The sequence below is a fragment of the Gluconacetobacter asukensis genome (genome assembly GCF_014174375.1).
Lineage (GTDB): Bacteria > Pseudomonadota > Alphaproteobacteria > Acetobacterales > Acetobacteraceae > Gluconacetobacter > Gluconacetobacter asukensis.
Genome location: NZ_JABEQE010000003.1, coordinates 284,368 through 328,089 on the forward strand (window position 1 = coordinate 284,368; position 43,722 = coordinate 328,089).

A 43,722-nucleotide genomic window follows, 5' to 3' on the forward strand; every position below is an offset into this window, starting at 1 on the left:
CTGCGTTCGATGCGGTTGCCGTCGCGGGCGATCAGGTCCTGGCCATCCAGATAATCGGGCAGGGTGACGCGGGCGACCGCGACGGTCGGCGTTGCCGGCGTGACGCTGCCGACGGGCACCGCACCGGTCGCGATGGCCGGCGCCCCCAGCGTATAGAACCGCACCGGCGGCGACGCGCAGGCGGCGAGCAGCGCGGGAAGAACAAGCCCAGCCACCCACGCCGGAACGCGTTGATCCCGGCGTGGGAGAGGCTGTTCTCCCAGCCGGTCTGCCGAGCGAGAGGGTCGCGAAGCACGCCGCCCGGCGTGTGTTTCCGAGCCTCGGCGCGGAGCGGCCTTGATGGAAGTGAGCACCGGAGCGCAGGAAACGTGCGTCGGATCGCCGGCAGACCGGCTGGGAGAATAGCCTCTCATGGGCGGCGTCCCATTAATAGGAGTTGCGGATTGCGTTCGACGTCGCTGGCGAAGCCGCGTAGGGCGGCGGCGGCGGCGGACAGGTCGCGCAGGGTGGAGTCGATGTTCGCGCGGTCGGCCGAGCGGGGCGATGTCATGTCGTGCAGGGCGGACAGGCTGTCGCGGGCCTGGATGACCGTGTCGTTGGCGTTGCGCAGCACTTCATGCAGGTCGGCGCCGCGGGCGTCGAGCTGCTGGGTGCCGGTATTGGCCAGCCGGTCGATGGCGGTCAGCGTCGTGCTCAGCCGCTGTTCCAGATCCTGGATGGCGTGGGTCGCGCTGTCGACGGCGATGCGCGAATGGTCGGAGGTCTCTTTGATGCTGTCGACCAGCGGAGGCAGGTCCTGATCCAGCCGTTCGCTCAACTGCTTGATGCTGGCGAGAGCGGCTTGGGCGTTGTCGGCCAGTTCCTTCAGGGGAAGCTGGGTCAGGGTCTCCTGCACCTTCTGGATCGCGGACTGGCGGGTCGGGATCTCGACCTCCTTGCCGGACACGATGTCGGGGTGCAGGACCGCAGGGGCGGAAGGGTCGAAATCGAGGTCGATCTCGGCCTGGCCGGTGACGAAGCTTTGCAGGTTCAGCGACGCGCGCAGCCCGTGGTCGATCATGCTCTGCAGGGTCAGGCTGCGGTGGCTGCCTGACTTGCCGGCGATCGAGATGCGGTTGGGCTGGAGTTCGACCGTCACCGGGATATAGGCGGCGTGGGTTCGGGCATCATAGGTGATCGAGATGGAATCGACCGCGCCGACCCGTACCCCGCGGAAGGTGACCGACGCGCCGATGCTGAGGCCGGAAGTCGAGCCCTGGAACACCACGGTGGCCTGCCTTGTGGGCGAGAAGAGGTTGAAATTTCCGAAGAATATCAAGGCCCCCATGCCCAGGGCCACGCCCCCGACGACAAAGGCGCCAACGATCGTTTCTCGATTTGCCATGGGTCAGTCGGTCCTCCCGGACTCGGTTTCGCGTTCGCGGTGCATGAAGGCGTGGACTTGCGGTTCGTCGCAGTGATCGTGGAGCCAGGACGGCGCACCGTGGGCGATCGGGGTCTTGGTCTTGGCGTCGAGGAAGATCCCGTCATCGGCGATCTTGAACAGGCTGGGCAGTTCGTGGCTGACGATGACGATGGTGGCCCCCAGACCGTCGCGCAGGTTCAGGATCAGATCGTCGAGCCGGGCCGAGGTGATCGGGTCGAGTCCGGCGGAGGGCTCGTCGAAGAACAATATGTCCGGGTCCAGCGCCATGGCGCGGGCCAGGCCGGCGCGTTTCTTCATGCCGCCGCTGAGTTCGGACGGGTATTGGTCGATGGCGTGCAGCATGTCGACCAGGCCGAGTTTCAGTTCCACCTGGTTGCGGACGGTGGCGGGGTCCATCTTGGTGAGCATCTGCATCGGCAGGGCGACATTTTCGCCGACCGTGAGCGAGCTCCACAGGGCCGCACTCTGGAACAGCACGCCGAAGCGCCGGCTGACCGTCTGGCGGTGGGCCGGGTCGGCCGTCCAGTAATCCTCGCCATCGACCAGGTAATGGCCGGCGGTGGGGCGCAACAGGCCGATCATGCTCTTGAGGACGGTACTCTTGCCGCAGCCTGAGCCGCCCATGACGGCGAAGATGCTGCCGCGTTTGATGTCGAAGGAGATGTCCTTCTGGATCACTTTCGGCCCGAAGGCGAGCGTGATGCCCTGGAGGGACATCAGGGTGTCGCTTGTATCGGTGGCGGGGGTTTGAGGCGCCATGTCAGATTCCGATCGTCGTCGCGATGACGGCGAAGATTGCGTCCAGCGCGATGACGCCCACGATCCCGACCACCACCGCGCGGGTGGCGGCCACGCCGACATCGGCGGCGCTGCGGCCGGCCTGCAGGCCGATGCGGCAGCTGGTCAGGCCGATCAGGATGGCGAAGAAGATGCTCTTGATGAACCCGAACACGAACTGGTTCAGCGCCACGGCATTGAGCGTCTGGTGGAAATAGCCGGCGCCGGTGACGGACAGCATGCCGATCGCCACCGTGAAGCCGCCGAGCATCCCGACCAGGCACCCGTACAGATACAGGAAGGGCATGGTGGCGGTCAGGCTGAGGATGGAGGGCAGGATCAGGTAGCTGGAGACCGGGATGCCGAAGACGGTCAGGGCGTCGATTTCCTCATTGCCCTGCATGGTGGCGATGCGCGCGGCATAGGCGCCGCCGGTGCGGCCGGCCATGATGATGGCCGTCATGACCGCCGACATCTCGCGCACCATCGCGATGCCGACCAGGCTGGCGACATAGATATCGGCCGCGAATTTGCGCAGCTGCACCGCGCCGACGAAGGCCAGGATCGCGCCGACCAGGAAGTTCACGACGCTGACGATCAGCAGCGCCGACGGGCCGGCGTCGCGGATGTTCGACATCAGGTCGGTCATGCGCATCCGGCCGCGGCCGGTCACGGTGGCGACGCCGCCTTTCGCGGTTTCGATGCCCAGTTCGGTCACGGTCCCGATTTCGGTCAGGCTGTCGATGGTGACGGTGCCGATGGCCGCCAGGGGGGCGAAGGGACGGCGGGGCAAGGGCGGAGCGGGCGCGGGGCGGTCGGGCAGCAGGTCGAGCAGCTTACGCGCCGCATCCGGCAGGGTTTCGGCGCGCATGTCGAGATGGGCCTGTGCCGCGCCCTGCTTGAGGGCCCACAGGAAGCCGATCAGCCCGGTATCCCAGCGCCCCAGCCCGTCGGTGCGGAAGGTCAGGGGCTGGTTCGGCCGGGCCTGGTGCAGCCCGTCGGATGGGAAGTCGGGGACATGACCCTGCTGCGCGATCCAGTCGCCGGACAGGACGATCACGTTGGCATTGTCGCCGGCTTGCAGGGACCATTCCGGTTGGCCGCGATCGGTACTGTTCACAGCCTCTCCATATCGCAGGACATCCCCGTGGCGGGTGGTCTGGGAAAAAGGGTGGGCGGGCGACGGCGTGCCGCGTTGACTGGTCCTGTTTCCTTATCAGATAGGGGCAGTCGGGCAAGAGGTGGCGCTCAGGGATGCGGCGGCACGAGGACCCTGGCTTGCGTGGCGGGCACGTCTCGACCCGTGGCGACGGCGGCCAGGTCGTCCATCACCATGTGGGCTACGGCCTGGCGGTAATGGATCGGGTCCCAGAAATTGGCGCGGCTGTCGGCGAGGGGGCCGGGGATTTCGAAGTCGATCGCCAGGGCGTGTGGGGTGGTGCGGGCGAGGGTGGCGATGGCGGTGCGGCAGGCGGCGCGCGTGGCGGCGACCTGGGTGCCCGGGGCACCCTGCTGTTCGCGCGCCGAGGGAGGGAACCACAGGATCTTGATGGTTTCCGCCGGAATGGTGTCGAGCAGGCGGGACAGGAAGGGGATTGACGCCGGCGGCGATGCCGGCCCGTTGGCCGGGGCCGTGTCGAAGGCCCAGGTGCGGAACAATTCGTCCACCCGGCGTGGGTCGTAGAGACTGTCAGGCGGTACGAAGCTGGCATAGCCGTCGGAGCCAAAACGCTGTGTCTTGTGCCCGATCAGCCACATGAACTGGTTGGCGGCTTCCTGCACCGCATACATGTTCATCATTTCCAGATAGCCGCGCCAGGGCGAGCCCTCGTACATCCAGTCGGGCATCGGGCGGTTGGGCCCGGACAGGCCGTGGCGGTCGGCGAAGCACCATTCGGCATCGATATCGATCAGCACCACGCGCGGGGCAGGATGATGGCGGAGGAACAGGCGCAGGATGCGGTCCTGTTCCCACGGCGTCGCGCTGTTCATGGCCATGTTGACGAAATGGGCGCCGAACGGGGCGTCGAGGATGGCCGGTTGCAGCAGGCGGCCGGTCGAGGTGCCGACCATTGCGGAATCGAAGCGGGGGCTGACGGCCAGGGCCGGCATGCTGTAGCGGGCGTTGCTGGAAATCGGAATCCGGTGCCAGGGCGGCGAGAGGGGCAGCATGTCCCATGGATCGACGAGGGCGACGAACAGGTAGACGAACGCCCCGACCCCGGCTGCCGTGAAGGCGAGCGCGCGGGCGAAGCGGCGCCAGGCCGCGCCCTGGCCGGGGTCAGAACTGGAAATAGATGAAGGCATCGGGAATCCGTCCGCCGATCAGCAGCAGCAGGAAGACGAAGGCGATCGCGGCGGGCACCGCGACCAGCGGGCTGGGGCGCAGCAGCCGCAGCATGGCGTCCTGCGAGGATGGGCCGACCAGCGCAACGGCCAGGGCGATCCAGAACACTGCCGCATCGACGATTCTGGTATGGCCCGGCCCGCCCATGCCGGCCATGCCGGCCAGCACCCGGCCGGCGGTCGGGAAATCGGGCGCGCGGAACAGGACCCAGCCGATGATGACGAACAGCATCGTCACCGCCCACCCCACCAATGCCGGCAGGCGCAGGCCCGCGCGGGTCCAGGCATGGTTGATCGCCAGCCCCGCGCCATGCAGCGCGCCCCAGGCGACGAAGGTCCAGCCCGCGCCGTGCCACAATCCGCCCAGCATCATGGTCGCCACCAGATTGACCATCTGGCGCGCCGCGCCGCGCCGGTTGCCGCCGAGCGGGATGTAGACGTAATCGCGCAGGAAGCGCGACAGCGTCATGTGCCAGCGCTGCCAGAAGGTGCGGATGCTGGTGGCGCGGTAGGGCACGTCGAAATTGAAGGGCAGGCGCAGGCCGAACATCAGCGCCATGCCGATCGCCATGTCGGAATAGCCCGAGAAATCGAAGAAGATTTCCAGCGTGTAGGTGAGGGCGGCGACCCAGGCTTCGGCGAGATTCGGCGTGGCGCCGCCTGCCGCGTGGGCGAAGAGCGGGTTGCAGGTCAGGGCCAGCGTGTCGGCCAGGCCGGCCTTCTTCGCCAGCCCCAGCAGCAGCAGCATGGCCCCCCGCGACAGGTTCTCCCACATTGCGGGGCCGCGCGGGTCGGTGCCGAACTGCGGCACGATTTCCGAATGGCGGACGATGGGGCCGGCGATCAGCTGGGGGAAGAAGGTCACGAATTCCAGGAAATCGAGCGCGCCGCGCACGGGACGGGCGCCGCGCAGTAGGTCGGCGTGATAGGCGATTTTCTGGAAGGTGAAGAATGAGATGCCCAGCGGCAGGAGGATGGTCCAGGCCGGCGGGGGGCGGCCTGCCGCCCAGGCCAGGCTATCGGCGAAGAAATGCGCGTATTTGAAGACGAAGAGGATCGTGAGGTTCAGCGCGATCCCCGCGATCGGCCAGATGCGGCGCCCGGTGGCCGCCCAGGCGCGGCCCAGCGCCCAGTTGGCCAGCGTCAGCGCCACCAGTGCCGGGACGAAGTGCCAGTTCCACAGCCCGTAGAACAGCAGCGAGGCCGCGACCAGCACCGCCTGCCGCACCGTGCGGTTGCCGGCGCACAGATAGAACAGCGCGAGCGTCGGCGGCAGGAAGCCGAGCAGGAAGGCCTGGGTGCTGAACAGCATGACGTCGGGGGCGCGGCCTTACTGGTGCCGGAAGGTCACGACCAGCACATCGCGCCAGGCGGGGCGCGCGGGGTCGAGCGGCCGGACGGCGGTGACGCCGTGATAGACGCGGTTATCGTCCACCAGGGCGGCGTCCAGCGGTTCGGTGAGGGTGAAATGGCCGACCGGGCGGCGATGGAGATCGTGGATCGTCGTCTCGCCGCTGGCCACGTTCTCGCGCTGGACCATCAGGACCAGCACCCAGTCCACGCCGTCGCGATGCAGCCCTTCGGGTGTCGGCTCGCCGGGTTGTTCTGCGCGGGCCTCGATGCGGAACTGGTGGATTTCGACATGCCAGGCGTCGGGGCGGCGGTCGGGCGGGGTGAGGTCCGTGACCAGCCGCCGCATCAGGCGCAGCACGGCGATCAGCGCCGGGTGGGTGCCGATGGCGGCCTCCACGGGGCGGAACCAGCGTTCGATGCCGCCATTCAGCTCGTTGTAATCGCGGCTCTGATAGTGCGGCTGGTGTTTCTTGCGTTCGATCCCGTCTGCCGAAACCGTGTAGGTGGCGTGCCGCCGCCGGCGATAGCGGCCGCCATCGGCCATGTAGCGGTCCAGCCCCAGCCGGTTCCAGCTGGCGGCGAATCCGTCCCAGTCGGCCAGGCCGCAGGGTGCGAGCAGGGCGTGGGTGGTGGGGGCGTGCAGGAAGGCGAAGCCGCCCTGCGCCAGGGGGGATTCGACGCCGGCGAGATCGGCCGGCAGGAGCGTGTCAGTCATGCGACGGGTCCGGTTGGAGAGGCGCCGGCGCGGTGTTGGTGTTGGCAGGCGGTGCCGGCTCGGCCTGTCCGATCATAAGAGGAGTGGGACCGAAATTGGCCATCAGCGAGAGGGATGACGGGATCGGGAACTTTACCCCCTCGGCGACCATGCGCAGGCCCAGCCGGCGATAATATTCGCGCGACACTTTCCACTTGCTGCCCGGCGTGGTGCGGAACGAGCCGATGAATTTCGCGCCGTTGCCGTCGGCATTGTCGACGCCGAGGAAGGTGAAGTCGCTCAGGATCAGCGGCGCGAACAGGTCATCGGCGCGCATGCCGGCGACGACGTCGGCCAGGATGGACGCCACGCGGTCCGGGTTTTCGCTGAGATCGAGCATGAAGCTGACGATGACGACGTTGTAGTCGCGCGAGGTGTTGGCAATGGAGGTGACGGACGAGAACGGGATGATGTGCACGTCGCCCGACGTGGTGCGCAGGCGCAGCGTGCGGATGGACAGATGTTCGACCGTGCCGGACACGCCCCCCGCCGTGACCCAGTCGCCGACCTGCATGGCGTTTTCCACCAGCATGAAGAAGCCGGTGATGAAATCCTTCACCAGGCTTTGCGAGCCGAAGGCGATCGCGGCACCCATGATGCCGGCGCCGGTGAGCAGCGGGGCGACGTTCAGCCCGATCTGCGACAGGGTGGTGACGGCGACGATGATGACGATGACCGTCAGCAGCACGGTGCGGATGATCGGCAGGACCGTGCGCAGCCGGATGGCGCGCGAGACCTGCTCGCTGGTCTCGTAGCGGTTGATCTGGTTCTGCAGGGCGGCGTTCGCGGCCTCCCAGACCACGATGGCGACCGTGAAGGCGATCAGGATCGACAGGATGGCGGCGATGATCCGCGTGCCGAGTTCGCCGTGCAGGAAGAAGGAGAGGGCGGGAATGCCCCATGCCTGCAGCAGGATGACCATTGTGGCGAAGATCAGCAATGCGGACAGGCAGCGCCGTGCATAGGGATAGTAATAATCGGCCCGGGCCCGCAGGCCCGGATAGCGGGATTCGACATCGTCATTGATATGGAACAGCCGGTTCTGTGCACCGAAGAGCAGCAGGGACAGCACGCGCGAGACGACGATGACGATGATGGTCAGGACCGTGGTGCGCCAGATCCAGGCATAGCCGCCCCGTGTATGGGTTGCCCAGACCAGCCACAGCGCCAGGTCGAACACCATGGCCGGCAGCCACCAGAGCTGCGCCAGGCGGCCGAGGAAGAGCCAGAACGAACTTTTCTGGAAACGGGCCGGCGGTTGCAGGGACGCGGCCACCTGATGGCGGATGCGCCATATGAACACGGCGATCATGAGATGTTCGGCCAGCACCAGGGCGCGGATCAGGGCCTCGGTCCCGCGCGGGGCGAGGTGGAACAATCCGCCCAGCGTGGAGAGGCACACGACGATCGAGGGCATGGCGACCAGCACGTTCCACCAGCGCGTGACGATCCGCGCCGTGCGGTCCGAGGCGCGGCACAGGCGGATGGTGGGCGATTTCGGCACCAGGACCGTTTCGACCAGCAGGTACATTCCGCGCGCCGCGGCATAGGCGTTGGCCAGCGTCAGCGTGACCAGCTCCGCCTGATCGTTATCGCCGAAGAGGGTCGCCCCGGCATAGCCGACGCCCAGGAACAGCGCCACGGGCAGCAATTTGGTGAGCAGATGCAGCAGCGAGAAGGGAATCCGGCGGATGATGCGCAGGGTTTCGACCTGCTTGCGGTCGTCCTGGCGCCTGGTGTCCTCCACCGTGCGTTCGGCCTGGCTTGCGCCGGGCGGGACGGCAGTGCTGTCTTCGGCCTGGACCTGGGCCGCGCGCTGGTTCAGGCGGCGTTCGGCCTCGACCGCGTGGGCGGTGATGCTGCTCAGGGGGCGGCGCAGCGCGATCGACAGGCCGCGCTCGGCGACCAGTGCGAGGATGATGATCAGGCCCGCTTGGCCGAATGCATCGAACAGGGCATGTCGCGATGCGGGGTCGGACAGTTCGGTGCGGAACCAGTGGCCGACGAAGGCGAGGTCGGCGAACAGGGCGGCGAAGCTGCGCGCCTGGCGGACGATGCCGTTGCGCATGGTCGACAGTTCGTCCAGCACGTCGCTGCCCACGCTGTCGGGTTCCAGCGCCACATCCGACTTGTCGGACGATGCGGGAGGCGTGGCTGCGGCCGCCGGTGCGGCGGGCGCCGCCTGGGGCAGGCCGTTCGCGATTGCGGTCAGGGTGCGGGTGAACTCGGCGCGTTTCTGCGGGTCGTTCAGCACGCCCAGGACCTGCTGCGCCTGCTGGGCGGTCATGGAAGATGGCGGTGAGGAGGGCGCGGCATCGGCGGCGCGGCCGGGCGTTGCAGGCAGGAGGAGCGAGCCGAGAAGCAGCGCCAGGATCGGCATTGCCCGGCATGGGCGCCATCCGGCGCGGGGGAAGGAAGAACCGCGAACGGGGAAAACCGACATGCCTGGGTATGACCTCCTGGAAGATGGGCCGGGGCGGGACCGGATCGTCGATCGGAGCCTGACTGGACATGCGCGCCGATGGCGATCGGGCGCGCATGTCCAGTCAGGCTCAGGGAGGCAGGATAGCGATCCGTGCCTGTCGCGTCACCGTATCGCGATCCAGATGGTACAACATGTCCAGCAGCCGCATTTGCAGGCTGCCCGGTCCGGCGGCCTCGCGCGCCGCGCATTCCCCCGCCAGGCCGAGCAGGACCATGGCGTGTGCGCAGGCGGCCATGGTGTCGGGTTCCACGGCCAGGCAGGCGCCGGCCAGTGCGGTGGCGGTGCAGCCCAGCGCGGTGACGCGCGTCATCATCTGGTGTCCGTTCGCCACGGTGGCGACCCGTGTGCCGTCGGTGATGTAGTCGGTGGCGCCGCTGACGGTGACGCAGGCGCCGGTTGCCTGCGCCAGCCGGCGCGCCGCCGCCAGGGCCTGTTCGGCTGTTTCCAGCGAATCCACGCCGCGCCCGGCGGGCGGTGGCTCGGCGTGGCCGTCGCGCAGGTGGGCGAGCGCCATGATTTCCGATGCGTTGCCGCGAATCGCCCGCGGGGCGTGGGCCAGGCTGTCCAGCGCGACGCGGGCACGGAAGGGGAGCGCCCCCACCGCCACCGGATCGAGAATCCATGGTGTGCCGGCATGCTGCGCCGCGCGGGTTGCCCGCGCGATGGCGGCGGCCTGGGGAGCGGTGATGGTGCCGATATTGACCACCAGAGCGGCCGCCATGGCGGCGAAGGCCTCGACTTCCTCTTCGGCATCGACCATGGCGGGCGAGGCGCCGAGTGCGAGCAGGGCGTTGGCCGTGCTGTTGGCCGCCACGATATTGGTGATGTTATGGACCAGCGGCGTGGCGGCCCGGACGCGTTCCAGCGTCGTGGCTACGGCGTCGGGCGTGAAGAGTGCGTTCGACATGGGCGGGGGCTCCCGCCCTCTCAGGCCGGAGGGGTGAAGCTGACGAGGGCTTCTTCCTGCCGGCGGATGACGCAGGTGCCGGCCAGGAGATCGTGCAGGGTCTGCTTGCGCCGGGTCCATACCACCATCAGGAAGCCCAGGCCGAGCGTCAGGACGGACAGGAAATGGCCGAAATAGCGCAGGGTGGCGCGGCCGATGCCGATTCGCTGGCCGTGGAGATCGGCCACGCGCATGTGGCAGGCCCGCTTGCCCGGCGTGCCCTGCAGGCGCGAGGATTCGAACAGGATATAATAGAGCGCCGGCAGGAGAAGCTGCAGGGTCTCGTACAGCCCGTTCCCGTGCCATGTGGGATGGAAACCGCTGTAGGAATAGGAATAATCGACCGGCACGTCGCGGATCACGTCGCTGATGCGGACGATGTCCGAGATCTGGTATTTGTCCGACGCCGATCCGCCATTCGTCAGCGTGACGGTGAGGCTGGGGGAGAGCAGCAGCCGCATGATCGCGCCCAGCACGCTGAGGATGAACGCGTCGATGGTCCAGGCCAGCGCCCGGAACCAGAAGCCCGCATAGACCCAGACATGGCGGGGGTGGAGGCTGCCGAACGGATCGGAAAGCGGGGGCACGTCGGGCATGGAGCGGTCTCCGCTGGTCGGTCAGCCGGGATCTGTCAGCTGCGATAGGACCCGTTGATGTCGATATAGCCGTGGGTCAGGTCGCAGCTCCAGGCCGTTCCGGTGCCGTTGCCCAGGCCCAGGTCGATCATGATCTCGATTTCCGGGCCCTTCATGTGGGCGACGACCGGCGTTTCGTCATAGCCCGGGACGACGGTGCCCTCGCGCGCGATCCAGACGCCGCCGATGGCGACCGACAGCGTGTCGCGGTTGGCGGGCTCGCCGCTCTTGCCCACGGCCATGACGACGCGGCCCCAGTTTGCGTCCTCGCCGGCGATCGCGGTCTTGACCAGGGGGGAATTGGCCACGGCCATGGCCACCTTGCTGGCGGATTCGTCGCTGACGGCGCCCTTGACCTGGATCTCGATCAGCTTGGTGGCGCCTTCGCCGTCGCGCACCACCAGCAGGGCCAGTTCCAGCAGCAATGCGTTCAGCGCCGTGGCGAACGGCGCCAGCGCCGGGTCGGTCGGGGCGGTGACGGGCGGGTTGCCGGCCTGGCCGGTGGCGAACAGCAGCACCATGTCCGAGGTCGAGGTATCGGAATCGACCGTCGTGCGGTTGAAGCTGCGGTCGGTGCCGGCGGCCAGCAGCGGTTGCAGGATCGAGGGGGGCAGGGCGGCGTCGGTGGCCACGAAGCACAGCATGGTCGCCATGTCCGGCGCCACCATGCCGCTGCCCTTGGCGATGCCCTGGATGCGGACCGGCACGCCGCCGATTTCCGTCTCGCGCACCGCGGCCTTGGGGAAGGTGTCGGTGGTCATGATGCCGCGTGCGGCGTCTTCCCAGCCAGTCTCCGACAGGGTGGTATAGAGGCCCGGCAAGGCGGTGGAGATCTTCTCGTAGGGCAGGACTTCGCCGATTACGCCGGTGGAGGCCAGGAAGACCTCGCTGGCCGCGCAGCCGACCAGGCGGGCGGCGTCGGCGGCATTGGCCTGGGTGGCTTCATACCCCGCGCGGCCGGTGAAGACGTTGGCATTGCCCGCATTGACCACCAGCGCGCGGGCCGAGCCGTCGGGCAGGGCGGCGCGGCACCAGTCGACGGGTGCGCCGGGGCATTTGTTGCGGGTGAAGACGCCCGCGACCGTGGTGCCGGGGGCGAAATCCGCCATCACCAGATCGGTCCGCCCCACATAGCGGATGCCGGCCGCCGCCGCGCCGAAACGCACCCCGGCCACGGGCGGAAGGTCCGGCAGCGCGCGGGCGAGGGGGGATACGGGGAGGGGAGCCATCGGTCCGGTCTTCTTTTCTGGGGGCGGCATGGTCCGACCCGCCGGGGGCCGGGGAATGGATATGGGTCTTTGTAGACTGGTCGCACCCCCGGTTTCATGTGAAACCGAGGGTGCGACCGGATGGGTCGTTACTTCTTGGCCGGAGCTGCCGGAGCCGCCGCCGGGGCGGGGGTGTCGGCGATCGGCTTGCCGCTGGGATCGAAGCGCACGACCTTGACGGCGGAGACCGCCTTTTCGACCGTGTCGCGGACGCTCTGCTGGATCAGCTTCTGGCGGATTTCGTCACGCACGGCGTCCAGCTTGGGCACGGCGGCGGTACGGGTTTCCAGCACCTCGATCACGTGCCAGCCGTACTGTGTGTGCACCGGAGTCGGGCTGATCGTGTGGGGCTTCAGCGTGAAGGCGGCATCGGAGAAGGCCGGCAGCATGTCGCCCTTCTTGAACCAGCCCAGGTCGCCGCCATTCTGCTTGGCCGACGCCTTGTCGGTCGACAGCTTGGTGGCCAGGGCCGCGAAATCGGCGCCGCCCTTGAGCTGCTTGATCACGTCCTTCGCCTCGGCTTCCGTCGCCACCAGGATATGGCGGGCGTGGATTTCCTGCTCCGGCTTCTTGTTGGCGTAGTTCTGGTCGTAATAGGCCTGGATCGCGGCGTCGGTCAGCGTCGGCGTGACCTTCTGCGACAGATAGGCGTTCTGCAGCGCGTTGGCGGCGGCGGTCTGCATCTGCTGCTTGACCTCGGGCTGGCTCTCCAGCCCTTCCTTATGCGCCGCGAGCTGGATCGCCTTCTGGTCGATCAGCTGGTTCAGCAGCATCGGGAAGATCATGTTCGGCGGCAGCTGGCGCAGCTGCTGCGGCATGCTGGCGGCGGCCTGGCGCACGTCGTCGAGATGGATGTCTTCACCATTCACGCTGGCGACGACGGGGTTCGGGTTGGCCGGGGGCGCCGGCTGGGCCGTGGCGGCGGCGGGCGCGGGCGCTGCGGCCGGGGCGGCATGGGCATGAGGAATGGAAAGCGCAGGAACGAGCAGGGCTGCCGCCAGAATGGAGGCTGCCGGGCTGGAAGGCCGCATGTGTTGAGAACCCTAAGATATAAAGCGTCCGAGGCATCATGGCCGAGGCCGCCCGGTCCTGCAAGGCTGGGCGGGACGGGGCTTTGGAAACAGCCTCTCGGGCCGGCTTCGGTTGACCGGTGGCGGTGTGGGTCCTATCTCAGATGCCGCGCGCGAGAATGCCCTTGCTCCAGTTTCAGCCCGTCCGGGGGTCCGGCCGGGTGTGGGGCCGCGCCATTCCGGAAGGTCTACATGTTCGCCAGTCTTGCCCGTGCCCTGTTTGGAACCGCCAACGATCGCTCTTTGAAGGCATTCCAGCGCCGCGTGCCCGAGATCAATGCGCACGAACCCGCGTTGCGTGCGTTGAATGACGCGGCCCTTGCGGCCAAGACGGTGGAGTTCCGGGAGCGGATCGCGAACGGCACGTCGCTGGACGCGCTGCTGCCCGAGGCGTTCGCGGTGGCGCGCGAGGCGGCGCGGCGCGTGCTGGGGATGCGCCATTTCGACGTGCAGCTGATCGGCGGCATGGTGCTGCATGCCGGGCGCATCGCGGAGATGCGGACCGGCGAGGGCAAGACGCTGGTGGCGACGCTGGCGGTGTATCTGAGTGCGCTGGCCGGCCGCGGCGTGCATGTGGTGACGGTCAACGATTATCTGGCCCGCCGCGATGCCGAGGAAATGGGCCAGATCTATGCCTTCCTGGGGCTGACCACGGGCGTGATCGTGCCCAACATGGCCGACGAGGAACGGCGCGCGGCCTATCGGGCCGACATCACCTACGGCACCAACAACGAATTCGGCTTCGATTATCTGCGCGATAACATGAAGTACCGGATCGAGGACATGGTGCAGCGCCCCTTCCACCATGCCATCGTGGACGAGGTGGATTCGATCCTGATCGACGAGGCGCGGACGCCGCTGATCATCTCGGGCCCGGCCGACGACAGTTCGGACCTCTACCGCTCGGTCGACGAAGTGGTGCGGGAGCTGGTCAAGCTGCCGGACGCCTTCGAGAAGGACGAGAAGTTCCGCACCGTGATCCTGACCGATTCGGGGTCGGAACAGGTCGAGACCATGCTGCGCGAGGCGGGGGTGCTGTCCGAGGGCGGGCTGTACGACATCCACAACATCGCGGTGATCCACCACGTGCAGCAGTCGCTGCGCGCCCAGACGCTGTTCTCGCGCGATGTGGATTACATCGTGCGTGGCGGCAAGGTGATCATCATCGACGAGTTCACCGGCCGCATGATGGATGGCCGCCGCTATTCCGACGGGCTGCACCAGGCGCTGGAAGCCAAGGAGCATGTCGAGATCCAGCAGGAAAACCAGACGCTGGCCTCGATCACCTTCCAGAATTACTTCCGCCTCTATCCCAAGCTGTCGGGCATGACCGGCACGGCGATGACCGAGGCCGACGAGTTCGCCGAGATCTACAAGCTGGACGTGGTCGAGATTCCGACCAACCTGCCAGTGTCGCGCCAGGACGGGGATGACGAGGTCTACCTGACCGCGCGCGAAAAATACGATGCCGTCAGCACGCTGATCGAGGAGATTGCCAAGACGCCGCAGCCGGTGCTGGTGGGCACGACCTCGATCGAGAAGAGCGAGTATCTGTCTGAGCTTCTGAAGAAGCGGGGCATTCGCCACAATGTGCTGAACGCGCGTTTCCACGAGATGGAGGCGACGATCGTGGCCCAGGCCGGCGCGCCGGGGGCGATCACGATCGCCACCAACATGGCCGGGCGCGGCACCGACATCAAGCTGGGCGGCAATGTGGAGATGCGCATTCGCCAGGAGCTGGCGGATGTGACCGACCCCGAGGAAAAGGCGCGGCGCGAAGCCGAGATCCGCGCCCAGGTGGCGGAATATCACGACATCGTCCGCAAGGCGGGCGGGCTGTATGTGATCGGCACCGAGCGGCATGAAAGCCGCCGGATCGACAACCAGTTGCGCGGCCGTGCCGGGCGGCAGGGCGATCCGGGCAATTCGCGCTTCTTCATCTCGCTCGAAGACGATCTGATGCGCATCTTCGGGACCGAGCGCATGGGCGGGATGCTCCAGCGCCTGGGCCTGAAGGATGGCGAGGCGATCGTTCATCCATGGATCAACAAGGCCCTGGAGCGTGCGCAGAAGAAGGTCGAGGCCCGCAACTTCGACATGCGCAAGAACACGCTGAAATATGACGACGTCATGAACGACCAGCGCAAGGAGGTCTACGCCCAGCGCAAGGAATACATGGCGGCCGAGGATCTGTCGGCGACGGTGCAGGAGATGCGCGCCGATGTGACCCACGACATGGTGCGCCGGCGCATCCCCGAGAAGGCCTTCGCCGAACAGTGGCAGAGCGCCGAGCTGGCCGAGGACGTGCGCGAGACCCTGGGGCTGGACCTGCCGATCGTCGACTGGGCGCGTGAGGACGGGGTGGATGGCGATGTCGTGACCGAGCGGTTGGACCAGGCGGCGACGCAGGCCCAGGCCGCCAAGGCCGCCAATTTCGGCCCCTCGGTGATGCGCTATATCGAGAAGCAGGTGCTGCTGACCACGTTCGACTCGGCGTGGAAGGAGCATCTGCTGGCGCTGGACCAGATGCGCCAGGGGATCGGGCTGCGCGCCTATGGCCAGAAGGACCCGCTGAACGAGTTCAAGCACGAGGCATTCCAGCTCTTCAGCGCCATGCTCGATGACATGCGCCTGCGCGTGACCTCGACCATGGCGCGGGTGGAAGTGGCGCCCCCGGTGCTGGACAATCCGTTCTCGCACGCCGCCGAGATCCATGCCGACCCGCACGTGCCGGGCCTGACCTCGGAACCCGGTCCGGGCGCGCTGTTTGCCGAGACGGCGGGTGACGTGACGATTGCAACCCCGATCGGTGCCAGTGCGATCCTGCCTGACGACCCGTCGAGCTGGGGCGAGACGCCGCGCAACGCGGCCTGCCCTTGCGGGTCGGGGAAGAAGTACAAACACTGCCACGGCCGACTAGCCTGAATGTTGGCCCGGAAACGCGCGCTGGTGGCGATCCGTCGCGCGTTTCCTGCGCTCCGGTGCTCACGGCCTATCAGGCCGCTCCGCTCCGGTGCTCGGAAGCACGCGACGGGCGCGGCCCTTCGGGCCGCTCTCGCTCACCAGCCCACGTTTCCGGGCCAACATTGAGTGGGGCGGATCGGCGGTTTTGATGAAGATCTAGAGATTAGAGAAGACGGACGATGGCGGGTCATTCCCAGTTCAAGAACATCATGCATCGCAAGGGCGCGCAGGATGCGCGCCGCGCCCGGCAGTTTGCCAAGGTGATCCGCGAGATTACCGTGGCGGCGCGGTCGGGCCTGCCTGACCCGGCGAGCAATCCGCGCCTGCGGGCCGCGATTTCGGCGGCGCGCGAGGTCAACATGCCGAAAGACACGGTCGAGCGCGCGATCAAGAAGGCGACGGGTGCCGGTGGCGGCGACGATTACGTGGAAGTGCGCTACGAGGGCTATGGCCCGGCGGGCGTGGCCGTGATCGTCGAGGCCCTGACCGACAACCGCAACCGCACGGCATCCGACGTGCGGGCCGCGTTCTCGAAATATGGCGGGTCGCTGGGCGAGACCAATTCGGTGTCGTTCATGTTCACCCGGCTGGGCGTGATCACCTATCCGGCCAGCGTCGCCAGCGAGGACGAGATGCTGGAGGCGGCGATCGAAGCCGGCGCCGAGAATGTGGAAAGCACCGCCGAGGGGCATGAGGTGACCTGCCCGGTGGAATCGTTCTTTGCGGTGCGCGATGCGCTGGAGACGCGATTCGGCGAGCCGGCGAGCGCGAAGTTCGACTGGCGGCCCGGGACGGTGGTGACGCTGGACGAGGACAAGGCGCGCACCGTGCTGAAGCTGATCGACGTGCTGGACGAAAGCGACGACGTGCAGGCCGTCTATGCCAATTTCGACCTGCCCGACGACGTGGCCGAGACATTGTCGGCCTGACCGGGTTGTCCATGGTCCGGCTGCTGGGCATCGATCCGGGCCTGCGCTTCACGGGGTGGGGGATCATCGACGTGGCGGGCAACCGGCTGTGCCATGTCGCCGATGGCGTGATCGCGACCGATGGCGACGTGGCGGTGCCCGAGCGGCTGCGTTGCCTGCATGACGGGTTGATGGAGCTGGTGCATCGGTTCGCGCCGGCCGAGGCGGCGGTCGAGGAAACCTATGTCAACCGCAACGGGTCCTCGACGCTGAAGCTGGGCTATGCGCGCGGGGTTGCGTTGCTGGTGCCGGCGCTGGCTGGAATCGCGGTTTCCGAATACGGTGCCATGGCGGTGAAGCGGGCGGTGGTCGGCACCGGTGCCGCCAGCAAGGAGCAGGTGGAGATGATGGTGCGCCGCCTTCTGCCCGCAGCGACGATCAAGCGGGCCGATGCCTCCGACGCGCTGGCGGTGGCGATCTGCCATGCGCATCATCGCGCCAGCGCCCTGCGCGTGGCGGGCGGGACGCGCATGGCATGATCGCGCAACTGACCGGACTGGTCGGGCAGGTCGAAGCCGATCGCTGCGTGGTCGATGTCCATGGCGTGGGGTATCTGGTCCATGCCTCGACCCGCACCCTTTCCGCCCTGCCCAGCCCGCCGGAAGCGGCGCGGGTGCTGGTTGAGACCGTGGTGCGCGAGGATGCTTTCCTGCTCTATGGTTTTGCCGATGCTGCGGAGCGCGACTGGTTCCGGCTGCTGACGACCGTGCAGGGGGTGGGGGCCAAGCTGGCGCTGGCGATCCTGTCCGCGCTGTCGCCCGGCGATGTGGCGGCCGTCATCGTGGCGGGGGACAAGGCTGGGCTGACGCGGGTTTCGGGCGTGGGGGCGCGGCTGGCCGAGCGGATTCTGACGGAATTACGGGACAAGGCGGGCAAGCTGCCGGTCGGCCCCGGTGTGGTGCTGCCGGCCCGGCCGGCTTCGGCCGGGGTCGAGGGCGATGTGCTGCTGGCGCTGGCGGGGCTGGGCTTTCGCCGGGCCGAGGCGCAGCCGGTGGTGGTGCGGATTCTGGCGCGGCTGAAGGAGGCCGGCGCCGGGCAGGAGGCCGACCTGGACGTGGTGATCCGTGAAAGCCTGCGGGAACTGGCCCGATGAGCGAATTGCCCCCCCGCGCGGTCGATCCTGCGCGCATGGACGAGGATTCGGCCGAGGCCGGCCTGCGCCCGCAGACGCTTGAGGATTTTACCGGGCAGAAGGCCAGCCGCGAGAATCTGGCGATCTTTATCGCCGCCGCGCGTGCGCGGGGCGAGGCGATGGACCATGTGCTGCTGCATGGGCCGCCGGGCCTGGGCAAGACCACGCTGGCGCAGATCGTGGCGCGCGAGCTGGGGGTGGGCTTCCGGGCTACGTCGGGGCCGGTGATCCAGCGTGCGGGTGATCTGGCGGCGATCCTGACCAATCTGCAGCCGCGCGACGTGCTGTTCATCGACGAGATCCATCGCCTGCAACCGGCGATCGAGGAAGTGCTCTATCCGGCGATGGAGGATTTCCAGCTCGACCTGATCATCGGCGAGGGGCCGGCCGCGCGGTCGGTGCGCATCGACCTGTCGCCCTTCACGCTGGTTGCGGCGACCACGCGGGCCGGCCTTCTGGCCACGCCGCTGCGCGACCGGTTCGGCATTCCGCTGCGGCTGGTGTTCTACACGCCTGAGGAATTGCGGCAGATCGTCTCGCGCGGGGCGCGGAAGCTGCAATTCGACCTGACGCCGGAAGGGGCCGAGGAAATCGCCCGCCGGTCACGCGGGACGCCGCGCATCGCCGGCCGGCTGCTGCGGCGGGTGCGCGACTTTGCCTCGGTCTCGCGCGCCGGCGCGGTGGACCGGGCGATGGCCGATGCCGCGCTGTCGCGGCTGGAGGTCGATTCGCTGGGGCTGGATGCGATGGACCGGCGCTATCTGCGGCGGATCGCCGAACATCATCATGGCGGGCCGGTGGGGGTGGAGACGCTGGCGGCGGCGCTGGCCGAGGCCCGCGACACGCTGGAAGATGTGGTGGAACCCTATCTGATCCAGGAAGGGCTGGTGCTGCGGACGAGCCGCGGACGGATGCTGGGCGAGCGGGGATGGCGCCATCTGGGGCTGCAGCCGCCGGCCCGCCAGGCCGACCAGGGCGATCTTTTGCTGGGAGATGACGGATGAAGCACAGCATCCCGTTCCGCGTCTATTACGAGGATACCGACGCGGGGGGTGTTGTCTATCATGCCCGCTATCTGGCCTTTGCCGAACGGGCGCGGACCGAGGCGATTCGCGGGCTGGGCCGATCGGCGTTTTCGCTGCTGGAAGAATACGGGCTGGCCTTCGTCATCCATCGCGCCGCGATCGACTACAAGCGGCCGCTGCGGCTTGACGATATCGTGACCGTGACCACCCGGCTGATCGAACAAGGCCCGGCCAGCTGTCGGCTGGAGCAGGAGTTCCTGCTGGGGGACATATGCTGCGCGCGGCTGGACGTCCGGCTGGCATGTGTGCGTGCCGCCGATGGTCGGGCTGCCCGATTTCCGCCTTTATGGCGTGATCTCCTGACCGGGTTGCTGGACTAGGGCGAGGCGTTTTTCCGCGTTTCTGTCCGGGAGGAATTTTTTCCGTGCGGCGGGTGCGTCCCGCCGTGGGGGGTGCTTCTGCTTTCTCCTGGAAGCCTATAAGGAACAGTTTGGAAAGCAGTGTGGGACTGCCCCGACTCGGCGTCGGGAGCGGGGTGCCGAAGCTGTGTGCGGAAGGTGCAGGAGGCGTTTTTGGACCAAGCGGTTAACGCGGCGAATCTGGGCGCGGCTGCGTCCGACCTGTCGCTGTGGAGTCTGTTTCTGAACGCGGCGATCATCGTCAAGCTGGTGATGATCGGTCTGGCAGTCAGCAGCGTCGTCGTATGGGGCATCATTTTCGACAAGATCGTGACCCTGCGGCGGGTGAATCGCGAGGCGTCGGCGTTCGAGGACAAATTCTGGTCGGGCGGCAGCCTGGACGATCTGTACGAATCCGATGGCGCCAAGCCGCTGCACCCGATGGCGGCCGTGTTCGGCGCCGCGATGGGCGAATGGCGCCGTTCGGCACGCATTGCCGGCATCGACCTGGCGCGCGGCGGGGTGAAGGAGCGCGTCGACCGCGCCATGAACATCACCATCACGCGCGAGATGGAGCGGCTGGGCCGCTGGATGATCTTCCTGGCCACGATCGGGCCGGTGGCGCCGTTCATCGGCCTGTTCGGCACGGTGTGGGGCATCATGCATGCGTTCGGGTCGATCGCGGCGATGCACAACACCAACCTGGCCGTGGTGGCCCCCGGTATTTCCGAGGCGCTGTTCGCCACCGCCATCGGCCTTGTGACCGCCATTCCGGCGGTGATCGCCTATAACGTCATCAGCAACAGTCTGGCACTGTTCGAGGACCGGATGGCGGCGTTCGGCACCGAATTTGCCGCGATCCTGTCCCGCCAGTCCGAAGAAAGGGGCTGAATCATGGGCGTTTCCCTCGGAGGAGGGGGCGGCCGCCGCGGGCGTCGCCGCCCCATGTCGGACATCAACGTCACCCCGCTGGTCGACGTCATGCTGGTGCTGCTGATCATCTTCATGGTGACGGCGCCGATGATGACCAGCGGCGTGAATGTGGACCTGCCGAAGACCGACGCAGCGCCGGTCAATGCCGACACCAAGCCGATCACGGTGTCCATCCGCAGTGATGGCGCGCTGTATCTGGGCGACAATCCGGTGTCGTCGGACCAGCTGGTGGACCAGCTGCGTGCGGCGGCGCAGAACGACCCGTCGCACCGCATCTTCGTGCGTGGGGATTCGCATATCGATTATGGGCGCGTGATGGAGGTGATGGGCCGCATCACCGCCGGCGGCTTTACCCATGTCGCCCTTCTGGCCCAGCAGCCGCCCTCGGGCGGCGGCGCGCCCTGACGCCATCGGGTAGGAGAGCCGCAATCGTGGTTCCGCCGCGTCGTTCCGAACGTAACCTGATGCGGCGGTCGATCGTCGCATCCGGCGTCGCGCATATGGTGCTGCTGGCGGCCGTGCTGCTGGGGCTGCCGGTTTCCGTGCCGCCCGAGCCGCCGCCGCCGCCGACCATCGAGATGGAGTTCGCTCCCTCGGACAGCGGCGGTACGCCGCACAAGGCCGACAAGCCGGCGCCCAAGCCCGCGCCGGCCCCGGCCCCCGTGCCGCAGGAGGCGCCGCCGGCCCCGACGCCGCCGGTCAAGGCGCCGAACGAGGAAGCGGCCCCGCCGCCGCCTCCGCCGCCGCCCATGCCGCCGCCGCCGGAAACCCCGCCGGCGAAGCTGCCCGATACCCCGGTGCCGCCCAAGGTCGAGCAGCCGTCGCCCGATGCCGTGCCGACACCGCCTTCCCTGCCGTCGCCGCCCGTGCCGTCGCATGAAGCGGCGCCGCCGTCGCCGCAGCCCGAGCCCGCGCCCCTGCCCAAGATGCAGCAATTCTCGCACATCACGCAGCCGAACGAGGCGAAGAAGGCGGTGCCGGATACCCATTCGCTGCTGGCGACGCTGGATGCGTTCCGTGCCGACCAGAAGCAGACCCATCCGCCGAAGGCGCGGGCGAACCCGGTGCAGGGCGGGGCGCCCGACGGGGGCGGCGCGCCGGATGGCGACATTACCAATGCGCTGAGCTCGGCCGAGCAGAAGGCGATCGGGAACGCCGTCCGCCGCTGCTACACCGAGGATACGGCAGCGAAGGATTATGCGCAGTTCGTGGCCCATCTGGTGGTGACGGTGGATGGCACGGGCATGGCCCGCATCGTCCAGTTCGCGCCCGAGACCCAGGCGCGGATGGCGGGCGATTCGTCCTATCGCGCGCTGGCTGAACGGGCGCGCGCGGCGGTGCTGAGCCCGACCTGCGCGCAACTGCCCATACCCAAGGCGATGCTGGGGCAAACCCAACAGCTCAAATTCGTTTTCCGTCCGTGAGGCAGCCCAGGCGCTGCCCCGTCGGTGCGTTCGAGGAGAAGACCATGCGTCCGAGTGACCTTCCGCTGATTTCCGATGTCGAGGCCTCGCTGCTGGCGACCCATTTCGGTCGTCGTGCCCTGCTCGGGGCCGGAGCTGTCGCCGCCGGTGTCCTGGCCATGCCGCTGTCCGCGCTGGCCCAGGCCGCGCCCGGCGCGCCGGGCGATGCCGAGATCACGGTGGACCAGGCGCGCACGGCGCCGATTCCCATCGTCATTCCGGTGCTGGGCGGCGATGCGGGGCAACTGGTCAGCAGCGTGATTTCCGGCGACCTGGGCAATTGCGGCCTGTTTGCCCCGATCAACGGCGCGCTGCCTGTCGGCGTGCCGGATTTCGGCACCTACAAATCGCTGGGCGCGCGGGCGCTGGTCAGCGGCACCGCCACCACGGGCGCCGGTGGACTGCGCGTCGAGTTCCGGCTGTGGGACGTGCTGACCGGGCAGCAGATCCAGGGCACCGCCTACACCGCCGGCGCCGGCGACGCGCGCAAGATCGCGCATATCATCGCCGATGTGATCTATGAGCGGCTGCTGGGCGAGAAGGGATATTTCAACTCGCGGATCGCCTATATCGCGCGGTCGGGCCCGCGGGCGCACCAGACCACCCGGCTGGCGATCATGGACCAGGATGGCGCCAACAGCCATTATCTGTCCGGTGGCCAGTGGCTGACCCTGACCCCGCGTTTCAGCCCGGTCAGCGACCAGCTTGCGTTCATGTCCTACGCCAACAACCGTCCGCGCGTGTATGTGCTGAACCTGGCGACGGGGCGGCAGCAATTGCTCGGCGATTTCGACGGGATCTCGTTCGCGCCGCGCTTCGCGCCCGACGGGCATACGGTCATCATGTCCGTCACGCGTGGCGGGGGATCGGACATCTATTCGGTCGACCTGGCCTCGCGCGGCAAGCGGCAGCTCACCAGCTCCGGCGCCATCGATACCAGCCCGTGCTACAGCCCCGACGGATCGCAGATCGTCTTCAATTCCGATCGCGGGGGTACGCCGCAGCTTTACATCATGAGTGCCGGCGGTGGCGGCGCGAAGCGGATTTCCTACGGCAACGGCATATATGGCTCGCCGGTCTGGTCGCCCCGCGGCGACCTGATCGCCTTTACCCGCATTGCCAACGGCAGTTTCTCGCTGGGCGTGATGGCGCCCGACGGTACTGGCGAGCGCATCCTGACCCAGGGCTTTACCGTGGATACGGCGACCTTCTGCCCCAATGGCCGGGTGCTGGCCTTCTGCCGCCAGACAGCGGCGGGAGCCGGGGGGGCGGGGTTCTCGTCCTCGATCGGCACGATCGACATCACCGGCTTCCACGAACGCTCGATCCCGGCGGCCGGCATGGCGTCCGACCCGGCCTGGTCGCCGCTGAACGGCTGAAAACACGTCGGAAAGGCGCGTGACTGTGCTTTTCAGGCCGATGTGCAAAACAAGATGCCCGGCATGTGTTACGGGCATCTTGACGGTCTGTCATGTCTGGCGCTAACGGGCGAGTGGGCTCCACTGTTCGTATAGTTCTGTCGTTGGGTTGTTGACGGAACAAAACGAGTGTCGGAACCAGATAAAGCTTACCGGCAACTTAATCATATGGTTCCGTGCGGGAACCGATCTCAGGATCTAAAACCAATGAGACTGAAGCTTCTTGGTGCGCTTGGCATGGCCGTTTTTCTCGCGGCGTGCTCGGACGATACGAACAAGGGCGCCACGACCGGAACCGGTGCTGCCGCCCAGAGCACCGGCGTGACGCCCGGCAGTGAAGCCGATCTGGTCGCCAATGTCGGCGATCGCGTCTTCTTCGAGCTGAACAAGAACAACCTGTCCAGCGAAGCCCAGGCGACGCTGGACCGCCAGGCTGCCTGGCTGGCGAAATATCCGCAGGTCACCGTGCAGCTCGCCGGCAACTGTGACGATCGTGGCACCGAAGAGTACAACATCGCCCTGGGCGAGCGTCGTGCCAACGCGGCGCGCGACTACCTGGTGGCCAAGGGCGTTGCCGCCTCGCGCATCACGACGATCTCCTACGGCAAGGATCGTCCGACCGCGACGGGTGACAACGAGGAAGCCTGGGCCCAGAACCGCAACAGCATCACGTCGGTTCGCTGAGCGAACCGGCCGACGCGTTCGTTCGGCTGAAGGAAGCCGGCCAGGTGTTTCACCTGGCCGGCTTTTTTATTTTGTCGTTGCCTCTTCTTCATGGCTGGATCGTGCGTGATCTCTTCACGCCTTCGGGGAGGGCGTGCATAAGAGGTGGCGTTTATGACCTCGTATCGTCGCGCCCGGCGATCGGCATTGGTCCGGCCGGCGGCGGTGCGTTCATGGAGACATCCGTATCATGCGGTCTGTTGCCTTCCGCCCTTTTTCGCCGTTTCGACATCGCGGGGGGCTGACCCCGCGCGCAAGGGGGCTGGCGATCCTGACCCTGCTGGCCGGCCTGTCGCCGCTGGCGGTCCGGGCGCAGGATACCGAGCAGATGACGAGTCGTGAGGGGATCGCGCTGCAGAACCAGATCATGGATCTGCGCCAGCAGCTTTCGCAGATGCAGTCGGCGGCGCCCTGGGGCCAGGGACAGGGGAACGGGCAGGGCAATGGCATCCTTCCGCCACCCGCGCCCGAGGCTGGCGGCAATGGCGGCCCGCCGGCCGGTGGCGACCTGACGGCGCAATTGCTGGACCGGGTGATGACCCTGGAGCAGCAGGTGCGCGACATGCGCGGGCAGCTCGACCAGCTGACCAACCAGGTGCAGCAGCAGAATGCGACCCTGGCGAAGCAGATCGACGACATGAATTTCGCCATGCAGAATGGTGGCCACCCGGCGCCCCGACCGGCGGCCGGGCCGGATGCGATCCCTGCCGAGGCTGCCCCGGCTGCCGCCGGTGCCGGGGAGGCGCCAGCGGCCAAATCCACGCCCGAAACCGTGCTGCGGGACGGCAATGCGGCCCTGATGCATGGGGATTATGCGGCGGCGCAGGCGGCCGCCAAGCAGGTGCTGGCCGGCCCGCGTGGCCCGTTGCAGATCGACGCGCAATTCCTGCTGGCGCAGTCGCTGGCCGGGCAGAAGCAGTATCGGCAGTCGGCCGTCGCCTATTACGATACCTATAACCGCTCGCCGCGCTCCGGCCGGGCGCCGGATGCGCTGCTGGGCGTGACGGCGTCGCTGCTGGCGATGGGGGACAAGAATTCGGCATGCCAGGCCCTGGCCAAGCTGAAGAGCGAGTTCCCGTCGCCGGCGCCGCGCGTCAAGACGGCTGAGGCGGCCTACCGCACCCGCGCCGGATGCCACTGAGAGCGTGACCGGAGATGCGCGCTGGCGGCGATCCGACGCGCGTTTCCTGTGCTCCGGTGCTCACGGCCGATAAGGCCGCTCCGCTCCGGTGCTCGGAAACCCACGCCGGGCGCGGCCCTGCGGGCCGCTCTCGCTCGCCAGCCCACATCTCCGGTCACGCTTTTGAGCCCGGCCTGTCGAAGGGGCTCCGTCGGAGGGGTGAAGAGGTGGAGATGCGCGCTGGCGGTGATCCGACGCGCGTTTCCTGTGCTCCGGTGCTCACGGCCATCAAGGCCGCTCCGCGCCGAGGCTCGGAAACGCACACCGGGCGCGGCCCTGTGGGCCGCTCTCGCTCGCCAGCCCGCATCTCCGGTCACGCTCCTGAGCCCGGCCGTCGAGAGGGACGCCGAGGGGGGCTGGATTATGGATGATGGTCGGTTTGCCGCCCTCATGGCGGGGTTGGGGCCCTGGGTGCCGGATGGGGCGGGCATGCCGGAGGTGGGTATTGCGGTGTCGGGCGGGGCGGACAGCCTCTGCCTGGCCTATCTGGCGGGACGGTGGCGCCGGGCGGTGCGGGCGCTGATCGTCGATCATGGGTTGCGTCCGGCGGCTTCCGCCGAGGCGCGCCTGACCCGTGACCGTCTGGCGAGGCTGGGCATTCCCGCCGAGATCCTGGTGCTGGAGGGGTTGCGGCATGGCCCCGGCGTGGCCGACCGGGCGCGGCGTGCGCGCTATGCGGCCCTGTCCGCCGCCTGTCGGCGGGCGGGCATCGTCGACCTGCTGCTGGGCCATCATGCCCGCGATCAGGCGGAGACCGTGCTGATCCGCCGCCGTGCCGCCAGCGGGCCGGACGGTCTGGCTTGCATGGGCGCCGTGACATTTACCGGGGACCTGCGCCTGGTGCGCCCGTTGCTGGATATTGAGCCGGCGACCTTGCGCGGCACGCTGCGGCGCGCGGGGCTGGAGTGGGTGGAAGATCCTTCGAATGCCGACCGGCGGGCCGAGCGCGCCCGTCTGCGGGCCACGCTGTGCGCCGATCCGCCGGCGGTGATGCGGCTGCGGGCGGAGGCGCGGGAGGCGGGAGCCGCGCGCATGGCGCGGGACGCCGAACAGGCGCTGTGGCTGGCGCGCGGCGTGACGGTTGCCGAGGGCGGCTGGGTGGCGCTGGCGGAAGACCCGGCTTGCCCGCGCGCGCTGGCCTTTCTGCTGCGTGCGGTCTCGGGGCGGGATTATCTGCCGCCTGCGCGGGCGGTGGCGGCGCTGTGTGCCGATCCGCGGCCGGCCACGCTGGCCGGTGCCTGCCTGGTGGCGGCGGGCGCACCGCTCCGCCGCGCCGGGCTGCGCTGGCTGCTGCTGCGCGAGGAGGCGGCGATGCAGGCCCCCATGCCGGCGGCGGAGGGATGTGTGTGGGACGGGCGCTTTGTGCTGTCCGCGCCGCATGGGGCCGACCTGCGGGGGGTGACGGTCGGGGCGGCGGGGCCGCCGGGGCGGTGGATGCCGCCCCCGGACTGGAAGACGCCGTGGCCGGCCCGCGCGCTGCGCACCCTGCCGGCCCTGTTTCGCGCCGGGCAGGTGGTCGGGGTGCCGACAATGGGGATCTGTCATGATCCGGCGCTGGCCGGGGTGCGGCTGACGCTGCGGCCCGGCGCGGTGGCGGCCGAGGCGGGGCGTTTCGCGGGGGGCAATTGACCGGTGGGCAGGCGGATTTTCGCGCCCGGGGGCAATAAAGACCCTGTGTGGGGGTGTGAATGTCCCTCGAAGGGCCTATGTATGACTAAATCGAGGTAGAGAAGGCGTCTGGCTGCCGGTCAGAAGGAAGCCTTACCTGCGTGTTTCGGCACCAGGCGGAATCCGGGTGGCGTCAAGCGTATGGAACAATGGGCAAGATGAACAATTTTGGCCGGAACCTGGCCCTCTGGGTAATCATTATCGTGCTGCTGCTGTTGCTGTTCAACGTCTTCCAGCCCGGAAGCACGCAGCACGCCGCGCAGCAACTGGCATATTCCGACTTCATCGGGGACGTGAATAACGGGCGCGTGCGCTCGGTCGTCGTGCAGGACCATAATGTCTCCGGCACGCTGACGGACGGCACGTCGTTCGAGACCTATACCCCCCAGGACCCGACTCTGATCCCGCGCCTGACCGAGAAGGGCGTGGAGGTGATGGCGAAGCCGCAGGACAGCGATTCCAATCCGTTCCTGCGCTATCTGATCAACTATGCGCCTATCCTGCTGATGTTCGGCGCCTGGATCTTCATCATGCGCCAGATGCAGGCGGGTGGCGGCCGGGCGATGGGCTTTGGCAAGTCGCGCGCCAAGATGCTGACGGAAAAGCAGGGGCGCGTGACCTTTGAAGATGTCGCGGGCATCGACGAGGCCAAGGGCGAACTCCAGGAAATCGTGGATTTTCTGCGCGATCCGCAGAAATTCACCCGGCTGGGGGGCAAGATTCCCAAGGGCGTGCTGCTGGTGGGCCCGCCGGGCACCGGCAAGACGCTGCTGGCCCGCGCCATTGCCGGCGAGGCGAACGTGCCCTTCTTCACCATCTCGGGCTCTGATTTCGTCGAGATGTTCGTCGGCGTCGGCGCGTCGCGGGTGCGCGACATGTTCGAGCAGGGCAAGAAGGCCGCGCCGTGCATCATCTTCATCGATGAGATCGATGCGGTCGGCCGTCATCGCGGCGCCGGCCTGGGCGGCGGCAATGATGAGCGCGAGCAGACGCTGAACCAGATGCTGGTCGAGATGGACGGGTTCGAGAGCAATGAGGGCGTGATCCTGATTGCCGCGACCAACCGCCCCGACGTGCTGGACCCGGCCCTGCTTCGCCCCGGCCGTTTCGATCGTCAGGTGGTGGTGCCCAATCCCGACGTGATGGGGCGCGAGAAGATCCTGCGCGTGCATATGCGCAAGGTGCCTCTGGCGTCGGATGTCGATCCCAAGGTGATCGCGCGCGGCACGCCGGGGTTCTCCGGCGCCGACCTGGCCAATCTGGTGAACGAGGCCGCGCTGATGGCTGCCCGCCTGGGCAAGCGCACGGTCGCGATGCTGGAATTCGAGAACGCCAAGGACAAGGTGCTGATGGGCGCCGAGCGTCGCTCGCTGGTCATGAGCGAGGACGAAAAGCGGATGACCGCCTTCCACGAGGGTGGGCATGCGCTGGTCGCGATCCTGACGCCGGGCGCCGACCCGGTGCACAAGGCCACGATCATTCCGCGCGGCCGTGCGTTGGGCTTGGTGATGAGCCTGCCCGAGGGCGACCGCTATTCCAAGAGCCGGGCGAAGTGCCTGGGCGAACTGACGCTGGCCATGGGCGGCCGTGCCGCCGAGGAGATCATCTTCGGGGCCGACAACGTGTCGAACGGCGCCTCGGGCGATATCAAGATGGCGACCGACCTGGCGCGCCGGATGGTGTCGGAATGGGGCATGAGCGACAAGCTGGGCATGATCGCCTATGGCGATAACGGGCAGGAAGTCTTCCTGGGCCACAGCGTGACCCAGAACAAGAACGTGTCCGAAGAGACGGTTCGCGAGATCGATGACGAGATCAAGAGCCTGATCGACAGCGCCTATGCACGGGCGCGGACCCTGCTGATCGAGCATGTCGAGGACCTGCACCGGCTGGCCAACGCGCTGCTGGAATACGAGACCCTGTCGGGCGAAGAGATCCGCCAGGTGCTGCGCGGTGAACCGATCGAGCGGGTGGTGGTGGATGATCCGATGCCGGAGAATCGCCGGTCTTCGGTGCCGCCCACGCCGCCGGCGGCACCGCAGCCCTCGCCGGGTGGTGGGGCGGGCCTCGATCCGGCTCCGCTGCCGGGCTGACGCCGGCGGGCTGCATTTTGCTTGCAGGATGGGTAGGGAAAACAGGCGGGGGTGGCTCCGTCTGTTTTCGTTTCAGGACCATGCCATGATGATGGGGCGGGAGGTCGATGGACGCGTTGCGGCTGCTTGAACCGACGGGACTGGTGTTCGGGCAGGATGCCCATGGGGCGGTGGAGGCGGGGCTGGCCCATTGGCTGGCTGGTGGGCCGGCGGCCTTTACCCTGGCGCGTTTGATCGACGGCGATGCCGCGCGAATGGTCCGTGCGGCGGATGTGCCCGCTGACTGGCTGGATGTGCTGGCGCGCGTGACCGCGCCGCTGCCCTCGGCGGACCTCGCACCCGGGCCGCAGGTGATGGGAATCCTGAACGTCACCCCCGACAGTTTCAGCGATGGCGGCCGCCATTTCGGAGCCGAGGCGGCGGTTCGTGCCGGTATCGCCATGATTACGGCGGGGGCCGGGCTGCTGGATATCGGCGGCGAGAGTACGCGCCCCGGATCGGTTGTCGTGACGCCGGAGGATGAGTGGGCGCGCATTGCCCCTGTGCTGACGGAGTTGCGGCTTCAGTCCGACGTGGCGCTGTCGGTCGATACCCGCAATGCGGGGACCATGTCGGCTTCGCTCGGGGCGGGGGCGGCGCTGATCAACGATATCTCGGCCCTGCTGCATGATCCTTACGCGCTGGCGGTGGTGGCCGATGCCGGTTGCCCTGTCGTGCTGATGCACATGCGCGGCACGCCGCAGACCATGCAGCAATTCGCCACCTATGACGATGTGGCCTTTGACGTGACGCGCGAACTGGCCGCGCGGATCGACGAGGCGGTGGCGAACGGCATTGCCCGCGACCGGATCATCGTCGATCCTGGCATCGGATTTGCCAAGAATGCCGCGCAGAATATCGAGATGATGCGGCGCCTGCCGATCCTGGCCAATCTGGGGTGCCGTGTTCTGCTGGGGACCTCGCGCAAGCGCGTGCTGGGGGAGATGGCGGGCGTGCCGGTGGCGTCGGACCGTGATCCGGCCACGATCGCCAGCAGCCTGCCGGGGCTGGCACTCGGCAACACCATCCTGCGCGTGCACAATGTTCCGGCCATGGTGCAGGCGCTGAGGGTCTGGCAGGGATTGTGGACCTGCGATAAGCCGGGCAGGCAACAGGTGCGGTGAACCAGGGATAGCCGGAAGATGACCAAGACCAGAAAACTGTTCGGCACCGACGGAATCCGCGGCACGGCCAACCAGGACCCGATGACGGTGGAAGTTGCCCAGAAGCTGGGACAGGCCGCCGGCCTGCGCTTTACGCGCGGGACGCATCGGCACCGTGTGCTGGTGGGCAAGGACACGCGCCTGTCCGGCTACATGATCGAATGCGCGCTGGTATCGGGGTTCCTTTCCGCCGGGGTGGACGTGACGCTGGCCGGACCGATGCCGACGCCTGCGATCGCGATGCTGACGCGCTCGCTGCGGGCCGATCTGGGGGTCATGATCTCGGCCTCGCACAATCCTTTCGGCGACAATGGCATCAAGCTGTTCGGGCCGGACGGGTTCAAGCTGACCGATGAGACCGAGGCCGAGATCGAGGCGTTGATGCGCGCCGACCTGACGGACCGCCTGGCGACGCCCGAGCAGATTGGCCGTGCCTCGCGTCTGAACGATGCGGCTGGCCGGTATATCGAGAATGCCAAGGCCTCGTTCCCGCGCGGGCGGCGACTGGACGGGCTGCGCATCGTCATCGACTGCGCCAACGGTGCCGCCTATCGCGTGGCGCCGACCGCCCTGTGGGAACTGGGGGCCGAGGTGATCCGGATCGGGTGCGAGCCGAACGGGGTCAATATCAACGAGAATTGCGGTTCGACCCGGCCCGAGGCGCTGTGTGCGGCGGTGGTGGCGCATGAGGCCGATATCGGCATTGCGCTGGATGGTGACGCCGACCGGCTGCTGATTGCCGACGAACAGGGGCGGCTGATCGATGGCGACCAGATCCTGGCCCTGATCGCCCGATCGTGGAGCCGGCAGGGCCGGCTGAGCGCGAAGCAGGTCGTGGCGACGGTGATGTCGAACATGGGGCTGGCGCGCTGCCTGGACGGGCTGGGGCTGGAACTGGTGCGTACGGCCGTGGGCGACCGCTATGTCGTGGAGCGCATGCGCGAACTGGGTGTCAATCTGGGTGGCGAGCAGTCGGGCCACATGGTGCTGTCCGATTTCGCGACGACCGGCGACGGTCTGGTCGCGGCCTTGCAGGTTCTGGCGGTGCTGGTCGAGGAGGGGCGGCCGGCCAGCGAGGTCTGCCGCGTGTTCGCGCCGTTTCCGCAGTTGCTGCGCAATGTGCGTTTCGTCGGCAAGAGCCCGTTGCACGCGCCCGCGGTGCAGGAGGCGCGCCGGGCGGCCGAGGCCGAACTGGGGACGGCCGGGCGGCTGCTGCTGCGCGAAAGCGGGACCGAGCCGCTGGTCCGCGTGATGGCGGAGGCCGAGGACCTGGCGCTGGTGGAGCGTGTGGTCGCCGGGATGTGCGCGGTGATCGGTTCCGCGCAGGAAGCGGCGTAGGGGCACCGGTCTTGGCCATCATGAAGGGTCGCGTCCTGGTCATCGCCGGCAGCGATTCCGGCGGCGGTGCTGGAATCCAGGCGGATATCAAGGCTGTGACCGCGCTGGGCGGATTTGCCATGACGGCGGTGTCGGCCCTGACGGTGCAGAACACCCTGGGAGTCAGCGGAATCCTGCCGGTGCCGCCCGATTTCGTGGCGGCGCAGATGCGCAGTGTGCTGGACGATATCGGGGTGGATGCCTTCAAGAGCGGCATGCTGGACCGGGGCGAGGTGATCCAGGCGGTGGCGGCGGAAGTGCGGGCCCACCCGGATGTTCCATATGTGCTGGACCCGGTGATGGTGGCCAAGGGCGGGTCGCGCCTGTTGCAGGACGATGCGGTGGAGACGCTGATGCGGCATCTGGTGCCGCTGGCGAGCCTGCTGACGCCCAACCTGCCGGAGGCGGAGGTTCTGGTCGGCCACCCGATCCGCACGGTGGACGATATGAGCCGGGCGGCGGAAACGCTGCGGCGCGCGGGTGCGCGGGCGGTGCTGCTGAAGGGGGGGCATCTGGAGGGCGATATCCTGACGGATGTGCTGTGCGAATCGTCGGGCATCGCGCTGTTCTCGGACACGCGACTCCCGACACGGCATACGCATGGGACCGGCTGCACGCTGGCGAGTGCGATTGCCGCCGGATTGGCCCAGGGGCTGGCCCTGCGCGAAGCGGTGGAACGGGCCCGGCGCTATCTGCGGGCTGCGATCGCGACCGCGCCTGGATATGGAGCCGGTGCGGGGCCGTTGAATCATGCGGTGACCGTCGATTCGGCATGGGGTGCCCCCGGCGCCTGAGACCCTGACCGACGCGCCTGCGATCTTGCCAGGCGTCGGACAATAGGGGGCGGGCGGGACTCATTTCGGATGGTCCTCGTTCATTCCTCCCATCGAACCGCTCGATACGGGCGGGGAATTGATGGGGAATCGTATACATATTTCCCTGGATTCTGGCGGAATGCCGCGTGATGTACGTGACGTGGGGGTCACGCTTCATTCATGCGGAGTGCCAGGTCTGTGTGCGCGATATTCGGCGGTATTGGCGTCTGACGCGCCGATATACCATGGATGACTATCCCGGCACGTGCGAAGCGCCTTTGGCGGCTTGATATAACATATTCGTGATCATGGGATTTTGACGCCCCAACCTCATCCAAAAAAGATTGTTTATGGAGAGTTACACACCTATAGGTAGTAATTGTAGTCATAAACAATCAATGGTTGATGAACATGCGTGTCTTACTCGTCGAGGGGGATGGGAGTGCGGCCCGTGGTACTTCCAACACATTGCGCTCCGTTGGCTACATGATCGACCATGCCGTGACGGGCCATGAAGGGGTCGAGATGCTTCGCCGTTACGATTATGATCTGGCATTACTTGAAATGGTGTTGCCCGATATTGATGGCTATGAGGTCCTGCGGGCGGCCAGGGCCGCGCGGCTGGACACACCCATCGTTGCCATGTCCAGCCTGAACGGGGCTCAGGCCAAGGTCAGGGCTTTTTCGGCCGGTGCGGACGATTACATTACCCGGCCCTACGATACGCCGGAGCTGGCTGCCCGTATCCAGGCCATCGTCCGCCGTTCGAAAGGCTATAGCCAGCCGGTGCTTCAGGCCGGGCTGGTGAAGCTGTCGCTGGACAGCCGGGAAGTGACGGTGAAGGGGCGGCTGGTTCATCTGACCGGCAAGGAATACATGATCCTGGAACTGCTCATGCTCCGCAGGGGCACGGTCCTGAGCAAGTTCGCGTTTCTCGATCATCTCTATGGCGGGATGGACGAGCCGGAAATGAAGATCATCGATGTCTTCATCTGCAAGCTGCGCAAGAAATTGCAGCAGGCGGGGGCGAAGAACGTGGTCACGACCGTATGGGGGCAGGGTTACATGCTCAGGGAGGATGGCGATGAGGACGCGCCGCCTTCCGGCGTGATGATGTCGCCGCCGCGATCGTCGGAGGAGCTGGCCCTGTCGGTTGTCTGACGACGGGTCTTTGGGGGGGAAGCGTACGGATCGGCAAGAGCGCGAGGCATCGTGCTGCCTTGGCGTTCCGCAAAAAAAAGCAGGGTCCGAAGACCCTGCGAGTTAGCGTGATGATTGAATAATGCGATGCCCCCATCGCCCTTTCTTTATGGCACCGTCAGGGGGCATCGGCCTTGATCTGAATCAAGGACGGATGAAAAGAACGAAAGGTCTGAAAGGATTTTTCAGCAGGGGGCAGGCGCGTCCGTCTAGCGTGCGCTGTCCCCCTGCATCAGGGCCAGCCCTTCGGCGACCGACACGAACTCGCCCCCGCGATCGATCCGCTGGTTGCCGAAACGCGCCGCGAACAGGGCGCGCACCGCCGGGACGAACGAGGTGCCGCCGGTCAGGAACACCCTGTCGATATCGGATTCGGTCAGGCCCGCGCGTTCCAGCGCCGTGGTCACCGCGCCGTCGAACTGTGCCAGATCGGGGGCGATCCAGTCCTCGAAGGCCGCCCGGGTGATCGTGCGGTCGATATGGATATCCTTGTGGTGGAAGCGCAGAATCGTGCTGTCGGCGTGCGACAGTTCGGCCTTGGCGGCGCCGACGGCGCGATACAGGGCCTGGCCCTGCTGGTCGGCGACCAGGGTGGCCAGCGCGTGCAGGCGGTCGGGTTCGGAGGCGGTGCGTGCGACATCGTCGATCGCGCGCAGCGTTGCCGGCGTGCGCATCAGCGACAGGCGGTGCCAGCGCGCCAGGCTGGCGTACCATTCGATCGGCACCGGCAGCGGTGCGCCGCCCATGATGCGATAGGTGCCGTCGCGCCCCAGTTCGGGCGAGACGACATTGTCGATGATCCGGTAATCGAACTGGTCGCCCGCGATGCCCACGCCCGCATGGCCCAGCGGGATGGCCCGGCCGATGGCGGGATCGAAGCGCAGGACCGAGAAATCGCTGGTGCCGCCGCCGAAATCGCCGACCAGGATCGTGGCCGGCGCATCCAGCCGCCGGGCGAAGCGCCAGCCGGCGGCTTCGGGCTCCAGCGCCACCGCGATGCTGCGGAAGCCGGCCTCGGCGAAGCCGTCGCGCAGGCGCTGCTCGCCGAATGCATCATCCGGCAGTTCGCCGGCGAAGCGCACCGGGCGGCCGACCGTTGCGTCCACGTCGGCCGGGTCGATCCCGACGGCGCGCATCAGTTCGGCGACGAAGAAGCCGACCAGGTTTTCCAGCGTCAGGCGCCGGCCCAGCAGGCGCGTCTCGCGGAACGATGTCTGCGCCAGATAGGATTTCATCGACATGATCAGGCGGCTCTCGGCCGGATCGTCCAGATAGGCGTCGATGGCGGCGGCGCCGATGGCCTGGTGAACGGCCAGGCGCCCGCGCTCCTCTTCCTGCCACAGGCACAGCAGGGTGCGGCAGGTCTCGGTTTCGGGATGGCCGGGAAAGGCGAATTGCGTGGTGTGGGTGTTGCCATCCGGGGTCGCGATGACGACGACGCTGTTGGTCGTGCCGAAATCGATGCCGACACGGGGGCGTGGCGTGGGGGCAGAGGACATCATCGCGGGTGAATAGGTGCTGCGGATCGGGATGTCCATCCGTGTCGTGCAGGGCTACCCGGCGCGGCGGAAGGTCAGATTCAGGCGGGCGCGGCCGGTCAGCGCGTGGGTGCCCTCGGCCAGCGGATGGATGCCATGATGGGCCAGGCGGGCCGGGCCACCCCAGACCACGATATCGCCATGGTCCAGCGGCACGCGCTGCACCCGGCCCGAACGGGCGGGGCCGCCCCAGAGGAACACCACCGGCAGGCCCAGCGAGACCGAGACGATCGGCTGGCCGAAATCGCGTTCATTGCGGTCCTGGTGCAGGGTCAGTCTGGTGCCGGGTTCGTAGCGGTTGATCAGGCAGGCGTCGGGGGTGAAGCCGGGATATCCGGCCTCGGCGGCGGCTTCCGCCGCCAGGGCGGTGAAAATGTCGGGCAGGGCGGGCCAGGGCTGGCCCGTCAGCGGATCGTGCGTGGTGTAGCGATAGCCCCTGTTGTCCGAGATCCAGCCCAGTGTGCCGCAATTGGTCATGGCGACCGACATGGTCCGGCCGCCCTGGGTGGTCATGCGGCGGAAGGGCGCCGCGTGGGCGATGGCCTGGATCTGGGCGATCAGACTGGGCGCCGTGGCGCGGGCGCGTCCGGCCAGCAGCAGGGCGCCCGGCCCCAGCACGCGATCCCGCGCGCCCGATTCCAGGTCCAGGCCGGGCAGGGTGCCGGTTGCTGGTGGACGGGGCGGGGATGGCGGCATGTCCGGTCCTGCCTTTCAGGGGCGGTTGGGAGGTGTGCGGTCGCCACTGCCCAGTTCGCATTGCAGCAGCACGACATCCAGCCAGCGCCCGAACTTGTAGCCGACCGATTGCAGGGTGCCGACCGTGCGGAAGCCGTGGCGTTCATGCAGGCGGATGGAGGGCAGATTCGCGCTGTCGCCGACCAGGGCCATCATCTGCCGGAAGCCTCGTGCCACGCACTCCGCGATCAGCGCGCCCAGCAGCGTCGTGCCGATCCCGCGTCCGGCGGCGTCGGGGGCCAGGTAGATGGAGTCCTCCACCGTGTCGCGATAGGCGATCCGTGGGTGATAGGGGCCGGCATAGGCGTAGCCGATCACCGAGCCATCCTGTTCGGCCACCAGATAGGGAAAATCCCTGGCGCGCAGTGTCTCCATGCGTTGTGTCATCTCTTCGACGGAAGGGGCCTCGATCTCGAACGACGCACAGCCATGCAGCACATGATGGGCGTAGATCGCCGTGATTGCGGGCAGGTCCGTGGTGTGCGCGGCGCGGATTGTGACGATGGGAGAGGCGGGTGGCATGCTGGTGGTCCGGCTGGTTTGGGAGTGATGAACGGCAGGGGGCAATCTGCGGCGGCGTGGACCCGATGTCGATGATGACGTGATCTGTCGGCCGCGAGGGGAAGCCCTTCCCGGCCGAGGATCGGCCAGGAAGGGATTGCGACCGGATAGCGGTCAGTTGGTCGCGGTGGGGGCGGGGGCCTTCAGCGTCGCGGCCAGGAAGGCCTCGCGCGCGTCGTCGACATGCGCGCGCAGGACCGGGTCGGTCAGCATGTGGGTGCCGGGCAGGAGCAGCAGATTGTAGGGGCGCCCGGCGGTGATGAAGGCCTGCGTCATCTTCATGGTGTTTTCGAAATAGACATTGTCGTCGGTCAGGCCGTGCATGATCAGCAGCGGACGGGAGAGGGACTGCGCGTAGGTGAGGACGTTGCTGACGCGGTAGCCCTCGGGGTCGTCCTGCGGGGTGCCCAGATAGCGTTCGGTATAGGCCGTATCGTAATCGCCGAAATCGGCCGGCGGAGCGCCCGCGACGCCGGCCTTGAAGACGTCCGGTCGGCGGATGGTGGCCATGGCGGTGAAATAGCCGCCGAACGACCAGCCATGGACGCCGACATGATCCAGGTCCAGTTCGGGGTAGCGCTTGCCGAGGGCGGTCAGGCCGTCGATCTGGTCCTGAAGCGGCAGGTCGATCAGGTTGTTCTTGGTCGCGCGTTCCCAGTCATGGTCGCGGCCCGGTGTGCCGCGCCCATCCAGGCTGACGACGATGAAGCCGTGATTGGCCATGCACTGGCTTTCCAGGGACAGGCGCGGCGCGTCCAGGACCTCCTTGTATCCGGGGCCGGCATAGACGGACAGCACCACCGGGTAGCGCTGTCCCGGCTTGAAGTCGGCCGGGCGGATGATCATGGCGTCCATGTCGCGCGTGCCGGCGCGCGTGTATTCGATGTGCGGCACCAGTGTCGGTGTTTCCGCGACTGTAGGCACGGTGGCCAGTACATGGCCCGCGCTATCGCGCAGGGTGGTGACGGCGCTGCCGTCCGCGCCCGACAGGCTGTCGATGAAGCGGGTATGGCCGCTATCGGCGAAGGTTGCGCCATGCAGCCCGGCTTCCGGCGTCAGCAGGACCGGCGTGCCGCCTTGCAGGGGCAGGCGGTAGATCGCGGTGCGGGTCCGGTCGGGGTTGGCGGTGACGGTCACCGTAGCGGCTTCGGGATCGATATCGTCCAGCGAGACGAAGGGCAGGCCAGCGGGTGTGACCGCGTGGTCCAGCGTGCCGTCGGCGTGGCGCAGTTCCAACTGCCAGTGGCCGTTGCGTTCGGCGGCCCACAGGAAACCATTGCCGTCCGGCAGCCAGCGCGGTAGGGAGCGGCCGCGCCCGTCGCCCGAGGGGCTGATATTGATCCAGGCGGGATCGCGTTCGGTGAGCAGGGTCGTGGTCTGGCCGGTGGCCGGGTCGACGCGCAGGACCCGTTCCTCGGTCTGGGCGCGGTTCAGCACCACCAGCGTGAGCGGGCCGCGACCTTTGGGCCAGACGGCTCGTGCCAGATAGGGGAAGGCGGTGCTGTCCCACTGGACCCAGCGGGTCGGGCCGCCATCGCGCGCGACCAGCCCCAGCCGGATGTGCGCGTTTGCCGTGCCGGCGCGGGGGTAGCGGAATTCGACCGGCTGGGTGGCGGGGTGCTGGGGGTCGGTGATGTAATGTTTCTCGACGCCGGAGGAATCGGCCTCTTCATAGAGGATCGTTTGCCCGTCGGGCGACCACCAGAGCCCGTCCGGCCGGGCCAGTTCCTCGGCGGCGGCGAATTCGGCCAGGCCACGGGTCAGGGTTTCGCTGCCGCCATGGGTCAGGCGCACGGTGTGTCCGCTGGCCAGTGTCACGACATGGACGTCATTGTCGCGCACCACTGCGACATGGGTGCCGTCCGGAGACAGGCGGGGGGCGATCCAGCCACGGCCGGGGACGTCGGAGACCTTGCCGGTCGTGACCCCGATCTGCATCAGCCGGTCGCCCTGGCTGACCAGGGCGGTCTGCCCGTCATCCGACAGGGTGAAATCCGTGATGCCGGTCAGCGACATGCGGGCGCGTTCGCGCCGGGCCTTTTCCTCGACCGACAGGGATTCGGTGCCGGTCGGTCGGGCCAGTTCGGTCTCGGTCCCTGTCGCAGGGTCGAAGCGCCACAGATGCAATGTGGTGTCGCGCGGGCCGCTGCGCAGGAACAGCACCGCGCGACCATCGGGCGTCGGCTGCGCGTGGCGCGGCAGGCCCAGCGTGAAATTCCGCGTGGCGGCCAGGTCGGCATAGCACTGGCCGGCGGCGGGCGCGGCATGTGCCGCTGCTGCCAGCAGCAATCCGGGGAGGGACAGCGCCACGCGCCGCATCAGGCGGCGGGGGCGGCGGCCGGGGGAAGGTGAAGGCATGATGAAGTCCGTCTGTCATGTCGAAAGCGCTCGACGATGAATTGACGGGGCGTTGGGCGCAAGTCGGGGGCCTTACCCTCTCGCGTGGTCGGGATCGTTTCGGTATGACACGAGGTGCCCGCTGCGTGTCGGGCATGGAAGTCTGAAGCATGTCTCCTGTCGCGCGGTTCCTGCCGCTGATTGTCATCGTTGCCATTCTGTCCTGGGCCAGCGCCTATCCCGTCGTGCGGATTGCATTGCGCGATCTGCCGCCGGTGCCGCTGGCTGCCGCGCGCTATGTCATTGCGGCGATGCTGGCCGGGGGCTGGCTGGCGTGGGCGCGCCCGCCTGTGCCGGCTCGGGGCGATTGGCTGCGCATTCTGGCGTGCGGCGCGATTGGAATCGCGCTTTACAATATCCTGTTCAATACCGGGGAAGTGACCGTCTCGGCCGGTGCGGCCAGCCTGCTGATCAGCGCCATGCCGCTGATCGCTGCCCTGATCGCAGTGGCGGTGATGGGGGAGCGGCTGTCGCCTTGGGGATGGGGGGGCTCGCTATGCAGTTTCGCGGGTGTGATGCTGATTGCAGAAGGACAGGTGGGCGGTATCTCGCTGGGGTCGGGCGCGATGCTGGTCTTCGGGGCTGCGGTTTGCGGCGCGCTCTATACGACGCTGCAAAAGCGGCTGGTGTTGCGATATGGGGCGCTGCCGACCATCTGCTACATCCTGATCGCGGGGGCGGCCTGTCTGAGCCCCTGGTTGCCGCAGGCGTTAAGGGTGCTGCCGAGTGCGCCCGTGCGCTGTTGGGTGGCGGTGCTGGAACTGGGGGTCTTTCCCGCCGCCATCGGTTATGCGGCCTGGGCGTTCGTGGTCGGCCATATGGGGGCGGCGCGGGGGGCGGGGTTACTGTATCTGCTGCCGCCGGCGACGCTGGTTCTGGCGTTTATCCTGACTGGCGAAATCCCCAGTGTGCGCACCTTGCTGGGTGGTGCGATTGTCATGGCGGGGGTAGTGATCACCAATACGTATGGACATCCGAGCCGTGCGACGCGGCATGGGGCGTGAGGCGGGTGCATGTCGAAAGACAGGGCAGAGCATGAAATTTTGTGTGGTTGGCGCGGGTTTTAGCGGTGCAGTCATCGCCCGTCATCTGGCCGAGCGTGGTCACGAAGTGGTCGTGGTGGACGAACGCTCGCATGTTGGGGGAAATTGCCACACGGAGCGGGATGCCGAGACCGGAGTAATGGTCCATCGTTATGGGCCTCATATCTTTCACACCGGAGAGGAGCGCGTATGGCATTATATACAACGCTTTGGCACCTTCCGTCCCTATACGAACCGTGTGAAGGCTGTCTCGGGCGGTCGTGTCTATTCCCTTCCTGTCAATCTTCTGACCATCAATCAGTTCTTCGGAAGGGATATGGGGCCCAGGGAAGCGCGTGCCTTTATCGAGGAAAAAGCCGATCATTCCATTGTTGATCCGCTTTGTTTCGAGACGCAGGCGCTCAGGATGATCGGACCGGAATTATATGAGGCATTTTTTCGTGGCTATACACGTAAGCAATGGGGGATCGATCCCACTGAGTTGCCGGCATCGATCCTGAAGCGTCTTCCCTTGCGATTTGATTATGATGATAATTATTTCAGCCATCCCTATCAGGGAATGCCTGAGCAAGGATATTCGGCTATTATCCGGCATATCCTGGATGAAAAAGGAATCGAAATAAAATTAAACTGTTCATTTGAATCCCTGTCTGAAAAATTTTATCATGTTTTCTACACAGGACCAATCGATCGATATTTCAAGTTTCGGACCGGACGGCTGGCATACAGGACTTTAGATTTTGAGCGCTTTGTCGATGACGGCGATTATCAAGGGACGGCCGTCATCAATTATTGCGATGAAGACGTGCCTTATACCCGAGTCACGGAGCACAAATATTTCGCGCCTTGGGAAAAAGAAGAATTCTCACGGACGGTATGTTTCCGCGAATATAGCCGACTGGCCGGAAAGTGCGACATTCCGTATTATCCAGTCAGGATGATCGGTGATCAGTCTCTGCTGAACCGCTATATAGAAATGGCGCGTGAAGAGAAAAGCGTTTCCTTCATCGGCCGACTGGGCACCTATCGCTATCTGGACATGGATGTGACTATAAAAGAAGCGCTTGATGCCTGCGACATTATCGATCGGACTCTTCAGTCCTCCGAATTGTCCTTGCCTGCTTTTTTTGTGGACCCTCATTGAATGCTACGGCGATCGTCGATAGTCCGTGGCGATGTGACCGGGTAGATAGTTTTTTCCTGCATTCCGACATCTTCGCATAGGGTGATCTACCATGAACAAGTTTTTTATCAGCCTTGAAAGAACACCTGAGCGTACCGAACGCTTCCTGCAGGCCAACGCCCATATACAGGGTCTTGTCAGGTCGCCTGGTGTCGATGGTGCGTCGATGGATATCGAGGAGATGAAGGAAAGAGGATTCGTAAGGGATTCCTGCGCGTTTACACGGGGCGCCATCGGGTCGGGCCTCGCCCACGTCGCCTTGTGGGGGAATGTCGCCAAATATGGTATTCCCGCGCATATTTTTGAGGATGATGCGTTCCTGTGCCGCAATTTCGAGGAAGAAAGCAACAGGATCATCGCCTCCCTACCCGCCGATTGGGACATCATTCTATGGGGGAATAATTCGGATACTGTCTTGCAGTTCGAACTGTTGCCGGGAATTACGCAGTGCGTTGCCACCTTCTCGCAAGAGACGGTTCGGCGGGGAATTTCCTCGTTTCAACAGATGGACGTAACTGCGTTGCCCTTCAAGCTGGATCATACCTTTGGAATCTGCGGGTATGCGATTTCGCCACTGGGGGCAGAAAAAATGATCAAGCGTATCCTGCCCATGGATACGACGCATATAGCGTATCCCTCGCTTGGAGGCCGGGTTATCACGACGACATCGATCGATCATCTGATGAATACAGTGTATCCGGAAATGAAGGCCTATACATGCTTTCCGCCGCTGTGCCTGACCGACAACGTGGCTGCGAATAGTCTGAATCTATAATAATATCCGATATCCCGGATCGCTGGTCGGGAACGGTCGGAAAGCTTTCCATTCAGATGGAATCCATCTGAATGGAAAGAAGGATGCAGAGAAAAATTACGGAGTCGAAGTGGCTGCAGTCGCGATAATATTTTCAACGGCAGCATTTTCGTTGAAAAAATTCTTTGCATAAATTTCATGTAAAATAACGTTGTTTGAAAGAGTTTTATATAAAATTTGAATTAGCCTAGCATGAACGGAAGGGTCGGTTGCGATTATATCATTCAGGTTGAAAATATTCAATTTTGAAAGGCATTCTCTGAACGATTTTTTCTGTATGTCTACGTACAATAGCTCTTCTTTTGGTCGTGTTTCTGGGAAAAATACCGGGCACGGAGCGTTATTGATAAATCTGACGTCTTTGACCATGCCGTGATCGGAAAAATTCGCAATTTCGAGAAGATGAGTCCTATAATGGACACTTTCATTATCGATGATGCAGTAAAAGTTGCATTTTTTTGAGGTTGTGCCTTGCATATATTTTCTGTCTTTTGGTAATTTGTGTATGTAAAATACATCTACCTTTTCGGAAGATAATTTTTCAGATATTTTTTCAAGAGACCATCCGCTACCACAAAGATCGACGACCATAGTTTCATTTGTTATTAAACTATCGGAATAGTGTTCGTAATATTTACTTGTAGATGTCTTTGCGTAGCGACTTGTGTAGTAATAAATGCACTCAAATTCATCAGGAAACAGGGCTTCGAAGAGATCTTTCCATGCATAGCAATCTCTGCTTGAAAAAAGAATTCGCGTCTTTCCAAGTTTTTTGCATATTTTATAGAGTATGATGCTGGAGAATAATAATATAGGGAAATTCATGTGAATTTGCGAAATCTGCAATTCACGCTCATGCCTTGTGGGGGACCAACTCGTCAATCGCACCTCGCGGCATAATTCACCGAGGGCCGTAAAGCCAATATCAAAAAAGACTTTTTCGACGGCATCTATTTGGAAGCTGGTCGTAATTTCAACGTCGATCCCTGCTTCCCGAGCGCGGAAACCATCAGCATGAAGATTGTCACCGAGATGTTTCCTGACGGAAAAATCTGAGAGTATATGTCTCCATATATAGCCATCATGTTTACCGTAATTTGTGACGATCAAACCAAATTCTTTTTTTAATCCGGATTTCTCAAGAAGAGATCGAATGACATGTTCGGGAAGATACATGTCGGAAATGAGGATATCTCCGTCGGATACTTTATCAATATTCTCTTTTATGGCAATGGCATTCTCTACCTCTAAATCTATCTCGATTTCCTTGATAAGGTTTACTTTCTCTTCACTCACGTTGAGTATTTTTTTTAATTCATGATAAATATCATCAATTTTGTAGATGCGTCCGAATAATCTTTGTTCGGCTTCTCTTCGAGCTTGGGCAAAGCCCATGATGCCGGTTCTCTTTTCTACTAGAGAAAAAACATTAAGGGGGAAAACACAGCGCCTGGCGATTAAAGTATCAAAAACATCAAACGTGTTAATGATGTTCTTTGAATTCATAATAAATCTCTCTCCGGGGGGGCAATGCCGCATATGTCAGAAAAATGCAGCTTTTCTGTATCAAGCGTATCGGTTGGTTCAGAGAAGGACGTCTTCCTTCAATTGTAAAACTGGTCTCACGGGAACAGATAGGCAGGAGGCGGAAACTATATTCCGTCGCGCAGGCGCATCATAGCCTGAAAGGTATTCAGAATATTTTTTATTCTGGTGCGATTAGAGCCTGTTTGGAAATGCGCGCTGGTGAGCGAAAGCGGCCTGGAACGGGCCGCGCCCGGCGTGTGTTTCCGAGCATCGGAACGGAGCGGCCTATATGGAAGTGAGCACCG

The 43,722-nt window shown here is 65.8% G+C and carries 38 protein-coding genes (1 of these 38 only partly in view); 21 read left to right on the plus strand and 17 right to left on the minus strand.

Annotation, left to right across the window (positions count from 1 at the left end; genetic code table 11):
- The 12 genes from HLH35_RS05585 to HLH35_RS05640 all read right to left on the minus strand — a co-directional run.
- A protein-coding gene (locus HLH35_RS05585; RefSeq protein ID WP_338029297.1) for a PqiC family protein crosses the window boundary here: on the minus strand, positions 1–215 show its start. It extends 358 nt beyond the left edge of the window; only the first 215 of its 573 coding nucleotides appear in the window; it begins with the start codon at positions 213–215; its stop codon lies off the left edge, out of view.
- A 194-nt stretch (positions 216–409) separates the two neighbouring features.
- Entirely contained in the window at positions 410–1,384 is a 975-nt protein-coding gene (locus HLH35_RS05590; protein WP_182978189.1) for an MlaD family protein, read from the minus strand.
- Positions 1,385–1,387: 3 nt separating this feature from the next.
- Positions 1,388–2,185, minus strand: coding sequence for an ABC transporter ATP-binding protein (locus HLH35_RS05595; protein WP_182978190.1), 798 nt, complete (start codon positions 2,183–2,185; stop codon positions 1,388–1,390).
- Position 2,186: 1 nt separating this feature from the next.
- Positions 2,187–3,323, minus strand: a complete 1,137-nt coding sequence (locus HLH35_RS05600) for an ABC transporter permease (RefSeq protein WP_182978191.1) — start codon at positions 3,321–3,323, stop codon at positions 2,187–2,189.
- Between the two features lie 128 nt (positions 3,324–3,451).
- Positions 3,452–4,510 (minus strand): hypothetical protein, encoded by a 1,059-nt coding sequence (locus tag HLH35_RS05605; protein ID WP_182978192.1) that lies wholly within the window; start codon positions 4,508–4,510, stop codon positions 3,452–3,454.
- The gene (locus HLH35_RS05610; protein ID WP_182978193.1) at positions 4,485–5,861 is read right to left on the minus strand and encodes an MBOAT family O-acyltransferase; all 1,377 of its coding nucleotides are present in this window, start codon (positions 5,859–5,861) and stop codon (positions 4,485–4,487) included. The genes HLH35_RS05605 and HLH35_RS05610 overlap by 26 nt, the downstream gene beginning before the upstream one ends.
- Positions 5,862–5,879: 18 nt before the next feature.
- Complete coding sequence (locus HLH35_RS05615; RefSeq protein WP_182978194.1) at positions 5,880–6,617, minus strand: 2OG-Fe dioxygenase family protein; 738 nt, start codon at positions 6,615–6,617, stop codon at positions 5,880–5,882.
- Positions 6,610–9,099 carry a mechanosensitive ion channel family protein gene (locus tag HLH35_RS05620; protein WP_182978195.1) on the minus strand — a complete coding sequence of 830 codons (2,490 nt, stop codon included), beginning with the start codon at positions 9,097–9,099 and terminating at the stop codon, positions 6,610–6,612. The genes HLH35_RS05615 and HLH35_RS05620 overlap by 8 nt, the downstream gene beginning before the upstream one ends.
- Before the next feature lie 109 nt (positions 9,100–9,208).
- The gene (gene thiM / locus HLH35_RS05625) at positions 9,209–10,048 is read right to left on the minus strand and encodes a hydroxyethylthiazole kinase (protein ID WP_182978196.1); all 840 of its coding nucleotides are present in this window, start codon (positions 10,046–10,048) and stop codon (positions 9,209–9,211) included.
- Between the two features lie 20 nt (positions 10,049–10,068).
- On the minus strand, positions 10,069–10,683 hold the full coding sequence (locus tag HLH35_RS05630; RefSeq protein WP_182978197.1) for an RDD family protein: 615 nt from the start codon (positions 10,681–10,683) through the stop codon (positions 10,069–10,071).
- A gap of 35 nt (positions 10,684–10,718) precedes the next feature.
- A complete protein-coding gene (argJ, locus tag HLH35_RS05635; protein ID WP_182978198.1) occupies positions 10,719–11,951 on the minus strand; it encodes a bifunctional glutamate N-acetyltransferase/amino-acid acetyltransferase ArgJ in 1,233 nt (410 codons plus the stop codon).
- Positions 11,952–12,079: 128 nt separating this feature from the next.
- On the minus strand, positions 12,080–13,021 hold the full coding sequence (locus tag HLH35_RS05640) for a peptidylprolyl isomerase (RefSeq protein ID WP_182978199.1): 942 nt from the start codon (positions 13,019–13,021) through the stop codon (positions 12,080–12,082).
- Between the two features lie 231 nt (positions 13,022–13,252).
- On the opposite strand from HLH35_RS05640, the gene secA reads away from it, so the two are divergent.
- From secA to HLH35_RS05730, 18 genes are all read left to right on the plus strand, one after another.
- Entirely contained in the window at positions 13,253–15,985 is a 2,733-nt protein-coding gene (gene secA, locus HLH35_RS05645; RefSeq protein ID WP_182978200.1) for a preprotein translocase subunit SecA, read from the plus strand.
- Positions 15,986–16,203: 218 nt separating this feature from the next.
- Entirely contained in the window at positions 16,204–16,953 is a 750-nt protein-coding gene (locus tag HLH35_RS05650) for a YebC/PmpR family DNA-binding transcriptional regulator (RefSeq protein WP_182978201.1), read from the plus strand.
- A gap of 11 nt (positions 16,954–16,964) precedes the next feature.
- Entirely contained in the window at positions 16,965–17,471 is a 507-nt protein-coding gene (ruvC, locus tag HLH35_RS05655; RefSeq protein WP_182978202.1) for a crossover junction endodeoxyribonuclease RuvC, read from the plus strand.
- Positions 17,468–18,085: a Holliday junction branch migration protein RuvA gene (gene ruvA / locus HLH35_RS05660; RefSeq protein ID WP_182978203.1), complete on the plus strand. Its 618-nt coding sequence runs from the start codon at positions 17,468–17,470 to the stop codon at positions 18,083–18,085. The genes ruvC and ruvA overlap by 4 nt, the downstream gene beginning before the upstream one ends.
- The gene (gene ruvB, locus HLH35_RS05665; protein ID WP_182978204.1) at positions 18,082–19,128 is read left to right on the plus strand and encodes a Holliday junction branch migration DNA helicase RuvB; all 1,047 of its coding nucleotides are present in this window, start codon (positions 18,082–18,084) and stop codon (positions 19,126–19,128) included. The genes ruvA and ruvB overlap by 4 nt, the downstream gene beginning before the upstream one ends.
- Complete coding sequence (gene ybgC, locus HLH35_RS05670) at positions 19,125–19,529, plus strand: tol-pal system-associated acyl-CoA thioesterase (RefSeq protein ID WP_220790546.1); 405 nt, start codon at positions 19,125–19,127, stop codon at positions 19,527–19,529. Before ruvB ends, ybgC begins: the two co-directional genes overlap by 4 nt.
- A 192-nt stretch (positions 19,530–19,721) precedes the next feature.
- A complete protein-coding gene (gene tolQ / locus HLH35_RS05675; protein WP_182978205.1) occupies positions 19,722–20,438 on the plus strand; it encodes a protein TolQ in 717 nt (238 codons plus the stop codon).
- Between the two features lie 3 nt (positions 20,439–20,441).
- The gene (gene tolR, locus HLH35_RS05680) at positions 20,442–20,885 is read left to right on the plus strand and encodes a protein TolR (protein ID WP_182967710.1); all 444 of its coding nucleotides are present in this window, start codon (positions 20,442–20,444) and stop codon (positions 20,883–20,885) included.
- A 26-nt stretch (positions 20,886–20,911) separates the two neighbouring features.
- On the plus strand, positions 20,912–21,904 hold the full coding sequence (locus HLH35_RS05685) for an energy transducer TonB (RefSeq protein WP_182978206.1): 993 nt from the start codon (positions 20,912–20,914) through the stop codon (positions 21,902–21,904).
- 44 nt (positions 21,905–21,948) lie between these two features.
- Entirely contained in the window at positions 21,949–23,322 is a 1,374-nt protein-coding gene (gene tolB, locus HLH35_RS05690) for a Tol-Pal system beta propeller repeat protein TolB (RefSeq protein ID WP_182978207.1), read from the plus strand.
- Between the two features lie 246 nt (positions 23,323–23,568).
- Complete coding sequence (gene pal / locus HLH35_RS05695) at positions 23,569–24,045, plus strand: peptidoglycan-associated lipoprotein Pal (RefSeq protein WP_182967716.1); 477 nt, start codon at positions 23,569–23,571, stop codon at positions 24,043–24,045.
- 229 nt (positions 24,046–24,274) lie between these two features.
- Positions 24,275–25,225, plus strand: coding sequence for a tetratricopeptide repeat protein (locus HLH35_RS05700; protein ID WP_246384862.1), 951 nt, complete (start codon positions 24,275–24,277; stop codon positions 25,223–25,225).
- A 402-nt stretch (positions 25,226–25,627) separates the two neighbouring features.
- A complete protein-coding gene (gene tilS / locus HLH35_RS05705; protein ID WP_182978208.1) occupies positions 25,628–26,893 on the plus strand; it encodes a tRNA lysidine(34) synthetase TilS in 1,266 nt (421 codons plus the stop codon).
- 197 nt (positions 26,894–27,090) lie between these two features.
- Entirely contained in the window at positions 27,091–29,025 is a 1,935-nt protein-coding gene (gene ftsH, locus HLH35_RS05710; RefSeq protein ID WP_275944215.1) for an ATP-dependent zinc metalloprotease FtsH, read from the plus strand.
- Between the two features lie 107 nt (positions 29,026–29,132).
- A complete protein-coding gene (gene folP, locus HLH35_RS05715; protein ID WP_182978210.1) occupies positions 29,133–30,188 on the plus strand; it encodes a dihydropteroate synthase in 1,056 nt (351 codons plus the stop codon).
- An 18-nt stretch (positions 30,189–30,206) separates the two neighbouring features.
- On the plus strand, positions 30,207–31,565 hold the full coding sequence (gene glmM, locus HLH35_RS05720; protein WP_182978211.1) for a phosphoglucosamine mutase: 1,359 nt from the start codon (positions 30,207–30,209) through the stop codon (positions 31,563–31,565).
- Positions 31,566–31,585: 20 nt separating this feature from the next.
- On the plus strand, positions 31,586–32,398 hold the full coding sequence (thiD, locus tag HLH35_RS05725; protein WP_182978212.1) for a bifunctional hydroxymethylpyrimidine kinase/phosphomethylpyrimidine kinase: 813 nt from the start codon (positions 31,586–31,588) through the stop codon (positions 32,396–32,398).
- Positions 32,399–32,830: 432 nt separating this feature from the next.
- The gene (locus HLH35_RS05730) at positions 32,831–33,580 is read left to right on the plus strand and encodes a response regulator transcription factor (RefSeq protein WP_182978213.1); all 750 of its coding nucleotides are present in this window, start codon (positions 32,831–32,833) and stop codon (positions 33,578–33,580) included.
- A gap of 248 nt (positions 33,581–33,828) precedes the next feature.
- Here the strand turns inward: HLH35_RS05730 and HLH35_RS05735 are convergent, their stop codons facing one another.
- The 4 genes from HLH35_RS05735 to HLH35_RS05750 all read right to left on the minus strand — a co-directional run bounded on the left by HLH35_RS05735 (position 33,829) and on the right by HLH35_RS05750 (position 38,811).
- Positions 33,829–35,118: an Hsp70 family protein gene (locus tag HLH35_RS05735; protein ID WP_182978249.1), complete on the minus strand. Its 1,290-nt coding sequence runs from the start codon at positions 35,116–35,118 to the stop codon at positions 33,829–33,831.
- A 54-nt stretch (positions 35,119–35,172) separates the two neighbouring features.
- On the minus strand, positions 35,173–35,853 hold the full coding sequence (gene alkB, locus HLH35_RS05740; protein ID WP_182978214.1) for a DNA oxidative demethylase AlkB: 681 nt from the start codon (positions 35,851–35,853) through the stop codon (positions 35,173–35,175).
- 15 nt (positions 35,854–35,868) lie between these two features.
- Entirely contained in the window at positions 35,869–36,414 is a 546-nt protein-coding gene (locus HLH35_RS05745; RefSeq protein WP_182978215.1) for a GNAT family N-acetyltransferase, read from the minus strand.
- Positions 36,415–36,567: 153 nt separating this feature from the next.
- Positions 36,568–38,811: a S9 family peptidase gene (locus tag HLH35_RS05750; RefSeq protein WP_182978216.1), complete on the minus strand. Its 2,244-nt coding sequence runs from the start codon at positions 38,809–38,811 to the stop codon at positions 36,568–36,570.
- 149 nt (positions 38,812–38,960) lie between these two features.
- Here HLH35_RS05750 and HLH35_RS05755 point away from each other — a divergent pair, with 149 nt between their 5' ends.
- The 3 genes from HLH35_RS05755 (at position 38,961) to HLH35_RS05765 (ending at position 41,851) form a co-directional block, all read left to right on the plus strand.
- Positions 38,961–39,854, plus strand: a complete 894-nt coding sequence (locus HLH35_RS05755; protein WP_182978217.1) for a DMT family transporter — start codon at positions 38,961–38,963, stop codon at positions 39,852–39,854.
- A 31-nt stretch (positions 39,855–39,885) separates the two neighbouring features.
- Positions 39,886–41,037, plus strand: coding sequence for a UDP-galactopyranose mutase (gene glf, locus HLH35_RS05760; RefSeq protein WP_182978250.1), 1,152 nt, complete (start codon positions 39,886–39,888; stop codon positions 41,035–41,037).
- A gap of 91 nt (positions 41,038–41,128) precedes the next feature.
- The gene (locus HLH35_RS05765) at positions 41,129–41,851 is read left to right on the plus strand and encodes a glycosyltransferase family 25 protein (RefSeq protein ID WP_182978218.1); all 723 of its coding nucleotides are present in this window, start codon (positions 41,129–41,131) and stop codon (positions 41,849–41,851) included.
- A 96-nt stretch (positions 41,852–41,947) separates the two neighbouring features.
- Here the strand turns inward: HLH35_RS05765 and HLH35_RS05770 are convergent, their stop codons facing one another.
- Positions 41,948–43,396, minus strand: a complete 1,449-nt coding sequence (locus HLH35_RS05770) for a hypothetical protein (protein WP_182978219.1) — start codon at positions 43,394–43,396, stop codon at positions 41,948–41,950.
- Positions 43,397–43,722: the final 326 nt, after the last annotated feature.

Coding starts and splice junctions, on each gene's coding strand:
- argJ (WP_182978198.1), bottom strand. CDS start 11,951: ATGGCTCCCCTCCCCGTATCCCCCCTCGCCCGCGCGCTGCCGGACCTT.
- secA (WP_182978200.1), top strand. CDS start 13,253: ATGTTCGCCAGTCTTGCCCGTGCCCTGTTTGGAACCGCCAACGATCGC.
- HLH35_RS05610 (WP_182978193.1), bottom strand. CDS start 5,861: ATGCTGTTCAGCACCCAGGCCTTCCTGCTCGGCTTCCTGCCGCCGACG.
- ruvC (WP_182978202.1), top strand. CDS start 16,965: ATGGTCCGGCTGCTGGGCATCGATCCGGGCCTGCGCTTCACGGGGTGG.
- HLH35_RS05605 (WP_182978192.1), bottom strand. CDS start 4,510: ATGCCTTCATCTATTTCCAGTTCTGACCCCGGCCAGGGCGCGGCCTGG.
- ruvB (WP_182978204.1), top strand. CDS start 18,082: ATGAGCGAATTGCCCCCCCGCGCGGTCGATCCTGCGCGCATGGACGAG.
- pal (WP_182967716.1), top strand. CDS start 23,569: ATGAGACTGAAGCTTCTTGGTGCGCTTGGCATGGCCGTTTTTCTCGCG.
- folP (WP_182978210.1), top strand. CDS start 29,133: ATGGACGCGTTGCGGCTGCTTGAACCGACGGGACTGGTGTTCGGGCAG.
- HLH35_RS05750 (WP_182978216.1), bottom strand. CDS start 38,811: ATGCCTTCACCTTCCCCCGGCCGCCGCCCCCGCCGCCTGATGCGGCGC.
- HLH35_RS05630 (WP_182978197.1), bottom strand. CDS start 10,683: ATGCCCGACGTGCCCCCGCTTTCCGATCCGTTCGGCAGCCTCCACCCC.
- HLH35_RS05620 (WP_182978195.1), bottom strand. CDS start 9,099: ATGTCGGTTTTCCCCGTTCGCGGTTCTTCCTTCCCCCGCGCCGGATGG.
- HLH35_RS05730 (WP_182978213.1), top strand. CDS start 32,831: ATGCGTGTCTTACTCGTCGAGGGGGATGGGAGTGCGGCCCGTGGTACT.
- HLH35_RS05640 (WP_182978199.1), bottom strand. CDS start 13,021: ATGCGGCCTTCCAGCCCGGCAGCCTCCATTCTGGCGGCAGCCCTGCTC.
- tolR (WP_182967710.1), top strand. CDS start 20,442: ATGGGCGTTTCCCTCGGAGGAGGGGGCGGCCGCCGCGGGCGTCGCCGC.
- HLH35_RS05765 (WP_182978218.1), top strand. CDS start 41,129: ATGAACAAGTTTTTTATCAGCCTTGAAAGAACACCTGAGCGTACCGAA.
- ruvA (WP_182978203.1), top strand. CDS start 17,468: ATGATCGCGCAACTGACCGGACTGGTCGGGCAGGTCGAAGCCGATCGC.
- glf (WP_182978250.1), top strand. CDS start 39,886: ATGAAATTTTGTGTGGTTGGCGCGGGTTTTAGCGGTGCAGTCATCGCC.
- HLH35_RS05595 (WP_182978190.1), bottom strand. CDS start 2,185: ATGGCGCCTCAAACCCCCGCCACCGATACAAGCGACACCCTGATGTCC.
- thiD (WP_182978212.1), top strand. CDS start 31,586: ATGAAGGGTCGCGTCCTGGTCATCGCCGGCAGCGATTCCGGCGGCGGT.
- HLH35_RS05590 (WP_182978189.1), bottom strand. CDS start 1,384: ATGGCAAATCGAGAAACGATCGTTGGCGCCTTTGTCGTCGGGGGCGTG.
- HLH35_RS05745 (WP_182978215.1), bottom strand. CDS start 36,414: ATGCCACCCGCCTCTCCCATCGTCACAATCCGCGCCGCGCACACCACG.
- HLH35_RS05615 (WP_182978194.1), bottom strand. CDS start 6,617: ATGACTGACACGCTCCTGCCGGCCGATCTCGCCGGCGTCGAATCCCCC.
- HLH35_RS05700 (WP_246384862.1), top strand. CDS start 24,275: ATGCGGTCTGTTGCCTTCCGCCCTTTTTCGCCGTTTCGACATCGCGGG.
- thiM (WP_182978196.1), bottom strand. CDS start 10,048: ATGTCGAACGCACTCTTCACGCCCGACGCCGTAGCCACGACGCTGGAA.
- tilS (WP_182978208.1), top strand. CDS start 25,628: ATGGATGATGGTCGGTTTGCCGCCCTCATGGCGGGGTTGGGGCCCTGG.
- ftsH (WP_275944215.1), top strand. CDS start 27,091: ATGAACAATTTTGGCCGGAACCTGGCCCTCTGGGTAATCATTATCGTG.
- HLH35_RS05770 (WP_182978219.1), bottom strand. CDS start 43,396: ATGAATTCAAAGAACATCATTAACACGTTTGATGTTTTTGATACTTTA.
- HLH35_RS05650 (WP_182978201.1), top strand. CDS start 16,204: ATGGCGGGTCATTCCCAGTTCAAGAACATCATGCATCGCAAGGGCGCG.
- glmM (WP_182978211.1), top strand. CDS start 30,207: ATGACCAAGACCAGAAAACTGTTCGGCACCGACGGAATCCGCGGCACG.
- ybgC (WP_220790546.1), top strand. CDS start 19,125: ATGAAGCACAGCATCCCGTTCCGCGTCTATTACGAGGATACCGACGCG.
- tolB (WP_182978207.1), top strand. CDS start 21,949: ATGCGTCCGAGTGACCTTCCGCTGATTTCCGATGTCGAGGCCTCGCTG.
- HLH35_RS05735 (WP_182978249.1), bottom strand. CDS start 35,118: ATGTCCTCTGCCCCCACGCCACGCCCCCGTGTCGGCATCGATTTCGGC.
- alkB (WP_182978214.1), bottom strand. CDS start 35,853: ATGCCGCCATCCCCGCCCCGTCCACCAGCAACCGGCACCCTGCCCGGC.
- HLH35_RS05755 (WP_182978217.1), top strand. CDS start 38,961: ATGTCTCCTGTCGCGCGGTTCCTGCCGCTGATTGTCATCGTTGCCATT.